This window comes from Bacillus sp. FSL L8-0528, from assembly GCF_038593085.1.
Taxonomy (GTDB): Bacteria; Bacillota; Bacilli; order Bacillales; family Bacillaceae; genus Bacillus; species Bacillus paralicheniformis.
Genome location: NZ_CP151961.1, coordinates 1888304 through 1945974, shown reverse-complemented (window position 1 = coordinate 1945974; position 57671 = coordinate 1888304). Strand labels below are relative to the sequence as shown.

Annotated in this window: 65 protein-coding genes and 5 pseudogenes (1 of these 70 cut by a window edge); 9 read left to right on the top strand and 61 right to left on the bottom strand. The window is 39.6% G+C overall.

Translation table 11 applies throughout. From position 1 onward, the window contains the following. Positions 1-66 precede the first annotated feature (66 nt). The 3 genes from MHI30_RS09970 to yneA all read right to left on the bottom strand — a co-directional run bounded on the left by MHI30_RS09970 (position 67) and on the right by yneA (position 1343). Complete coding sequence (locus tag MHI30_RS09970; protein ID WP_020451594.1) at positions 67-300, bottom strand: DUF896 domain-containing protein; 234 nt, start codon at positions 298-300, stop codon at positions 67-69. Positions 301-365: 65 nt separating this feature from the next. Next, a complete protein-coding gene (locus MHI30_RS09965) occupies positions 366-1013 on the bottom strand; it encodes a recombinase family protein (protein ID WP_020451593.1) in 648 nt (215 codons plus the stop codon). An 18-nt stretch (positions 1014-1031) separates the two neighbouring features. Then, positions 1032-1343, bottom strand: coding sequence for a cell division suppressor protein YneA (gene yneA, locus MHI30_RS09960; RefSeq protein WP_020451592.1), 312 nt, complete (start codon positions 1341-1343; stop codon positions 1032-1034). A gap of 151 nt (positions 1344-1494) precedes the next feature. Between yneA and lexA the strand changes: the two genes are divergently transcribed. Continuing rightward, positions 1495-2118, top strand: coding sequence for a transcriptional repressor LexA (gene lexA / locus MHI30_RS09955; protein ID WP_020451591.1), 624 nt, complete (start codon positions 1495-1497; stop codon positions 2116-2118). 202 nt (positions 2119-2320) lie between these two features. Here the strand turns inward: lexA and MHI30_RS09950 are convergent, their stop codons facing one another. From MHI30_RS09950 to MHI30_RS09880, 15 genes are all read right to left on the bottom strand, one after another. Further along, positions 2321-2749, bottom strand: coding sequence for a NucA/NucB deoxyribonuclease domain-containing protein (locus MHI30_RS09950; protein ID WP_075754562.1), 429 nt, complete (start codon positions 2747-2749; stop codon positions 2321-2323). Positions 2750-3067: 318 nt separating this feature from the next. Next, positions 3068-3907 (bottom strand): thymidylate synthase, encoded by an 840-nt coding sequence (locus tag MHI30_RS09945; RefSeq protein WP_059231154.1) that lies wholly within the window; start codon positions 3905-3907, stop codon positions 3068-3070. A gap of 59 nt (positions 3908-3966) precedes the next feature. Continuing rightward, complete coding sequence (locus MHI30_RS09940; RefSeq protein ID WP_075754560.1) at positions 3967-4728, bottom strand: hypothetical protein; 762 nt, start codon at positions 4726-4728, stop codon at positions 3967-3969. 88 nt (positions 4729-4816) lie between these two features. Next, positions 4817-5650 carry a prohibitin family protein gene (locus MHI30_RS09935; RefSeq protein WP_020451587.1) on the bottom strand — a complete coding sequence of 278 codons (834 nt, stop codon included), beginning with the start codon at positions 5648-5650 and terminating at the stop codon, positions 4817-4819. Next, positions 5643-5783 (bottom strand): hypothetical protein, encoded by a 141-nt coding sequence (locus MHI30_RS09930; protein ID WP_023857597.1) that lies wholly within the window; start codon positions 5781-5783, stop codon positions 5643-5645. The genes MHI30_RS09935 and MHI30_RS09930 overlap by 8 nt, the downstream gene beginning before the upstream one ends. Positions 5784-6097: 314 nt before the next feature. Continuing rightward, positions 6098-6712, bottom strand: a complete 615-nt coding sequence (wrbA, locus tag MHI30_RS09925; RefSeq protein ID WP_059231975.1) for an NAD(P)H:quinone oxidoreductase — start codon at positions 6710-6712, stop codon at positions 6098-6100. Positions 6713-6913: 201 nt separating this feature from the next. Next, a complete protein-coding gene (locus MHI30_RS09920; protein ID WP_075754558.1) occupies positions 6914-7522 on the bottom strand; it encodes a flavin reductase family protein in 609 nt (202 codons plus the stop codon). 21 nt (positions 7523-7543) lie between these two features. After that, on the bottom strand, positions 7544-8482 hold the full coding sequence (locus tag MHI30_RS09915) for a ring-cleaving dioxygenase (RefSeq protein ID WP_075754556.1): 939 nt from the start codon (positions 8480-8482) through the stop codon (positions 7544-7546). A gap of 462 nt (positions 8483-8944) precedes the next feature. Beyond that, on the bottom strand, positions 8945-9400 hold the full coding sequence (locus MHI30_RS09910) for a MarR family transcriptional regulator (RefSeq protein ID WP_075754554.1): 456 nt from the start codon (positions 9398-9400) through the stop codon (positions 8945-8947). A gap of 187 nt (positions 9401-9587) precedes the next feature. Continuing rightward, positions 9588-10193, bottom strand: coding sequence for a TetR/AcrR family transcriptional regulator (locus tag MHI30_RS09905; protein WP_023857600.1), 606 nt, complete (start codon positions 10191-10193; stop codon positions 9588-9590). 328 nt (positions 10194-10521) lie between these two features. Next, the gene (locus MHI30_RS09900) at positions 10522-10824 is read right to left on the bottom strand and encodes a hypothetical protein (RefSeq protein WP_075754552.1); all 303 of its coding nucleotides are present in this window, start codon (positions 10822-10824) and stop codon (positions 10522-10524) included. Positions 10825-10840: 16 nt separating this feature from the next. Continuing rightward, a complete protein-coding gene (locus MHI30_RS09895) occupies positions 10841-11026 on the bottom strand; it encodes a GNAT family protein (protein WP_237562722.1) in 186 nt (61 codons plus the stop codon). Beyond that, positions 11007-11255 carry a hypothetical protein gene (locus MHI30_RS09890; RefSeq protein ID WP_237562721.1) on the bottom strand — a complete coding sequence of 83 codons (249 nt, stop codon included), beginning with the start codon at positions 11253-11255 and terminating at the stop codon, positions 11007-11009. Before MHI30_RS09890 ends, MHI30_RS09895 begins: the two co-directional genes overlap by 20 nt. A 213-nt stretch (positions 11256-11468) precedes the next feature. Continuing rightward, a complete protein-coding gene (locus MHI30_RS09885) occupies positions 11469-12269 on the bottom strand; it encodes a DUF2935 domain-containing protein (RefSeq protein WP_075754550.1) in 801 nt (266 codons plus the stop codon). Positions 12270-12390: 121 nt separating this feature from the next. Then, positions 12391-12852 (bottom strand): hypothetical protein, encoded by a 462-nt coding sequence (locus tag MHI30_RS09880; RefSeq protein ID WP_075754548.1) that lies wholly within the window; start codon positions 12850-12852, stop codon positions 12391-12393. Positions 12853-13009: 157 nt separating this feature from the next. On the opposite strand from MHI30_RS09880, the gene MHI30_RS09875 reads away from it, so the two are divergent. After that, a complete protein-coding gene (locus MHI30_RS09875) occupies positions 13010-13366 on the top strand; it encodes a YxeA family protein (RefSeq protein ID WP_075754546.1) in 357 nt (118 codons plus the stop codon). A 38-nt stretch (positions 13367-13404) separates the two neighbouring features. On the opposite strand, the gene speG is transcribed toward MHI30_RS09875, so the two are convergent. The 4 genes from speG to MHI30_RS09855 form a co-directional block, all read right to left on the bottom strand. Next, positions 13405-13947 (bottom strand): spermidine N1-acetyltransferase, encoded by a 543-nt coding sequence (speG, locus tag MHI30_RS09870; RefSeq protein WP_020451574.1) that lies wholly within the window; start codon positions 13945-13947, stop codon positions 13405-13407. A 28-nt stretch (positions 13948-13975) separates the two neighbouring features. After that, on the bottom strand, positions 13976-14293 hold the full coding sequence (locus tag MHI30_RS09865; protein ID WP_075754544.1) for a multidrug efflux SMR transporter: 318 nt from the start codon (positions 14291-14293) through the stop codon (positions 13976-13978). Positions 14294-14295: 2 nt separating this feature from the next. Further along, positions 14296-14628: a multidrug efflux SMR transporter gene (locus MHI30_RS09860; RefSeq protein ID WP_020451572.1), complete on the bottom strand. Its 333-nt coding sequence runs from the start codon at positions 14626-14628 to the stop codon at positions 14296-14298. 80 nt (positions 14629-14708) lie between these two features. Further along, complete coding sequence (locus MHI30_RS09855) at positions 14709-15293, bottom strand: TetR family transcriptional regulator (protein WP_075754542.1); 585 nt, start codon at positions 15291-15293, stop codon at positions 14709-14711. A 548-nt stretch (positions 15294-15841) separates the two neighbouring features. Here MHI30_RS09855 and MHI30_RS09850 point away from each other — a divergent pair. Beyond that, the gene (locus MHI30_RS09850; RefSeq protein ID WP_075754540.1) at positions 15842-16462 is read left to right on the top strand and encodes a hypothetical protein; all 621 of its coding nucleotides are present in this window, start codon (positions 15842-15844) and stop codon (positions 16460-16462) included. A gap of 352 nt (positions 16463-16814) precedes the next feature. Here the strand turns inward: MHI30_RS09850 and MHI30_RS09845 are convergent, their stop codons facing one another. The 9 genes and pseudogenes from MHI30_RS09845 to MHI30_RS09805 all read right to left on the bottom strand — a co-directional run bounded on the left by MHI30_RS09845 (position 16815) and on the right by MHI30_RS09805 (position 24102). Further along, a complete protein-coding gene (locus MHI30_RS09845; protein WP_164943117.1) occupies positions 16815-16988 on the bottom strand; it encodes a hypothetical protein in 174 nt (57 codons plus the stop codon). Positions 16989-17098: 110 nt separating this feature from the next. After that, the gene (locus MHI30_RS09840; RefSeq protein WP_075754538.1) at positions 17099-17575 is read right to left on the bottom strand and encodes a hypothetical protein; all 477 of its coding nucleotides are present in this window, start codon (positions 17573-17575) and stop codon (positions 17099-17101) included. A gap of 136 nt (positions 17576-17711) precedes the next feature. Continuing rightward, entirely contained in the window at positions 17712-18311 is a 600-nt protein-coding gene (locus MHI30_RS09835; protein WP_075754536.1) for a GNAT family N-acetyltransferase, read from the bottom strand. 33 nt (positions 18312-18344) lie between these two features. Continuing rightward, a complete protein-coding gene (locus MHI30_RS09830; protein ID WP_075754534.1) occupies positions 18345-18824 on the bottom strand; it encodes a DUF4944 domain-containing protein in 480 nt (159 codons plus the stop codon). Positions 18825-18929: 105 nt separating this feature from the next. After that, complete coding sequence (locus MHI30_RS09825; protein ID WP_075754532.1) at positions 18930-19526, bottom strand: class I SAM-dependent methyltransferase; 597 nt, start codon at positions 19524-19526, stop codon at positions 18930-18932. Between the two features lie 102 nt (positions 19527-19628). Continuing rightward, entirely contained in the window at positions 19629-19850 is a 222-nt protein-coding gene (locus MHI30_RS09820) for a hypothetical protein (protein WP_075754530.1), read from the bottom strand. Positions 19851-19927: 77 nt separating this feature from the next. Next, positions 19928-20908 (bottom strand): annotated as a pseudogene (locus MHI30_RS09815) (abhydrolase domain-containing 18). A gap of 1465 nt (positions 20909-22373) precedes the next feature. Further along, complete coding sequence (locus tag MHI30_RS09810) at positions 22374-23597, bottom strand: cation:proton antiporter (protein WP_075754528.1); 1224 nt, start codon at positions 23595-23597, stop codon at positions 22374-22376. A 16-nt stretch (positions 23598-23613) separates the two neighbouring features. Further along, complete coding sequence (locus MHI30_RS09805; RefSeq protein WP_006636982.1) at positions 23614-24102, bottom strand: cation:proton antiporter regulatory subunit; 489 nt, start codon at positions 24100-24102, stop codon at positions 23614-23616. A 1433-nt stretch (positions 24103-25535) separates the two neighbouring features. Here MHI30_RS09805 and MHI30_RS09800 point away from each other — a divergent pair. Further along, on the top strand, positions 25536-26390 hold the full coding sequence (locus MHI30_RS09800; RefSeq protein ID WP_075754524.1) for a manganese catalase family protein: 855 nt from the start codon (positions 25536-25538) through the stop codon (positions 26388-26390). 544 nt (positions 26391-26934) lie between these two features. Beyond that, positions 26935-27252 (top strand): hypothetical protein, encoded by a 318-nt coding sequence (locus MHI30_RS09795; protein ID WP_075754522.1) that lies wholly within the window; start codon positions 26935-26937, stop codon positions 27250-27252. 124 nt (positions 27253-27376) lie between these two features. On the opposite strand, the gene MHI30_RS09790 is transcribed toward MHI30_RS09795, so the two are convergent. From MHI30_RS09790 to MHI30_RS09780, 3 genes are all read right to left on the bottom strand, one after another. Then, positions 27377-28813: a DUF6179 domain-containing protein gene (locus MHI30_RS09790; RefSeq protein WP_075754520.1), complete on the bottom strand. Its 1437-nt coding sequence runs from the start codon at positions 28811-28813 to the stop codon at positions 27377-27379. 1 nt (position 28814) lies between these two features. Then, positions 28815-29282: a DUF6323 family protein gene (locus MHI30_RS09785; RefSeq protein WP_075754518.1), complete on the bottom strand. Its 468-nt coding sequence runs from the start codon at positions 29280-29282 to the stop codon at positions 28815-28817. Positions 29283-30403: 1121 nt separating this feature from the next. After that, a complete protein-coding gene (locus MHI30_RS09780; protein WP_237562719.1) occupies positions 30404-30649 on the bottom strand; it encodes a site-specific DNA-methyltransferase in 246 nt (81 codons plus the stop codon). Between the two features lie 175 nt (positions 30650-30824). On the opposite strand from MHI30_RS09780, the gene MHI30_RS09775 reads away from it, so the two are divergent. Beyond that, complete coding sequence (locus tag MHI30_RS09775) at positions 30825-31169, top strand: hypothetical protein (protein WP_073425996.1); 345 nt, start codon at positions 30825-30827, stop codon at positions 31167-31169. A gap of 616 nt (positions 31170-31785) precedes the next feature. Here the strand turns inward: MHI30_RS09775 and MHI30_RS09770 are convergent. Together MHI30_RS09770 and MHI30_RS09765 are read right to left on the bottom strand one after the other, a co-directional pair. Next, the gene (locus MHI30_RS09770) at positions 31786-32214 is read right to left on the bottom strand and encodes a hypothetical protein (RefSeq protein ID WP_237562718.1); all 429 of its coding nucleotides are present in this window, start codon (positions 32212-32214) and stop codon (positions 31786-31788) included. A gap of 683 nt (positions 32215-32897) precedes the next feature. Continuing rightward, positions 32898-33194: pseudogene (locus MHI30_RS09765) on the bottom strand (type I glutamate--ammonia ligase); the annotation flags it as partial. Positions 33195-33326: 132 nt separating this feature from the next. On the opposite strand from MHI30_RS09765, the gene MHI30_RS09760 reads away from it, so the two are divergent. Continuing rightward, positions 33327-33557, top strand: coding sequence for a hypothetical protein (locus MHI30_RS09760; protein WP_009327761.1), 231 nt, complete (start codon positions 33327-33329; stop codon positions 33555-33557). Positions 33558-33589: 32 nt separating this feature from the next. On the opposite strand, the gene MHI30_RS09755 is transcribed toward MHI30_RS09760, so the two are convergent. The 10 genes and pseudogenes from MHI30_RS09755 to MHI30_RS09710 all read right to left on the bottom strand — a co-directional run bounded on the left by MHI30_RS09755 (position 33590) and on the right by MHI30_RS09710 (position 43178). Next, positions 33590-34168, bottom strand: coding sequence for a hypothetical protein (locus tag MHI30_RS09755; RefSeq protein WP_154495906.1), 579 nt, complete (start codon positions 34166-34168; stop codon positions 33590-33592). A gap of 199 nt (positions 34169-34367) precedes the next feature. Further along, positions 34368-35277, bottom strand: a pseudogene (locus MHI30_RS09750) (peptidoglycan-binding protein); the annotation flags it as partial. Positions 35278-35447: 170 nt separating this feature from the next. Next, positions 35448-36782 (bottom strand): type I glutamate--ammonia ligase, encoded by a 1335-nt coding sequence (glnA, locus tag MHI30_RS09745; protein ID WP_025811550.1) that lies wholly within the window; start codon positions 36780-36782, stop codon positions 35448-35450. A 56-nt stretch (positions 36783-36838) separates the two neighbouring features. Further along, positions 36839-37246 carry a MerR family transcriptional regulator gene (locus MHI30_RS09740; protein WP_003182143.1) on the bottom strand — a complete coding sequence of 136 codons (408 nt, stop codon included), beginning with the start codon at positions 37244-37246 and terminating at the stop codon, positions 36839-36841. Positions 37247-37348: 102 nt separating this feature from the next. After that, positions 37349-38614: an aminotransferase class I/II-fold pyridoxal phosphate-dependent enzyme gene (locus tag MHI30_RS09735; protein ID WP_075754513.1), complete on the bottom strand. Its 1266-nt coding sequence runs from the start codon at positions 38612-38614 to the stop codon at positions 37349-37351. Positions 38615-38632: 18 nt separating this feature from the next. After that, on the bottom strand, positions 38633-39895 hold the full coding sequence (hflX, locus tag MHI30_RS09730; RefSeq protein WP_075754511.1) for a GTPase HflX: 1263 nt from the start codon (positions 39893-39895) through the stop codon (positions 38633-38635). 103 nt (positions 39896-39998) lie between these two features. Next, complete coding sequence (spoVK, locus tag MHI30_RS09725; RefSeq protein WP_003182136.1) at positions 39999-40964, bottom strand: stage V sporulation protein K; 966 nt, start codon at positions 40962-40964, stop codon at positions 39999-40001. Positions 40965-41617: 653 nt separating this feature from the next. Beyond that, on the bottom strand, positions 41618-41863 hold the full coding sequence (locus MHI30_RS09720) for a hypothetical protein (protein ID WP_075754509.1): 246 nt from the start codon (positions 41861-41863) through the stop codon (positions 41618-41620). 15 nt (positions 41864-41878) lie between these two features. After that, a complete protein-coding gene (locus tag MHI30_RS09715) occupies positions 41879-42769 on the bottom strand; it encodes a hypothetical protein (RefSeq protein WP_075754507.1) in 891 nt (296 codons plus the stop codon). A gap of 52 nt (positions 42770-42821) precedes the next feature. Next, positions 42822-43178 carry a hypothetical protein gene (locus MHI30_RS09710; protein WP_075754505.1) on the bottom strand — a complete coding sequence of 119 codons (357 nt, stop codon included), beginning with the start codon at positions 43176-43178 and terminating at the stop codon, positions 42822-42824. 432 nt (positions 43179-43610) lie between these two features. Here MHI30_RS09710 and MHI30_RS09705 point away from each other — a divergent pair. After that, positions 43611-43789, top strand: a pseudogene (locus MHI30_RS09705) (hypothetical protein). A 23-nt stretch (positions 43790-43812) separates the two neighbouring features. On the opposite strand, the gene MHI30_RS09700 reads toward MHI30_RS09705, so the two are convergent. The 12 genes and pseudogenes from MHI30_RS09700 to MHI30_RS09645 all read right to left on the bottom strand — a co-directional run bounded on the left by MHI30_RS09700 (position 43813) and on the right by MHI30_RS09645 (position 52844). Continuing rightward, positions 43813-44151, bottom strand: coding sequence for a hypothetical protein (locus MHI30_RS09700; RefSeq protein ID WP_075754503.1), 339 nt, complete (start codon positions 44149-44151; stop codon positions 43813-43815). Positions 44152-44917: 766 nt separating this feature from the next. Continuing rightward, on the bottom strand, positions 44918-45616 hold the full coding sequence (locus MHI30_RS09695) for a hypothetical protein (RefSeq protein WP_075754501.1): 699 nt from the start codon (positions 45614-45616) through the stop codon (positions 44918-44920). 43 nt (positions 45617-45659) lie between these two features. After that, entirely contained in the window at positions 45660-46037 is a 378-nt protein-coding gene (locus tag MHI30_RS09690) for a hypothetical protein (protein ID WP_075754499.1), read from the bottom strand. A 442-nt stretch (positions 46038-46479) separates the two neighbouring features. Further along, on the bottom strand, positions 46480-47085 hold the full coding sequence (locus MHI30_RS09685; protein WP_075754497.1) for a PadR family transcriptional regulator: 606 nt from the start codon (positions 47083-47085) through the stop codon (positions 46480-46482). Positions 47086-47119: 34 nt separating this feature from the next. Continuing rightward, positions 47120-47812 (bottom strand): sulfite exporter TauE/SafE family protein, encoded by a 693-nt coding sequence (locus MHI30_RS09680; RefSeq protein WP_075754495.1) that lies wholly within the window; start codon positions 47810-47812, stop codon positions 47120-47122. Positions 47813-47884: 72 nt separating this feature from the next. Continuing rightward, positions 47885-48709: an urease accessory protein UreD gene (locus tag MHI30_RS09675; RefSeq protein ID WP_075754492.1), complete on the bottom strand. Its 825-nt coding sequence runs from the start codon at positions 48707-48709 to the stop codon at positions 47885-47887. 1 nt (position 48710) lies between these two features. Beyond that, a pseudogene (ureG, locus tag MHI30_RS09670) lies at positions 48711-49270 on the bottom strand (urease accessory protein UreG). Between the two features lie 72 nt (positions 49271-49342). Next, positions 49343-50026 (bottom strand): urease accessory protein UreF, encoded by a 684-nt coding sequence (locus tag MHI30_RS09665; RefSeq protein WP_075754490.1) that lies wholly within the window; start codon positions 50024-50026, stop codon positions 49343-49345. After that, entirely contained in the window at positions 50019-50474 is a 456-nt protein-coding gene (ureE, locus tag MHI30_RS09660; protein ID WP_075754488.1) for an urease accessory protein UreE, read from the bottom strand. The genes MHI30_RS09665 and ureE overlap by 8 nt, the downstream gene beginning before the upstream one ends. A 10-nt stretch (positions 50475-50484) precedes the next feature. Then, entirely contained in the window at positions 50485-52185 is a 1701-nt protein-coding gene (gene ureC, locus MHI30_RS09655; RefSeq protein ID WP_142238636.1) for an urease subunit alpha, read from the bottom strand. An 8-nt stretch (positions 52186-52193) separates the two neighbouring features. Continuing rightward, on the bottom strand, positions 52194-52520 hold the full coding sequence (locus MHI30_RS09650) for an urease subunit beta (RefSeq protein ID WP_075754486.1): 327 nt from the start codon (positions 52518-52520) through the stop codon (positions 52194-52196). A 21-nt stretch (positions 52521-52541) separates the two neighbouring features. Further along, positions 52542-52844, bottom strand: a complete 303-nt coding sequence (locus MHI30_RS09645; RefSeq protein ID WP_020451534.1) for an urease subunit gamma — start codon at positions 52842-52844, stop codon at positions 52542-52544. A 240-nt stretch (positions 52845-53084) separates the two neighbouring features. Here MHI30_RS09645 and MHI30_RS09640 point away from each other — a divergent pair, with 240 nt between their 5' ends. Next, positions 53085-54029 (top strand): urea transporter, encoded by a 945-nt coding sequence (locus tag MHI30_RS09640; RefSeq protein ID WP_075754484.1) that lies wholly within the window; start codon positions 53085-53087, stop codon positions 54027-54029. 691 nt (positions 54030-54720) lie between these two features. Here the strand turns inward: MHI30_RS09640 and MHI30_RS09635 are convergent. From MHI30_RS09635 to MHI30_RS09625, 3 genes are all read right to left on the bottom strand, one after another. Next, positions 54721-54972, bottom strand: a complete 252-nt coding sequence (locus MHI30_RS09635; protein WP_075754482.1) for a hypothetical protein — start codon at positions 54970-54972, stop codon at positions 54721-54723. Between the two features lie 605 nt (positions 54973-55577). Next, positions 55578-56711: a tetratricopeptide repeat protein gene (locus MHI30_RS09630; RefSeq protein ID WP_162009201.1), complete on the bottom strand. Its 1134-nt coding sequence runs from the start codon at positions 56709-56711 to the stop codon at positions 55578-55580. Between the two features lie 99 nt (positions 56712-56810). Continuing rightward, on the bottom strand, positions 56811-57671 hold the 3' portion of the coding sequence (locus MHI30_RS09625; RefSeq protein ID WP_075754480.1) for an MFS transporter. The gene runs 393 nt beyond the window's last position; 861 of the gene's 1254 nt are visible here — the last part of the coding sequence; its start codon lies off the right edge, out of view; the stop codon is at positions 56811-56813.

The window sequence follows — 57671 nt, the reverse complement described above, 5'->3', positions numbered from 1 at the left end:
TCTTTGCCTTCATTTTAAATTGTAGTATATACAAAAAGGGAATACGATATCGGCGTATTCCCTAAATTAATGCAATCGGCGGTTTCTTTTTTCCTGTTTGAGCTTTTCAGGCGTCACATCGTTACCTTCAGGGTCAACAATCGTCACAGTTTTCAACGTGTTTTTCATAGAGGCGCGGACGCCTTGAAGATATTCCTGGCGAAGCTTCTGCTGTTCTGCTTTTTCTTCGTCTGTTAAAGATCCGCTCTTTGCTTTTTTGGCAAGCTCGTTAATTCTGGCTATTTTTTCATTAGAAATCATAAGATACTCCTTTGATTCGGTATATATCCATCATACTACTAAATCCGCTTTCGTTTGACAACAGATTAGTCTGCAAGGCCGTCCTTATACTCCTGGTAGCGGCGGTGAACGGTTGCTTTTGAAATGCTGTATCCGAACCCTCTCAACACGGCTGCAATCTCCGCAAACGTCAGCTTGTTCTCCCTGAGCCTGACGATTTCTGAAAGAGGCGCTTCGATCCTCTCTCTCCCGCCGCCTTCATTGCGGTGTTTCAGATTCCTCTCCGGGCGGTAGCCGTTTTCGACCGCCTTCTTCATTCCCCGCTTAATCTTCAGGTTATGTATTTTCCGCTGGTATTCTTCGACAATGCCGACAATCTCCAAAACCATCGAATCCGCTTCGGAAAGCTCAAGCTTTCCCCGGTGAGCCAGCGTGTAGATTTGAACGCCTTCTTTATATAAACAGTGAAGAAGGGCAATTTTGGCATTCCCTCTTCCAAGCCGCGTATCATCCTGTATTAAAACCGCGTCAATGTCTGATGTTTTGATTTCCTCGAGCAGATCGAAGACGCCGTCGCGGTCCATCTCATATCCGCTCGCCTGCTCGGAGATGACATTCACGACGTTCATTCCGTGCTCAGCGGCAAGCGACTGCAGCTCTTCAGCCTGCCGTTTTAATGAGGTTTCCTGCTGCTCCTTCGCAGTGCTTACCCTGGTGTAAATAATCGCATTCATGGAAATCCCCTCAATCTTTTATTCTACAACTGCAAGCTGATATTGATCGGAGTGCTGTTTGGCTACCGGCAGGACCAAAACATCGCCCGGTTTAATGACGGAGGTCGGCAGATTGTTTTTATCGGCGACCCATTCGATGAATTTTTGTTTGTCAGCGGGTTTTCCGCCTTTGATCCGGTCGGCCAGCTCCCACAATGTATCGCCTTCCTGCACTTCTATTTTAACATATTGCTTTCTTTCTTCGATTTTACCGGCAAAAGACACAAACAGAATACAGCAGCTGATCACAGCAGTAAACAGACTGACAAAAATCAATGATTCTCTTTTCATATCCATCACCCCAGAATGTTTGTTCGGTTTTATGATTTCAGTATACATACGAACAAATGTTTCTGTCAATCGTTTTTTTCGAACCTATGTTTGTACTCAAAGGAAAAACATGCTATAATCTAGCTAAAATCGACGTTTTGAGGTGCAAAAAATGACGAAGCTATCAAAAAGACAACTTGATATTTTGCGTTTCATTAAAGAAGAAGTGAAACGCAAAGGCTATCCGCCTTCCGTCAGGGAGATCGGAGAAGCGGTCGGCCTGGCGTCAAGTTCAACGGTACACGGCCACTTGGCAAGGCTTGAAACGAAGGGATTGATCAGAAGGGATCCGACGAAGCCGAGAGCGATCGAAATTCTCGATACAGAGGAAGAAATTCACATTCCGAAAAACCAGGTTGTCAATGTCCCGGTCATCGGAAAGGTGACGGCCGGTACGCCGATTACCGCAGTCGAAAACATTGAGGAATACTTTCCGCTTCCTGACCGCCTGGCGCCGCCGGATGAGCATGTCTTTATGCTGGAGATCATGGGCGAAAGCATGATCGATGCCGGAATTCTTGATCAGGATTATGTGATAGTCAAACAGCAGAACACCGCAAACAACGGAGATATCGTCGTTGCGATGACCGAAGACGACGAAGCGACTGTTAAGCGGTTTTTCAAGGAAGAAACCCATATCCGCCTTCAGCCGGAAAACCCGACGATGGAACCGATCATCCTCCAGAATGTGACGATTCTCGGAAAAGTCATCGGCGTATTCCGCACTGTTCATTAAAAAACGGACTCATCAGCAAAACCGCCGGTCGGCGGTTTTTTTTTCGCACGAAAAAACAGGCTCACATCCATACGGCAATGAAGGATGTGAGCCTGAAACAGAGGGATTGATCATATGCTTACATTGCCATTATCCCCCAAAATGGTTTTCTTGTCAACAAAAATGTTTCCCGGAGGAAACATTTTTTTTCGTTGTCTCCCTTTTATTGAACGATAAACAAAATTCTCGTCCCGTCAGCGTAACCGCTCAGCCTGTTCCCGACCCAGGAACCGGCTCCGCGGTTATCCGATGAGCTGACATATCTGACCGACGCTCCTTTTCCCCCTTCTTCACACATGGCCATCGGCCATTCGTCACGGTCAAAGCCCGGCTTGGTCGGAATCCCCTTTAATGATTCCTGACGGCGCTTATCCGCCCCCGATCTTTCAATTGTGCAGACATCTGCATGGCCCGCTTTGATCGCGTCGCTTATATGAGCGCCGGTTTCAGGATAGCGCGATGCCGGAAAATACAATACGTCATCATACCTTGCAGCGCCTTCGGCATGCTGAGGAGAATATGCAGCCCCTCCCGAAAGCCCAAGCAGCACCAATGCGGAAAACAGCAGATGAACCGCCCATTTTTTGATCATGACAAAAACAACCTCCTCTTGTATATGCTGGTGTCACTAACAGATTAAGAGAGAATTGTTTTTGCTTTTCTGGCTCTTTGTGAAAAAGACGTTTAGATTGTGTAAATAAACGTTTATTCTTCTATGATCAAGTTAAATGCTCGGTCATAGCCGTGAATGAATTCATCGATAGCGAGCTTTTTTAAACTGCACGTGCTTTTGCGTCCGCTCTAAGCGTAAACACGGCTGCCGTCAGTAAACATGCGGCAGCCAGATACGCAAATTTCCTAGAAAATAATTCATTCACACAACAAAAAAACAGGCGGCAAATCCGCCTGTTCATACGGCAACTTCAAATGTCAGCTTGTCGCCGTGCTTATAGTCAATTAATTTAAAATCATCGATTGTAAAGTCATAAAAGTTTTTGATGTCCGGGTTGATCCACAGCTTCGGCGCTTCATACTGCTCGCGTTTCATCTGAATGTTTAAATTGTCGATGTGACGGGTATAGATGTGGCAGTCACCGATATTAAAGATGTATTCGCCCAGCTCATAACCGAGAACCTGAGCGATCATGCGCTGCAAGACGTTATATTGGAACACATTGAACGGGTTGCCAAGCGCCATGTCATTGCTTCTCGCTCTTACTTCCAAAGAAAGCTTTCCTTCCTTCACATACCATTGCGTCTCATAGACGCAGGGCGTCAAGGCCATGCCGTCCAAGTCATCGGGATTCCACAGCATAGTCAAATGCCTGCGTGAAGACGGGTTATGCTTTAACTGATGGAGCAAATAATCCACTTGATCGGCTTTCTGACCGTTAACCGTTCTGTTTTTCTTCCCTAATTGATAGCCGTAGGCTGCTCCGATTGTGCCGTCTTCAAGCCGCCATTGATCCCAAATATGAACCCCCATATCGTTCAGAACTTGAACATCATTGGATTTCATCTGCCAGATCCAAAGCAGCTCTTTGATGGCCGTTTTCCACGCCACCTTCTTCGTCGTCAAAATCGGCACTTCCGAATTGTCAAACCGCATTTTTTCGCTCATGATGCTCAACGTATGAGCCGGCGTTCCGTCTGAATCCCACTTCGTCCGGACCTGATATTCTTCATCGGAGATCCCTGATTCAATAATTTTTTGAATGATTGCATTGTATTGCTGGTCATAATGGCTCATCTTATCCTCTCCTCTTTCCACATGATATGTATAAAATGAGTTTTTTTCAAGGTTTAAGATCATGCGCGGGTTTGATAAATCTCCAACGCTTTCTTGATAACATTTTTATCGTATCCAGTGACATCATGGATTTTCTCAGTCCAGCCTTCGATTGTGTCCGGCTTCGTTTCTCTGTATAATCCTTTGCTCGTGCTAAGATAGATGTCCCAGCCGCTGAATTCCCAATGCGCGATTTCATGTTGAAACGGAACTCTGCATTCCAGTAATGGCACAGGCTTCAATGCCGCTTGCGAGTAGTCAGCCGCCTCCCATAAAACGGACATCTCAACAGGCTCTGTAGAGTAGACTTGAGTTGACACCTTTCCGTTCGGCCGATGGTAAAGGACCTTAACTCCGCCGGCTGTCGGCTTGACTTGAATTTGTGCTGCCGGGAAAAAACCGTCCAGCTTTTCACTGGTATAATCTTCACATTCGCAGTCGATCAGAATCGGCTGCAGCCATTGGTCTCCCAGATCACACAAAAAGCGCCGTCCTCTTTCATCAAGCGCGATGACTGCGGCATGCGCACGTTCTGTTTTGAACGAACGGCCGATCGGAAAAGCTTCCACTCCGTCTTTTGTAAACTCGTCCAGCAGCCAAATCGAAAGGTCAAAGCAATTGCCGGCAATGCCGTACTCATGGTGGTGTTCCTTCATCATCGATACGTTCCGCTGTTTCTGATCCCCTGCCTGATGATAAAACCATGCCTTTGTCAGCGTTTCCATCGGAAAAGCGTCGAATCTTCTCCACGTACGGAGAATGGCGTCCGGAGCAAACATCATCTTCCCTCCTGTCCAGAAGCGATTGTTAACACTATTATATACGGGCGCCCGAGACGAAAAAAATCCCTTAGCAAGGGATTTTTTCGTTTTATTTTCCTTTCTCATCGGTCGGAATCTGGATCAGGGAATTCGATCCTGTCGCTTTAGGCATTTTTCCGTCCCATTTTTGGATCCATTGATACTTGATCATTTCATCTGACATCGATTTTTTAATAATTTCGTTGTACTCGGCGATACCTTGGGCTTCGATCTTTTTCTTTTTCGCTTCCGCTTCGGCGATCTTCAGCTCTGTCTGCGTTCTTTCCAGTTCCTGCGAAGATTTCACGCGCGCGTCAATCGCTTCCTGGGTCGCTTTATCAGGCTTTGGCACACCGAGTGTTAAATCGTCAATGACAAAGCCGAGACCCTTCATATCATCTGCAAATGTTTTTTGGATTTCTGCGGCGGCATCAGATGATTTTTGTCCGTATGTATCAATGACGGAGTATTTGGAAATCGACTTTCTTGCAGCGTCCCACAGCCTTGTTTTCAAGTAGCTGTTTTCGATTGATTCAATATCAACCGCTCCGAATTTATTAAACAATTCTACGACTTTATCAGGCTGAACGACATAGTTGTAGGCGATGTCCATTGAGATGTTTTTGCCGTCAGAAGTAGCCACTTGAATATCCTGATTGTTTACAGTCTGCATCCGCACTGGATATCTTGTGACTTTGTCAAACAGTCCGACTAAATGCCAGCCTTGATCGAGCGTTTCCGATTTCACCCCGCCATTCGGAGAATAAACAACGCCGACATATCCGTTCGGAATTTTCTCGATGAACAGGGAAGCCGTGAATCCCCCAATAATTAAAGCAACAGCGACAATAATTCCGCCGAGCAGCGTTTTGTTTTTATTCTTCTTTGGTTGTTTTTCATTCATCTTTGTCATCCTCCAGCGTTTTCTTTATTTTGCTCGCCCCGCTTCCGACTTTTTTAAAAAGCGGGCTTAACATAAGCCATACGCCAAACCCTATAATGGATAGCAATATGATCGAACCAATCATGACTTTCACTTTTGTTTCACCCCTTTTGCATTTGTTGATTGATCGTATGACTAAATAAAATCATCCCACTTATGTTTACGTTCATATGAACTTAAAGTTTCATTTTTTTAAAATTTAATAGAAAAAATTTTATCTTGCGAAATCAATGGCATCGTTTTAGGATATGTCGGATATCTTACTCTTTATGCCGCATATATCATGGCGTGTTCACAGTCAAATGAAGACATCAAATAAAAGAAGCGGCATGGCGAACCAACTATAAGCTGAGCACATACTAAAAAAAGAGCCAATCATTTGGCTCTTTTAAAAATATTAAATTTCAATTATTGTTGATTGCCCTTTTTAACCCATTCAGCTACTGTCACTGTGCGTTTAGCTTGATGTTTCACTGCAGCTTCCACGTCTTCAATCATCTTCCCGTTTTGATCGACTGTAACACTTGTTCCATATGGATTTCCGCCAGCCCCGAAGAGGACAGGATCAGTGTATCCAGGAGAAGCAATAATAGCTCCCCAGTGCATCATTGAAGTATATAAGGACAAGATTGTTGCTTCTTGACCACCATGTGGATTTTGAGCAGAGGACATTGCGCTTACAACCTTATTAACTGTCTTGCCGTTTGCCCAAAGTCCGCCTTGTGTATCAAGAAACTGTTTCATTTGGGATGCCATATTACCAAAGCGTGTTGGTGTACTGAATATTATAGCATCTGCCCACTCTATATCTTCTGAGGATACGACTGGAATGTCCTTTGTTGCATCAACAGTGGATTTCCACACTTCATTTCCCTCAATGACTGATTGCGGAGCCAATTCTTGTACTTTTAAAACTTTGACCTCAGCACCTGCTTCTTCTGCTCCTTCTGCAGCCCATTTGGCTAATTGATAGTTTGTTCCGCCCATACTATAAAAAACTACAGCTAATTTTACATTTGACATATGATCCAGCTCCTTTGATTTTCTAAATAATTTGTCTAAAAATCCCATGTTTTAACACCTGCTTTTTTGTTTTCTTTTCGGCAAACCTTTTAAGAACCACCTCCTTGAAGTGTTTCGCTGCCATTATTATTCCTTGCTAGAATAAACTTAAAACATTTCAATTTAATAAATCTCAACTTCAAGATATTATGGATGGTTATATTACTTCGGTCTTTTTCTGGTGAAGATTTCGCCAATCTTTGCGTAATCATGCCCGGCTAAACGACTGATGGCGCCGAGGCCTCTTGGATCGATTTTTCCACTTTCATAGATGCCGCTTTCGATATGATATTGAACGACTCTGCCTATCATAAAATCGCATCCGTCAGAGTGCTTATCTCCCAACTCTAATGAATACTCCAGAACACATTCCATACGCACTTTTGCTTCTTTCACGCCCGGCACCGAGACTTTCACACTTTCAACGGGGGTCAACTCCGCTAACTGAACTTCACTTTGACTTGGTGGTAAGCTGGCGGCCGTTAAATTCATTTTTTCAACGTTTTGTTCATCAACGATATGGACCACAAATTCTTTGCTGTTCAAAATGTTTCTCGCTGTATCCTTTTGGCCCCCTTCAAAACGTTGAATAGAAAGGGAGATCATCGGAGGATTTGAAGATACAATATTAAAGTAGCTAAAAGGAGCTCCGTTTAAGACGCCCTCCTCTGATAAACTTGTAACAAATGCAACAGGTCTCGGTATAATACTCCCGATTAAAAACTTGTAGTTCTCTCTTTCTGTTTTTGTATTGGGATCAATGGACAGCATCGAATCACTTCCTTACAAAAATTAATCCAGCGCCTTCACTGTTACAGGAATTAATCTTCTTTCTAACTGCTCTCTGTAGTGTTCATACTGGGCCGGCAGCATTAACTGTTCTCCCATTGTTTCATATGATTCATCATGGGCGAATCCTGGTGGATCTGTTGCAATTTCAAATAAGATTTCCCCGTGTTCTCTGAAATAAATCGCGTTAAAATAATTTCTGTCTTGCACAGGTGTAACACGGTATCCGTTTTCCGCAACATATTTTTGCCATTCCAATTGATCATTGTCATCAATGGCTCTCCAGGCAATATGGTGAACTGTACCCGTCCCCATTTGTCCGCTTCCTATAGTTGTTAATTTCAAATCAATCATATTTCCTATGTCACCAGCAGAACGAAAACGTACAAAATCTCCTTCTGCTCCAACTTTTTCAAGCCCCATGACCTTTTCTAATAATTCAGCCGTTTTTTCCGGTTGTTTGGATAACAGTGTTGCTCCGCCAAATCCTTTGATTGCATTGTCCGGTGTTATTTCCCCTACTTTCCATCTGTTCTTTTCCCCTTGTTCTCTTTCGACAATTTCCAGATGAAGACCATGAGGATCATCGAACTCTAAGTATTCCTCTCCAAAACGGTTCATTTTTGTATAAGGCACATTGAATTTTGCTAATCTGTTTTCCCAAAAAGCCATCGCGCCTTTAGGAACGACGTAAGAAGTCACTCCCACTTGACCATCTCCAATGACTCCCCGACGGGCACCTGCCCAAGGAAAGAATGTAATAATCGTTCCCGGCTTCCCGCCTTCATTGCCAAAATAGAGGTGGTATGTTCCCGGATCATCAAAATTAACGGTTTTTTTTACTAAACGTAAACCAAGAACGCCAGCGTAAAAATCCACGTTCTCTTGCGGATGGCCGACAATCGCTGTAATGTGATGGATTCCGCTTGTTTTCTTTTTCATTCCATTTCACTCCTCTTTCATGAAACATAGCTTTATGATGAGATATACGTTACAAATTCATTTACAGGTTTTCTAAATCCCCGTGGTTTTTCTGCTTTCTATTTTTTCCTTCTTTAAAAGATCAAAACCAATGGACAAGCATCCCTGCCTTTTTCTTTAGCAGCCATGAGCCATTCCTGATGGCTTCATCCCTTTGAAATTCTACTCTCTGGATTGATCGTATCGTCAACCATATCATCGTATCTTTTTTACTTAGGACTCCGGGCAGTTTTCAACCTTCGTAGATTTCTTTTGCTTGATGAAAAGCCTTTTTGTCATCCAAAACGATGATGACTGCTGATGAGCTTAGGATCTTGTTATGTCATTAAGCTCCTGTTCAGAAATAGAATACCCAGATCAATATTTATTTCTCATTATCATGAATTCATATATTTCGAATTCGAGATATTATTATAAAAAAATTTACATGCTTTGGGCATGGAAGCCAAGTTTTTTTAACTTTTCAATTAGAACTTCTTTTTCTTTTATGTCTAACCCGCCGAAAATGCCTTTCATAGCTGTTTTATGTTTTGGAAAAAGGTTGTTCATCAGTGCAGTTCCTTCATTCGTTAAGGCAGCATATGTTATACGGCGATCTTTAGGACAAGGCCTTCTCTCTATTAACTTTTTCTTCTCCAGCTTATCTACAACATAGGTAATGCTGCTGCTTGCGATTAATACCTTTTCGCCTATTTTTTGTATCGGCTGATCACCTTTACTATAAACTAATTCTAGAACAGCAAACTCAGTTGGGTTTAGTCCTAAACATTTAATGTCCTCTTCCACACGCTTTTTAATCGATTGCAGTGCACGAGACAAGACAATAAATGCCTTTAAAGACAACTCCTCTTCGTATCTCTCCATATCTTGACTGCCCACGGTATTCATCCTTTTTGATTATCTCGAATTCGAGATAATTGTATAATAACGATTTGCTTGTGTCAACTTTTTAATATTGTTAAACGGATTCATTGATTTGGGCGTACCATTGACGAAGCAGGATTCGAATCTAACACAAAAAACCGCCGACTCAAGGTCGGCAGCGCCGGCTGTTTCAGAAGTCTTGTCATGCATGAAATAGTTTGTCTTTTATCTGGAGATGCAGCTTCGGATTCAGCAAGAATATAATGGACTGAAGCTGTTCCTGTTTATTAATCGAGGGATCCGCGTGGTGTTGATGGTTGTATCCGTTAAAGATTGCAATCAGCGTGGTGGCCATCACCTTCGGATTGAGCTGTTTCTGAACGATGCCTTCTTCCTGGAGCTGCTCGATCAGTTCAACAAAAAACTCTCTCCACTGCTCATACAGAAGAGCTACTTTTCTTTGAATCTCAGGATATCTATGACTATTTGCCATAAATTCCAAAAATAAAGCTGTCGAATGCTCTTTATTTGATGTTTGAATCAAGTGTTCAATCCCTGCGAGCAATCCCCTCAGCGTCTTTTTTCGAAAACAATTCATGCTGGTTTGAAAGCGATCTTCCATTTGCTCATTCATAATATGGAGAAACAGCATCTCCTTTGACTTGAAATACAAATAAAACGTAGCTTTAGAAAAACCGGCTTCTTTCATAATTTCATCTACAGAGGTTGCCGAATATCCATTTTGGGCGAACAGATGATATCCGGCTTCTACGATCTTTTGAACCGTATTCTGTGTCTTCTTTTTCATTAAGCTGTCCTGTCCTCTCTACTTACTTCACTAATTAAGGTAAACCGCCTATGTATTGAGATATACTGGGAACGTCAAGGACTCGTTATGTTAAAGAAAATTGGAAAAAGACGCTTAAAATCTTTTGCTCAAACATACACTTGCAGCCTGCGCGGACGTTCTTTCATCAAGCATAGCAGTCACATATAAACACCGCCAAGTGACATAAGCCCGGTAAGTCAACAAGGTCGATCGCCCTAACAGGCCGGTAGCCGCATGTTCCTTTCCTTGCAAAATTCCCAACATTCATTCTAGCATTTACTGCTAAAAACTTCATATATATTGCAATTTATTTAATTGGATTTTTCTGTTTTTTAAAAGCCTCTATGAAATACCCGGGGTCCGCATTCACTTCATAAGCAAATACCCCCTGATTCGTGTGGAGGTAAAGCAAACCGGCCTCGGAAAAAGGTCTGTATGATACATCGTGGACGTGCTCAAGGCGATACTGGCGGCTTGCAGTTAAAATTTTATCGTTGTACAAGTACATTTGATTCTGCTTTTTTGTATAGGTTTGCCGGTTAAAATCAATCGTCCGTTCTGTTTTGTAGTAGCTGACAGCGGCGATGGCCTGATGGCACCCGTCTTTCATTTGAAACCTCCATTTGCTATTCGTTGATTAATTTGGACATGACATATTCATCAACATATTGTCCTTTTACTTTCAAAGCGTGCTTTTTAGTGCCTTCAATGATAAAACCCATTTTTTTGTATAAACGCACGGCGGCTGTATGATGGGTCATGACAGTCAGTTCAAGTCTATGAAGCTTTTCTTCACAGGCCCATTTTTCCAATGCCTGAAAACAGCTTTACTCCAATACCTTGTCCAATATATGTTTGGCGTATGCCGATGATGATATGGGCGCGGTGGCGTGTTCTCTGAACCTGTCCTCTGACTGCTGCAACATATCCGACTAAGCTTCCGGCATCAACCGCACAAACAAAAACTTCACACACGCTGGTTTGGATCTGTTTGATTTGCCGTTGTGCCTGAAGCTTTCGTTCACCTGGTTCAAACAGCATGAATTCAGATTCTTCATCGATCGTTTCACAAAGCTTCAGATCGTTTTCTGCATCTAAAGCTGTTCATTTTCTGACTTGCAAGAAAAAGCCCTCCAAACAGTTTTTAGATTATCTATATATTCTGAATTATAATCGCATAAAAAAGGCTGTGCAAACCGCAGGTGCCAAGATCGATTCGCGGCTTCATTAAAAAAAATAGCAAAACCGCCGGCATTACTTTTCAAGCAGCCTCGGTTTCGCAGGGTCGCACGCAGGTTTTTGCGTATTTGTCGATTCGGCGATTTTCATTAAATAATAACATTCTTCCCTCATCATATGGTCTGCCATCAGCGCAGAGAACGTACCGAGCATCTGATCTGTAAGCTCCAGCTCCTCCACTTCTTTCAAAAAGGTACGAAACAGCTCGATCTCAAGCTTCACGTCTTTATTCATCCTTCTGAGAGCGGGAAAAGATTCAACATTCGCTCTGAGATACCCCGTCAATTCAACGGATTTAATATAGAACTGTTCAAAGTGTTTGACAAACTCCCTGCTCTTCTCTTTCAAACGTTTTTCCACCGCATCCAGGTCATCGGCAATTGCACCAGCATGTCCGGCGGCATCCATCAGCCACAGCATATGGTGGTGCAGCTCATGGAAAACAGGCGGCACTTCCCGTTTTTTCAAGTATTTAAGCACAAGCAAATATTCCTCCAGTTCATTTACCATATGGTTGATAAAAGTCGGAGAAAGGTGAATTTTAATATCGCCTGTCAGGTGCCTTTTAATGATGGAAAGTTTAAATTTCCTGAACTGCAGGGCATATTCTTCAGCTTCAAGCGTTAATGAATACAAATCAGGCGAAGCATTCACTTTTTTCAGCAAAACATCAAACGTCTGCTTGAACTGCTTCGCCTTTTGAATATCTTCTTTTTCCCTTTCAGCCAAAGAATCCAAAATAAAACGCGCATGATCACCCAAAACCTGAAGCCAAAATTTATGTTCGAAAACGGCCGTCTCCTTATAAGTTTTCAAGCTTGCGCCTCCCTTTAAATACCATTCTTCAATATGGCTATTCGCTGCAAGCCCAAAATATGATCATGCAAATAGAAGCTGATCAATAAAGATTCGGAGGCAGCACGTCATCCCGTTTTCTTTATGATGAGTAGTCCGGTATTTGATGCTCAAAGCCGTAAAAGCCTGTAATTCCAACATCTCCGCAGCCCGACACTTTTGTGATATCCAGGAAATGATTGCGGTGCGGCGTCCCGCTCACTTTATCTGCAGCACTTAAATGAAGATGATTTCCCGTAAACTCTTTCTCGCTTAAAGTGATCGCATGTCCTGTTAACGTGATTCTCTGCAGCTTGATGTTGAGTGTGCAGCCTTCTGCATTAAAAATCGTAAACTTATAATACAGCCATGTCGGGTAGTAATTTACATTGTTGCTGTCCGCCATAAAAAATCCCACTTGATCTTCAGTCATTGTCATGGTCGTCTTTTTCTCATCTTTTGTAACCGCAGCATCAGCAGGCTGAATATGAAAACCGAAGGCCGTCATGATTGAAAACACCATCAAAAATAAATTTTTTTCATTGGCGCCCCTCCCTTTTTCCATATTATTAACTTTATTGAATAAAAAGGATATTGAAATTTAATCTCCCGTCTCCGGATGAGTGTGCCGAACGATCCCTTACAAAAGTGTAATGTTCATGTCACGTTATTCGATTTTTTTATCAGACAATGAATCTTAGAATGATAAATGAGGTGAAATTGTGAAAAAGCATATCGTATGGATCAGCCTGTTGATCATATTTACCGCATTATTAAGCGGATGTAACTTAAACCGTGTGGGAACAGACGAATATTATGTTCACATTACCGGAAACGGGAAGGAAGACACGTCGAAGTTTGACGACGGCGAGGAATACTCCGTCTTCAAATATGAACTGGCCGGTTTTGATGAAGACGGTCAAGAAAAAACAATGGAATTCACAGCTGATAAAAACCTTCGCACAGGCGCGTTTTTACGGCTTTTCTATTCTGAAAATAAAGGCGTGAAATCGTGGGAAGAGGTTGAAAAAGACGATATTCCCGCCAAAGCCAAAGATCGATTAGGTGTGGAAAATTAAAAAAGCATGCAGGGAGATGGCGCCGCCATCTCTTTATTTTATCCTTGCATGCCTTCCTTTTTGCTTTTTTTAAGTGATAAAAATTCATCCTGAAAAATGCACATTCTAATAGCGTTACGATAATAGCCGTCAACGAAAAATTCATCCTGCAGCTCGCTCTCGATTGTGAACCCTGCCTTTTTATACAAGTGAATCGCTTTTGCATTATCTTCGTCGACGATCAAATACAATTTGTGCAAATTCAAGACGGAAAACGCGTAGTTCATCGCCAAATACGTTGCGCTTGACGAATACCCGTTCCCTTGATGCTCGGGATCAATGATGATTTGAAACTCCGCCCGTCTGTGAATATAATCAATTTCGACCAGCTCAACCAATCCGATCATCTCAGTCTCTTTCTCTATGATAAAGCGCCGTTCGCTTTGGTCATGAATGTGTTTGTCAAACAAATCCTGCAGCTCAACAAAAGTCTCATACGGTTCTTCAAACCAATACGACATAATCTTCGCATCGTTGTTAAGACGGTGGACAAACGGAAGGTCTTCTCTTTCGAGCGGACGCAATTTAAGCTGATTGAACATATCAGCAACCTCCAATATAAATTAAAATTTAAGATGATGTAAGGCGCAGGCCGATCACCCCGATTATAATAAAGCCAAGTGAAATGAGCTGCGGAGCACGAATACGCTCCTTAAACCAAAATAAGCTGACTGCCGTAATGCCGATGCTGCCGATCCCGGTCCAAACGGCATAGGCAACACCGGCTGAAAGTGCCTGCATGGCTTTTGAAAGGCAGAAAAAAGACAAAGCAAACCCCAACACCATGACAATAATCGGCCATTTTTTTCTTGTGCCGTCTACATATTTCATAGCGATGGCGGCAATGACCTCTTCGATTCCGGAAATCACCAAAAATATCCACGGCATTATCAATCACCCCCTGACTGGGTATTGTTCTCTTTTGTAAACATCTTCATGCCAATAATGCCTCCCAATAGCACGATCAAAAAAAATATTTGCCCTCCTGAAAAGGGTTCGCCCATAAAAACACCCGTCACATATGTGCCGGCCGTTCCGATCCCGACAAATACGGTATAAGCCGACGCCATCGGAATGTTCCTGTAAGATCGTATCAGCATGAGAAAACTTGCCGCGATCAGTACAAAGATCATCAGCCAATCGGCGAAGGAATCCGCATGTTTAAGACCTGAGGCCCAAACCACTTCCAAAAAACCCGCAATAATTACGAGGAGCCAACTCAATGATAACACCCTTCCTCTTGTGAATGAACGTCAGTCATTTTTAGGCCGATAAAAAATGAACAGCAGCAGCCGGTCATTTTTTACTTGGTTCCTATGCTTCTCTTTAGAAAAGTAAATATTTCTTTTTTGAACACACTGAGCTCTTCGTCTTTTTCCGCCCCGATGTAATAACGTTCCGCTGTGTTTTCGACAAAGTTGATAATCGTCCTGGCCGTCCAGCGCACATTGATGTCCGGAATAATCTCGTTTTTCTCAACTGCTTTTTCAATAAGTCCTTCAAGCCAGGAATAATAAGGCTGATAGATCGCCTCCCATTTTTCCATCGAATGGTCAAAGGCAAGACCTGAGTAGCAAAGAACGATTATATCCTGATGAAGTTCTGTCATGTTGAACGTCTCATCGATCATGATGTCCAAGGCGGTCCAGAAAGACATGGTTCCGTCGACCTTGCTCTTAATATGGTCCAAAGAATGTGTCAGAAGATTTTCCGCAATTGCGGGAATCAATGCATTTTTGGATGAGAAATAAAGATAAAAAGTGCCCTGCGCAGTACCTGCTTTTTTCACGATATCTGAAATCGACGCCTTATCCAGCCCCTTTTCAGAAATGACTTCAATGGCCGCCTGCAAAATCTTTTCATATTTCCCGGACGTTTGCTTTGGCATATTGCAGACCCCCCTAAAAATGAATGACTATCATTCATTTTAGTGGAGCGGCTTTTCATTGTCAACCGGGCGGCGCAGGACTTATTTCCTTAAAATTTCTTTAAAATCTTAAGCATAAGCTGTCTTTGGATATGAATCCCTTTTATACTTTACACATACACCAAAACAGATGGAGTTGATATTGTTGAAACCGCTGATCAAGCTGGCATGCGGAGCTGCCTCTCTTATCGCAGCCGTCCTCGCTGTATGTTTTGCAGTGAAACGGAACAAAGACAAACAATAGGCATTGGGAAAAGTCCTCAGCAAAGCTTTTCTTTTGCTAAAAGTTTTTTTGCTGATCTCCCTGTTCAGTTTAAAGAGAAATGCAATGCAAATCGAACAATCGATTAGACCTCCTACAGATTTCTATTAATCTTATTGGACTATTATGATTCATGAAAATATATACACAAAATATAACACTTGGAAAATCAATATGATATAATCATTACTCTAAAGAGTAAATAAAGAGCTTTTTTTAAATATAAAAACTACGAAGGGGCTATAGAATGGAACTTACGATCACCAGAGCACTAAGCGAACTCAAAATGTTGGATAAAAGAATCAAGCGGGCCGTAAATGAGAGCACATTCGGAGGCTTGATGATCGGAAAGAAACTGCCAAACGGATTTCGGACAACCGAAGACTTGGAAACTAGGGCGAAAGCCGATTATCAATCAATTGAAGCCTTAATCAAAAGGCGAAATGCCATTAAGTCTGCCATTGTTGTATCCAACGCGACGACCAAAATCGAAGTGGCCGGAGTCAAGATGACCGTGGCTGAAGCCATCGAAAGAAAAACCTCCATCAGCTACGACATTCAGCTTTTGGATAAGCTGAAAGAAGTGTACGCTGATTTAGTCGACGAGGCCGACAGCGTCAATCAAAAAGTAACAGAAAGACTGGACAAACATCTGGAGACTCTTTTCGGAAAAGACGGCAAAGTAAAAGCGGCTGAAAACCAGGAAATCGTCAAATCTTTCCTCGCTGAAAATGAAGCAAAAATCATCGATCCGCTGAATCTAAAAGAGAAGATCGATTCCTTGTCAAAAAAGATCGAGGACTTTGAAATGGAAGTTGACTTTGCATTGTCCGAGAGCAATACACTCACCAAAATCAAAATCGATTAAGGCCGATTGTTAGCCAACCGAAAACCGATAAAACTAAACACCTTCCGAGGGAAAGGTAACTCCCTCCTTTTATTTCATCTGCACAGCCAAAGAGACGCTGTGCCAACATTGAGATAAAAGCTCAAAGCTCAGCGTTCAGCGTTTACAGCTTAAGTATCAAAGCTCTTAACAGTTCAAAGCTTACGCCTTAAAGTTAAAAGATCGATAAAATCTGGGAGAAACGGCTGCTTGAGCATTTGTTTACCGGCTCAGTCGGTTGCCCGCCCAGCAGGTTGGCTAACAATGGATATCAATAACAAAAAAACGTCTATATAGACGTTTTTTTAATGGATTCACAAATCAATGGATGCGCTCAATCTTTCTGTTTGTCCTTTTCTATATGTACCCAAAGATAGTAAATCACCCCGCATGCTAAAATAAACACAATCCCCAAGTACCCTTGCTCTGCGGGAACAAAAAATTGAAATAAAAACGCTAAAATTAAAGCCGGTACCATAATCATGAAGTATTTCTTTTTATCCAACATGTAGAACACCCTTGCATTGATTTTAGCTAACTATACAATATAAGTGCTGTTTGGTTTCAATTTTTAAAGATTCCGCTCTGATTTATGACAATATGAATCTGGAATTAGCCTCAAAGGTCTTTTTCTTTATGCAGAATATAATGGCCGCGGGCAGGTTTTTTAATTTCTGGGCGATGTTTCATTAAGCTCTTCATAAATGTCGTCATGTTTTTAATCGGAAAGCCGGTTTCTTTCTCGATTTCAGTTTTAAGCTTAATGCCTTTCAAGCCCTCTTCATAGCGGCTTAAAATGTTTAAGGCAGCCTCACGTTGTATGGTTGTTTTTGATTGGAAAATAGTATGAGATGGAGTCTTGATGGGCGGATGTTTGTCAGCGGCAATTTGGGATTGTTTTAATTCCTCTGCTGCAGCGCTTGCCAAGTCGATTAATGAAGATTTTTTGTTAATTGCGGGATCACCCTCCCGATCCAATTCATGCAGCTTCGAATAAATGTCCTGTCGTTCTTTTCGCAATTCCCGCATCACCTGAATCTCCGCATCACCTAGCTGTTCAAGTCTCAAACGCAACGCTTCTCTTTCGTCGAACATATCTCCCACATCCTAAAATTAAGATTCCATTCTAGTTTATAGGACTTTTTTAACTTTAACAATTTATTTAAAAATAAATTCAAGAAAAGTTCTTTTTATGGTTAAAACATATATGGAATATAAAGGATGTTTACGTTCATGATTCCTCTATGGGCAGTACCGACCGCATGACAGATATTCTTGTATCAATCGGCATATCCTTCGTCCGTCTCCTCCAAATCATATGATCATATCCCTTCCCCCAATAATCCTTCAGCACATAGTCAGGCTCGCCGAATTTCTTCTTCCATATTCTCTGTGCACCGGGATAGCCGCTGTCCAAACAAAATTCCTTCACTCTCCGATTCAGAAAGGTCAAAAACATAACGCTGAACAGCAAAGTCCCGATTCCGCGTCTTTGATAATCCGGGTGGACAAATACCGTTCCTACCTCATATAAATCCTTTAAAGCCCCATCCGTACAAATATCGATCAATTCGCTGGCAGGACCATATTCAATTGTACCGATGATTTTATTCAGACGTTGATCTGAAGCGATAAAAAAGTGCCGGCTTTTCCCCTTGCTGTCTAAGTCTGCTTTCAAATATTTCCTCTTACTTTCAATTTCACTTTCTTGATCATCAAGCAGATCGGATATCCCCTCTTTAGCAAAAGTATCCTCGACTACGATTCTGAAAAACTGATTCAGCTCTTCAACGTCGTCAATTTGCGGCCTTCTGATCTCAATTTCATTCATTTTAAATCACTTCCTTATTCAGTGATTGTCGTTTCATTTATACCACGGTATCTTGTTTAATTTCATTATTTCTGCGTCCTCTTCATCTCCGGTTTTCCACTCCACTTTGACTGATAACGCATGCCCGATGACATCCTCTTCAGGCATAAAATCAAAAGTCGCGATATGATCTTCCATATGGCCTCCGCCATCCATTTCCTCTCCGGTATATTCAGAAAGATCGTATTCTCCTCTGTCATCATATTTTTTGCCGTCTATGTATAAGGTGATTGTTTTCACAATCGTTCTTTTCGCATCTTCTTTCGCGCCATCCCAATATAAATTCAAAAAATAATTAGGTCCGATTGACGTTTTATCTAATTTCTCAATCGAAGCATGCCACAGACCGCTTTCCCCCTTTCCTTCATACACCACTTTCTTTCCGAAGATCATTGCACTGACATATCCTCCGCCAATGAAAAGCAGAATTGCGCTGATCATCAGCAGCCGTTTGAGTCCATTGTTGTTTTTCATCGTTTCCCCCGCTTTCACTGCATTAGTAGTAATGGGGGTGAAAAGGTTACGCAAAAAAAGCGCCATGAACGGCGCCTTTTTAAAATGAGATTTCCCCGGCAGAATTCATTGTTTTTGCCCAATAAATTGAATGACGTGGGACAGGCCGTTGTGCGAATCCCCTTCATGGCGAACGACTTCCCCCATAAAAAAGTGGACAATACGCCAATCTGAAAAAATCTGCAAAAATTCTTCCGGTGTATATAAAAGTTCCGGATCCTGCGGCCCGCCGCTTTTGTAAGGGATTTGGTGCGTCGAATACACTTCTGTCACGTAAAAGCCCCCGGGCTTTACGGCTTTTTTTACTCCCAGAAGCGTTTTGCGGCGCAGCTCTTCTGGAAAATGTCCAAAAATACAAACAATCTCGTCCCACTGCCCTTGATTCCAAGACGCTTTATTTAAGTCAACAAGCTCCGTCTTCACCGATACATGACGGGTTTCAGCAAGCTTTTTCGTTTTCTCCAACCCTGACTCGGCATAATCCCATGAAGTGACGTTCATCCCTTGTTCTGCTAAAAAAACCGCATTGCGCCCCTCACCTTCTGCAATAGCTAAAGCATCACCCGACAATTGAAGTTTTCTCTGCGAATCTGCCAAAAACGCATTCGGTTCCGTTCCATACACATAGTTCTCATCTTGAAAGCGCTTGTGCCAAAAGTTCATCGTTTTTGTTCTCCTTTTTTTAGATGCTTTCATATCAATGATATACCCGCTTCTTTTAGATGATGCATCAATTCGCAGTCAAACTGGATACTCACCTTCGAATTAATCCTTATCATTTGTCCGCAAATGAACAATGATCATGATGACGCCTAAAATGAGAAGCAATACAGGATAAAACAATACAGATGATTGAAAATAAACTGAAGCTTCACTATTGCCATCTGCATCAATTATATAATGAGGAAAAGCAACAGATAACACCTGTAAGAAAAACAGCGTTAATAGACCCAGCAAAATTGAAACAAATCCGGAAACAAAGTACATAAAAAAACCTCCTGTAAAAAGAAAACTTCCTATTAGAACATTTTGAAAATTGTCAGCTTATTAATAAATTAAAGAAATTATCCCTCATAAAGCTGTTTTAATTTTTTTCGGATGAAAGAAATCGTATCTAATGCCAGCTTTTTACGACAAAGAACAATTCCGGCATGGCCGCAATTGTAAAGATGTCTTTCGGGTCTCCCCCAGCTTTCCCACAACTTATCAGCATCCTCTAAGTGAACATATTCGTCATGAACGGCGGATATCAGCAAAATGTTATCTTTGTTAACTTTCGGCACAGCTTGGCTGGGATCTGTAATTTCCCAATATGTTTTTAAATCTTCATATGTCACACCGTGCTGTTCTAATTCTTCTCTTAAGAATTTACCCGGGATGGTATTCCATATCGAGTAAGAAAGACGATTCGCATAAAATATCGAGACCACGATGTCGATTTCAGTCTCAAGGGCAGCCAGTAAATTTGTCATCCACCCGCCTAAACTAACGCCCACAATAATAACAGGACTGGTTTTATTTGCTTTGATCCAGTGAATGAGCGCCCGTAAATCCACGACAGCTTGTCTTGTTGATTCAACTGTACGATTCAAATTCGCACTTATCATCAATTCACCGCTGTAAAGCGAATGTTCCGGCTCTCTTTCAAAATGATACGGAAGAGAATAGTAGTACATGCTCCAGCCTAAATCGTTCATCATACGCTCATGAAATATCTTTTTTATTCTGTCGTATGAATCCATTCGCCAGCCGTGTACAAAAATAACATTAGGTTGATCTATATCATTCTTATTTTAAAAAAACTCGCCTTTTAAACTATCATTGACAGGGTCCCCGGATGGAATGATAGATTCATAGCTGAAATGTCCAGCCAAATAGTTTTTTCTCGCTTCATGAAGAATAAAGGAGACATCAGCCGCTTTTGCTTGATAGAATTCGTCCCTGTCAATCGAATCCAATGAAAAAGCGGAAAAATGTTTTTCTTTACTTCTTTTCCTGTGCAAATCATATAACGCTAAACGATCGATCATCTTTGCAAAAAACACTTTTTGTCCTCCTGATTGGTATAAGTAATGGTGCTTTTTTATTGAAGGACGTTCGGCCAAAAAGAGGGGCTCCCTGCAGCTTCAGTCAGTTTCATTAACTTTTAAAAAGTGTCACAAGCTACTTTTAAATTCTTACCGCTCCCTTTGCGCAACTTTCAATACTGCAATTTTTTATGTAGAGTAACGCCATTGCTTAAGATCCTTAACGATATGCCATTCAAATTGTTAGGATTAAAGCAATTGGATAAAAAGCTGATGCTGATTTTTGCTTCTTTTCATCAATATGAATTAAAATTTGCGAATTTCGGTAAGAATATCAAAATAACTTGTAATAAGAAAGACAGCTTTTGCATGAGGGTAAGCGGACTAAATGTAAACCCGAATCCCGCATTACCTCCTATCGTTGACCAATACATAAAAAAGTTAAGGAAAGGTATTATAAAGCAAAATATATGTCTGTATAGATTGATATAGTAATCATGTTTTTCAGCATTCATACCTTTGGAAGAAAATCTAAGTCCATAGATGAAAAGAAAAACCGTTCCAAAACTTAATATCGGCTGCTTTATAAAGTACGCCAAGGTAAAACCTATTAAAAACATAATTTACTCCCTTATATTTCAATAAAATAAATATTTAAATCCATTTACGATCAGCAGTTTCACCGTTCTAAAATGCCAAACAAATAGCTTAATTTACTGCATATTAGTAGGGTGATGTCTAACATTTCGATTTGTATCCGCCTTTCTAGTAACCAAAGGCACCTGCAGTTCTTTAGTTCTATTATATAAGAAAGGGAATAATTATTAAGCAGCAAGTAAAATAAAAAATTGTAATGATTAAGGAGCTATAAACGTGTCTGGCGAAAGGTTCCAAATCAAGATCAATACACGCTGTAATTGCCGCATTTCTCCTTCCCTCTTCCCCGCACCAGTTTTCTTGAGAGCTGGTGTTATTGCTGTATAGAGCCACCTGTGGTAATATTCTCATGTGAATTTTTGATTAGCAATTTCACATAATATATGTTTTGCTCATTATACATTTCGCAGCATCTCTCTATTCTGATATTGTTTTGACAAAACAAATTGAAATAATTATTGCTTCACGTCCCAATTATGGCAAGCAATATGCCCCAAAATATTAATGAGAATGATTTCACATTCTATTGCGGCATTACTTTGAAATTCTTAACAATTTGCAGATTCAAGGAAACGGAAGCAGGATCGTAAGAAGCCCTCGGTTGCCCGAATGTATCAGCTCAAGATTCTATAAAACAAAAGAAAGGAAAATGTGCATGTGAAGTCATCCGCTGCAGCTCTCACTCCAATAGTGCAAAGCAACGTAGCTTTTTTAAAGAAGAAAGAAGCTGATTTTTATTGAAGGAAAGCGACCAATGGGAATTTTATGTTGATCGTGTGAGTTTAAGAGAAATAACTGTTGCCACTTAGGAAGATTGGCATATAGATTAATTGGGTGTTTTCATTTTGCTCTTTTCCGCAGGTTTGCTCCACTTGAAAATTTTGTTTAAATGTTTATAAACACTCTTACTTTCTTTTGCCATAAGTGGTCCTGAAACTGCCAGAATGAGAACATAGAGCGCGGTAAAAGGCGTTAAAATAGGATTTAATCCTGCAGCGACCCCTAAATTTGCTACGATGATAGAAAACTCTCCCCGAGCCATGATGGTTAATCCGATATTAGTAGAGGCCTTATGGGATAGCCCCGCTTTCCTTCCAGAAATCATTCCAGCCACAAAATTGCTTATTATCGTAAGTACAGCTGCACCTAATGCCAGCCAAATGGCATCAGCTAATGTTGATGGATCAATACTTAATCCAAAACTGAAAAAGAAAATTGCCCCAAAGAAATCCCTAAATGGAACAACAAGATGTTCAATGCGATCCCGATGCTCAGTCTCAGAAAAAACCAAACCTAACAATAAGGCACCAATCGCTTCTGCCACGTGAAGAGTTTCTGAAAATCCCGCAACAAAAAATAAGATCGAAAATATCACAATAATAAAAATTTCATCTGATTTTATGTTTAACCATTTATTTAATAACGAGGCTCCTTTTCGTGCGATAATAAAGAACAGTAACATATAAGCAACAGAAATAAGTACGGAGGTGAAGATACCAAGAAAAGATGTAGAACCTGCAAGCAAAACTCCTGATACAGTTGTTAAAAATAAAGCCAGAAAGATATCGTCAAATAAAATAATCCCCAGGATGAGCTCTGTTTCGGGATTAGCTGTTCTTTTTAAATCGACAAGAACTTTGGCTACAATCGCACTGGAAGATACACTAAGCAGTCCAGCAATAATGAGCGTTTCCATCCAAGGCATGCCTGTGATAAATCCATACAGAAGACCTAAGATAAAGTTGATGGCCACATAGATACTGCCGCCTACTACGATGTTTTGCCCTGATTTGACCAGTTTGCCAACGGAAAATTCAAGCCCTAAATAGAAAAGTAAAAAAAGCACACCTATTCGGCCTAGAAATTGAATAATCTCATTACTTTCGATAAATGTTAAATCAATGATCCCAATCGTCGGAGCATGCGGGCCCACAATCATCCCAAGAATAATTAGAAAGGGGATGATTGAAAACTTTAGTCTGTTTGCAACAACAGCTCCAATCGCAACTATAACAAGTGCCGTACCAACTTCAAATACTAAGTGATCCATCTTTAATCTCCACTCCTTATGTTGATAACAGCTTTTTAATTAACTCTTTAATCTGCTGTCTTTCTCCTGAAACAACCAATGTGTCGCCAGCTTCAATAACTGTATCAGATCCCGGATTGTGTGACTTTTTGCTGTTTTTTTTCTTAATTGCAATAACAGTAACTCCAAAGTTATTTCTAATATCAATTTCGCCAATGGTTTTATTTACAGCGGGTGCATTGGGTTCTACTTGATACCATTCAATGATTGTATCGTCAAAGGCAAATTCTACAGTTTCTAAAGCTTTAGGTTTATATGCCATACCTCCTAATATACTTGCAATTTTTCTGGCTTCAGAATCGTTAAAAGTAGCACTGACCAAAACCTCTTCATGATCGTCAGCATCAAAATGATAAATTTCTCTGCGGCCGTCATCATGGATTACAATGACCAACTTATCCTGATTTTTTGTAAAGATCTCAAACTTATATCCAATTCCCGGAAGCTCAATTTCCCGAATGTTCATTTAATATTCCTCCTCTGAAAACAATAATGGATATGGGTTAGGGCTATTCTAAAGATTGACTTCAATTTTGCTTTTCTTTAATTCCAAAGACATTTGATCGACTCAGAAGGGCGAATGATAAAATCGCTTTCGAAAGAAACCTCCTTCCCTATTGCCCCTTCTTATTCAAATAATTTTAATATTTATATGTGAAGACAATAAAGAAGGTAAGAACGTTCAAACACTTTTTTACATATTTTATAAAATTAACTAAATTTACATATATTGCTTAATTAACCTTCTCGATCCATGTCACTCAATACCATTATAGTATTGTTTTGTAACAATGCAAACGCCAAAGATTATGTAATTAGCCAACACTTGATTAAAGTTACTTCGCCTCCCTCGGTTTTATACGATTTTCTCTCAAATGCTCGCTTAATCGCAGGATTCCATCTGGATTAACGGGTAATTTTGGGTAATTGTAGAGAGATTCAGGAACAGTTGCTTGATAAACTTACTGAAGTTACATGCAAAAAGAACCTGGTTGAACACTTTTTAAAATTTAAGCTCAGTTTCGGATGCTGCAAATGCTAATTTGTTGATTGTAGAATCTGATACACTTTACATAAATCGACAATTGATTTGATGACGATGATATGATTGATATAAAGCATTCCCTTTTATGATGATCCGCCAAATGCAGTATACATAGCGGATAGTCAGAAATTATGGCAAAAAAATGAACAGCAATTGACAAGTTGGAATTTAATAAGCAGCTCTTTTTCAAGAGAGCTTTTGCATAGAATGCGAAATAAAATATGTAGCTCGTGTTGGAAAATTGCTGTTTTTTTAGTATGAATGTGTATTGACCAGAGTCTACACCTTTGTTTAAGATTTCTAAGAAACGATTACGACAGACATGACTGAACTTATGATTTCAAAAAATTTCTCTTCCTTTAAAACAACATAGCAAATTCTTTTTCTAAAAGAAACCAATCTTCCGATTTTTGGTTATGAAGGGCTGATTTTCTTGTGGTTATTTGGTTTGAACTAAGTTTTAATCTGCAAATAATTAGCCGCTGGCTATAAAAACCCATTTCTAATGAACTATCAACGAAAATCCAGACTTTATGATCGATGTGACCATTTCGTGACCAATTTAACTAACAATGAAATCCTTGGAAATCTAGGGGGTTTTTTGTGGGCTGCATCATTCCGCCCATTCCGTCTATCAACTTCGTCGTTTTTTGTATCCTTTCGAAAAATTGGCATAAGTGGGTTTCGAATAAGAATTATTTTGCCGACTCTCTTGTTTTTATATACTTTTCGTGCTTTATTTGTGATTTTTTCATTGTTGATTTATTTCTTACTGATAAGAGAATATCTGTATATTTTATCTATTCTTACAAATGATATAAGAAATCAATCACTTAAAAGAAGCGAGGTATATTATGTATTACTACAAAGAGGAACTGATAAATATCATTAAACCGGACAAGCCTGACCCGGCAGCCGCTAAGGTGTTGCAGGAAATATTGGGCGGACATTTTGGAGAAATGCGTACGATGATGCAGTTTTTTTTTCAAAGCTCAAATTTCAGGGGAGAACAGAAACAATACCGTGACCTGCTCCGGGGCATTTTCTTAGAGGAAATTGCTCACGTTGAACTAGTGCAAAGTACAATTAATGCTTTATTAGATGAATCAGGCGGCGAAGGAGTCGGCAATCAAGGTGCAGATCAGGCTCCTCTCAATGAAGCGATTAAAAATGCTAATCCTCATCATTATATTATTGGGGCGCAAAGTTCACTTCCCGTTGATGCAGGAGGAAATCCTTGGAATGGGTCATGGGTGTATAACCACGGAAACTTAATCGCCGACCTGCTGGATAACTTGCTTCTTGAGTCGACAGGCGTGCTGCAAAAAACAAGGATTTATGAAATGAGCTCTAATCAGACATTTCGGGAAACCCTTGCTTTTCTTATTGTACGCGACAATGCTCACCAAAATGCGTTTGCTAAAGCGCTCGAGACATTGGGAGTTGACTGGGCGAACCTTTTTCCTGTGCCGAATTACGACATTAATAAATATCCCGAGTGCAGAAAGTTTGTTGAATTAGGCTACCACAATGCCCTGTTTAACTTCAGGTTGGATGAGACAAGAATCGGAGAAATCTATCAAGGGAAATCTCCAAGCCGTAATGGCGGAGAGTTACAAGTAACAGACCCTCCGGCAGGATTTCCTGTACCGGTGCTTCCGGAAATACCGAATGAACACAGTCCCGGATTAGGCGATATGAATGCCTGATCAGGATGTATGAAGGTGCTCAAGAAATCTCTTGAGCACCTTTAATTTTGATTGATTATGCTTATTCGTTAATATAGAATTTTAAGGCTGCTTTAAATCATTTGTGAACTATCCACTCTCTATATCATGATTAAAAAATTAGCGAATGAAATGATATAGAGATGCATATTTCATCGACATCTCAATCCTAAATGTGGTAAAATCGATGACAATGAAAGAAAGGGCGGATTAAATGTATATGAGTATTATTATTTTAGCATCCATGCTTTTATGGGGTGCATTAACCCGTGAACTAAATAAACCTTCAAAAAAGCAAAACAACCAAAAAATTGTATCTTTGATATCTTTGGGCTCTTTATCAACTTTAGTTATTACTATTTCGCTTTTTCAAAAACTTCCGTTTTAAATTTGTTTATAACTAAATCCTTAGTATTAAATTATTCATTATTATGCTTTTTCCTTGAAACAAAAGAGGTTAAAGTAGTTTCAAGTGAAAATAGAGACGCTATTACAGTAATATCACTATTTTTAAGGAGTCAGTTGGATGTTTATAAAATATAATGAATATGATTTACTGGAACTTTTTGAGATCGAGCCAGTCAGTATAGCTGATGATCCAGAGGCCGGCGAATTGATTTATACTTATAAAGATAATCAAAACTTCAAGTTAATTTTAACGCTAGATGTTTATCAACTAACTTGTAGCTTGGATATAACCTATAAAGATTCCGCAGTATTTACAGGTGTTTTTCAAAACGTAACTAGCATTAAGAAAGTTGAAGACTTCATGGTTGTAAGTATTAGAGAAGAAGAGAGAATAAAAGTAAAATTCACTAAGCAAATTGGAGTAGAGTTACTTTAAGCTTTTAAGTTGTATTGAAAAAACTTTCCTTAGCGGGATGAGATTGCATTTATCGAGTGCTGTTATTTATCTCCGTCTTTTTTTAGACTCTCCTTTTTAAAAGAACTTTTAATAACGTCTTTACTTAATAAAACGATATCTCCTCATAGTCAATATCATTGATCAGGTGTCCAATGGTTGCAATGCGTTCATCTTCTAATTGTTTAATAAACTTCATATAATATGTTTCCCACTCGCTCTTTGCTTCAACACAGTCAGCAACAATGTCAATGAAATTGAGAATTCCCCCTCTTAATTCTTCATAAAATACAATTTTCGCAAAAATGGCCAATTCAAAATTCCCAAACGTAGCAAAAAGTGCGTCATATTCGTCGTCAAACAGACATCCCGAATTTAGCAAATCCAAATAATCATGTAGTGAAACAAAATGATCGCGGATCAGTGATATTTTTTCTGCTGTGTTCTCTCTTTCCATGATGCAATCCACCAATTTCCGAATTTCAATATCACTCATGCGATCATTTTCATTTAACATTAAGGCTATTGGTTTTTCTCTCTCTTCAATTTCTCTGATGATCAACATTTTGAAGCCATCAATTTCCGCAGCGTTATTTACCCTTTGAATAAATTCATTGCGATACAAATTGATATAATCAGTAATCGTTTGATCTGTCTTTAAATCCCGTTGTAACCGATCAAATGCTTCGTTAATTAAGTTTGCCCTTTTTTCAGCATGGCAATCACTTAACAACCGACTCAACCTGTCATATTGAACTTCAGAAATTCTGACTTGATTGGCTTCGCCCCCGGATAGCAGTGAAAAAACAGCATTGTTTATCATTAACTCAAAAATATTAAAAAGTTCTATGCGATAATTAAAGCGACATATTCTCCCGAAGTTTGTCAAGATATACATTAAATCGTGATGGTTAAAAAAGTGACAGAATCTCGTTTCTATCAGCAGTCGCTCTAAATACTGTTTAATATAAAAAACACCTTGCAGTTCCATGTTATCAATGGCTAAAGGATAGTCAATGCTCGCCATCGTATTTTGAGCTTCAAAAATAATATTATAATGATTCATAAATACAGGTAACGATTCGTCAATGGTTAAATGATAAGCATCAACAGGCACATCTAATTTTAATTTTTTTACGTCTTGATACAATTGTTTAGCTTCTTCAAAATAACAGTGAAGTAATTCGACACCTTTGGTATATATTTTTTTTATACTATCAGAATGTAAATATACTATGGCCTCTTCAGGTTTCTCAAAATGGAGAGCATAAGCATCTATTGCATACATGAGAGAAACCATAATCCCTTCCGCCGTTTCTGTAGTAACCGACGTACTTTCCCCTTTGGTATACTGGCCAATCAATCGTTGCAGGATTTGCATAATCTCTACCTGTATCTTGTAAGCTTTCTCGCTGGTAATAACTCCAACACTTTGGCCTTCTTTTAGAAGCGACAACATATATTGGCTTTGCTTTAACTTTGATTTATCAATCGTAAAATTTGAAACCAAATCATAGCGATTTAAAGTGTTATCTAAGTCCATGTTATTCATCACCTTTATATAAAGACTCACTTCTCATCGTATCTCTTCTGAAACACTCCGCGAGTTCCTCCATTTTACTTCTTAATATCTCTAAAGACCCGGCAGAAGGCCCGTTAAAACACTCCATCATCTGATGAATCAGTTTCATGTCCCCTATCTTATCTTCTGTTTCATTTCTGAGATAATAAAAAATCTCCTGAAGCTCGATTAACGTTTCGACATAATTATCCTCATCCATATAGGGCGAAGCAGCAAACACCTCAATTAATTCCTTTAGTACTTCAATCCCCAGCTCTATACGCCCATGATCATGAAGCACTTTATTTCTATAAACGATTAATGTTTTTATATCGCTGGGTGTTAAGATCAGGCCATGCTCTTTTGTTTTTTCATTTAATTCAAGCAGTTCCATCATAGGTTTTGATTGAGGGGATAATTGAATGGAATTCAAAAAACGAGATAAGTTCATAACCTCTCTTCCTTTCAAAAGCATCTTTTTTTAAAAAAACATTGACTTTTTATTTCTTGTGTGTTATAATAAAATTAGTTTACTTTTTATTAACATTCATTAATTTATTCTATTTACTTACATATGTCAATAGTTGTTTTTCAGCAGCATTGTTTCTTTCCCTTTTAAATCAGCTTTTTATTCCTCAAGCCCCATTTTCATTCCCCTTCAACTCAACAGATTTCTTTCAAAATTTTTATCTGCTTATACTTCATTCTGTTAAAATTGTTGTATTACTTAACTTTTCTAATTTTTTTAATCTTTTGTCTTAGACCCGTAAATACCATCAGTAGACGGTCCCGCCGCTTTCTGGACGTGTAGCCGACTATACCTTGCTCTCTTGGAGCCAAAAGAACAGCCAACGGTTCCCGACACGTACAGCCGCTCCTTTCTCTTAATTCGCTTGTCACCTTAAAGATGCCGTACAGCAGCGTGTTGGATGATTTCTTTCCATTTGTACTGACTTTTAATAAGGCTGCAGCTTACAACCTCATTTTGTTAACCTTTTTTGTTGCATAGTCTCTTTCTGTTATGGCTATAAAAGGTGTCCATTTCATTTTCGACAACAAAAGCAATAAAGACATTTCAATAAGGAACTCTATACTAGAGAGTAAGTGAATGTCAGTGTTCATAGTGAGAACTTCGAAGGAAATATAATGTCCGCGTTGAAAATAAACGGTTTTGTTCTTCAGTAAAAGAATGAAATAGACCTGAAGAAATCAAATCTATAAGAGTTAAAATGAAATAAAGATGCTTATTTCATCGACATCTCAATCCTAAATGTGGTAAAATCGACGACAATGTTAACCATAAAAAGGAGGATTATGCGTATATGAGTATTATTATTTTGGCATCTATGCTTTTATGGGGTGCATTAATTTATGAACTAAGTAAATCTTCAAAAAAGCAAAACAACCGAAAAATTGTATCTTTGATATCTTTGGGCTCTTTATCAACTTTAGTTATTACCATTTCGCTTTTTCAAAACCTCCCGTTTTAAAAATTGTTTATAACTAAATCGATCGTATATGTCGTCGGTGTGGTATTGTTATAAAAAAAATCCTTCTTGCAAGAAGGATTTTTTATTCATTATTCTCTTCTTTATTATCCAATTCTGGAAAATAATCAATCATTGATTGAATATCTTCGACAAATTCTTTCTCTGTATATTGACCATCCGCGTCTACTCCACCCTTTTTTGTAATTCTGTACAATTCTTTAGCAGTTTTTTCAAAATTAAATGAATATCCATTGTAATTTCTTAAATCGTCATAAGGAGGAGAAGTCACTGTTAGATCAATGGAACAGTTATCTATATGCTCATTCATAAACTCGATGCAATCGTAATTATGTATCTTATTTAAAATGTTGCAATCTATTTCCCTTCACTCCCCTTTTCTCTTTAAAGAGATATTTTAAGTTTCACAAACACTTCACACATTGCTAAATTTTTACATGCTATACTAGACTTGTAACACAATCAAAACCTAGGGGGCAAATCTTATGAATAAGTTTTACAAAGGATTGATTGTTTCAGCATTATCTATTTCTTCATTAGCTCTTCCAGCGTTAACAAATCAAGCATCTGCCCAAGAGCCAGCACAAATTAAACAAGTTGTAAAACCTGCCGATGCCATTGCAACAGTAGATTTTCATATGCTAAGGAATTCTAATGTTTTGTTGTTAAATGGCTATACAAGATGGGAAATAGTTTCTGGCAGCCATCTTATCAGCATAAGTCCTGGTGGTGTCGTATCTTCCCATTCTTCACTCGGTACAGCATTGGTTTATGCTTATGATATCAATGATAACTATGTGATTTATAAGATTACTGTAGAACCTCGGTAAATTCTTGGTAAAAGGAGTGATTATTCACTCCTTTTTTATACGCCTAATTACAAAGTTAATAATGTCATCCTTACAGGCTTCTAAAGCTGATATCTTTGATACCAAAGCCGCAAGACTAGCGCGATCCGGCTCAGAATGTTCCTCCCGTTTGGCTTCATTCTTCATCGCCTTGATTTGAGTATCCGAATCCAACTTGATAAGGGACTGGTACATCTCCCATTATTTTTTGAAAGTAAATCTTATCGTTTAAACAAACATAAAAAGTCCCCCTGTTTGTCGGAAAATTGTCGTTTTCATTCCAATAAAATAAACAAAAAAGAGAGCAGATTGAAGTCTGCTCCCTGCAAAAATTTATGATTTTTCATTATCAGATAATCTTAGAACCGCAATACTCAATAATATTAAGCCTATAAACGTGCCGTATTTTCCGGTATCTATATCTGTAAGTGGGGCTACAATATATTCAATTAAAAATATAATAATAGCTATTGAGACCAATATACGATTCATTTGACATTATCACCTCAATTATTAACCATTTCTCTAAGGAAAAATAAAAATGGTACCAGGTACCCAATTATAAGAAATTCCGTACTTTCCATTATCAGATATTTTTTTATAACATACTTACCAGCAAACATTGCCCCTGCAAACATGAATTCAAATGCATCTTGACTAAAGGATATTCTACTGAAGCACCTTGTTTCACTCTACATTTTGCTTGAATTGACATCTTACTTGATTCCTTAGAAAGACTGACTGTAGCAGAATCAACTAGTGTTTTATGCCCATCAGTTAACAAATATTGATCAACTTTAATCGCCTCTTTAGAGGTTCCTTTATCTAATGTTTTTTGATCAATAAAATACTGTTTTCCGCCATATTCAAGTGTATAAGATGCTTCATCTTCAGACTGGCTTATAACATTCATTCCAGAAGTATTAGTTTTTGCCTTTTCATTCATCGATGTCTTAGCATAAGATGGAAGTGCAAATCCGCAGACTAAACTTAATACAAGTAGCAAGCTTACAATTTTTGTTTTCAAATTGTTATCCCTTCTTTAACGAGACTAACATAGTCATAGTGAAAAATATACCATATAACGATAAAATAGGAATTTTTGCCCTCAAAATACTAACTACAAAAAAGCACTCAGATTATTCCGAGTGCTTTTACTATACGATATATTGCACGCTGTTTTATTTCATAATAGGTGTCCTTTGATGCCGAGTTCCATATATATTAACATCTTTGACCCTAAGCTCATTAAAATGCTGGTTCCTTTTGCTTCCTCATATCTCCAATAATGATCATGCTGTCCAGGATACTTTTCATTTCAGTATCCGAATATTGTTAGTGAATAATCGCCATGCTTTCTTCCCCTTAAAATACAACATGGGCCTTTCATAGATTTCTAAAGAGAGCTTGTCCGTTTCTTCATTCTCAAAATTCGCAACGAAGCCATTCAGATCTCTCCAGCCGTGTTCAGGAGCGACTCGAGCACAAAAGTATTCAAGTAACATCCGATATTTATTCATGTCAGCAAAAAGATTGACATGGATTCAACGAATAGATTTGAAGAGTATATCTCCACGATAAGATGGAGTAATTTTTTTATTGATTTTTTTGTGGGTGATTTGTGGGTGATTAATGTTCCATCTTAAAATATTAAAAACACCCACAAAAACAAAAACCCCCTGACACCACTGGTGCCAAGGGATTCCTAGATTAATACTGAGACATATACTGCTCGCGCTCCCAAGGGTAGACTTGTGTGCGGAACATATCCCATTCGATTTCTTTTGCTTCGACGAAGTGTTCGAATAAATGGTCGCCGAGGGCTTTGACCATGACTTCGTTTGATTTGAATTCTTCGAGAGCGTCTGCGAGTGTCGCAGGATGGTCTACGATTCCGTTTTCGAGGCGCTCTTCTTTTGTCATGACATAGATGTTGCGGTCGATCGGAGCCGGTGCTTCCAGCTTGTTTTTGATGCCGTCAAGTCCTGCTGCAAACTGTATACTCAAGTCTATAGTTATCATGAAAAAATCCCTCTTTTGACAGGTGAAGATGTTACAAACGCCTCCTTTTCTCTTATAAACATTTTTGGTAAAATTAAGTTGTTGGTTGAAGAATTCAAAATGCGGGAGTGACCAGCAATGCTTTTGTTTTTTGGTAAGTTTATCTTGCTCTATTTGCTTTGTTCAGTTGCATACGCCTTTTTCAACGTGCTGTATTACAATATCGGCAAAAAATTTGTTTCAAAGACGGTCGATGGTACAAAATTGAATTGGGCTTTAAATGTTTTTGTTAAAAACGGTACGAAAATGGATAGTAGTGATTACTTTATTATGGCTGTCTTAGCAGCTTTATTGGCGATCTACTTATAAAAAAGCTCCTGGAATTAATCCAGGAGTTATTTTTATTTTGTTGGATATCCATTATTTTTACAGAAGGCTTTAATCTTCTTATGTTTTTTTGAAAACTTTTTGCATGCTTCTTTGATCCCATGTGTGTAAATGTCTTTTAAGAACTTTTGAGCAACACCAGCCAATCCCACAGCTGTTAAAATTGCAATTAACTCCTGCAACGAAATATATACAACCCAAGGTAACGCAGGCACAAACATAGGCTTGATTTGATTATCGCCTTTTACCGCAACCTGTTTCCCTTCCTCTAAAAATTTCACTTGTTCTGTTGGTAAGTTTTCATAAAACATCGCCATATTTGTTACTTGATCTACAGAAAAACCAATTTGGAGTGCTTTTTGACGGTCTACAGAATATGTAAAATCATCATTGGTTTTCAATGCTTCTTTTACAAACTTCTTCGCTTTTTCCATGACTTTTTCATCAACATTTTGCACAACATCGCTAACTTCTTGATGATTGATCAAACTTTCTGTTGCATTTTTTGCCTGTACTGTAGCCGCTGGCGTAGTCAATACTACTGTGGTTAGGAGTGCAAATACTGAAAAAAACATTAACACCCTAGCCTTCATACTTTTCACACCAAAAACAACCTCCTATAGTTTATATTTACAAGTAATATATTAACATATAAACCAACTATATGGAATATCTGTTTTTGAGAATTTTACAAACTTTTAATTTTCTATCTGATAAAAGATTAGTATAAGAAGGTTCTCAAGATAGAGGACGTTGTCTTCACTTCAATAAAGTTTCAATTTTTGCTTTCGTTTATGGCCCGTATATACAATTCGCAGACAGCCCGTACATCAGCTGGAACCGTTTGACTGCGTTCGCTACTTTCGGTCCGTATAGCCATCTATGCCGTTATTCTTTGCCCCTTTGTCTAGATAGAAATAGAGGGCAGCTAAAGCCTCCTGAATCTGCCGGACGGCCGTCCCTTTCATCAGCGGGCTTTTTACCTTATAGATGCCAGACGGCAGCGGGTAGGATGATTTTTTGCCGCTTGAGGAAGGCTTTTTCTTTGATGCTTCCACGGCTGCCAATGCTTTTTCTGTCGCTGGTCCGTAAATTCCATCCACCGTGATACCGGCTTTCTTTTGCAGAGCTTTGACGGCCCGCACCGTTTCATTGCCATATGAGCCATCGACCCCATACTTCGGCAGAGAGAAGCCTGCGGCAATCAAACGTTTCTGCAGCATCTTGACCTGGGAACCGGACGACCCTTTTTTCAGAATGGTTCCTGTGGATTTGCTTGACTGGCTCGTGGATGATGTTGTCTTTGACACAGTTTTATTCCCAAGCAGAGCATTAACTTTTTTCCTGAATGCCGCCAGCTGGCTGGAATCGCTCACCCACGGAGCCGGACAGTTTTTGTTTGTCACATCATAGTGCCGCACAATCTTGTCTGTAGAAAGGCCGTGACGCTTGCACAGATCGGCGACCAATTCAGCGGCATTCTGAACAGTTTCACTGTGAATCTTGCCGTCTTTTTCGACACACATTTCAACACTGATTGACTTTGTGTTAGCGTTCGGTTTAAGGAAACTCACATAACAGCGGTTTTTATCATGTGCATGGTACGCAACTTCATTTTCACGGGTAATATGCTGCGCCTCTTTACAGTCCACAAAATAATGGGCTGACGCGTACGTTTGTCCACGATACACGTTCCCAAAAAGATCGACACGGATTCAATGAATAGATATGAAAAGTATATCTCCACGAGAATGGAATAATTTTTTTATTGATTTTTGCGGGTGATTTGTGGGTGATTAACGTTCCATCTTAATATATTAAAAACACCCACAAAAAACCCCCTGACACCACTGGTGCCAAGGGATTCCTAGATTAATACTGAGACATATACTGCTCGCGCTCCCAAGGGTGGACTTGTGTGCGGAACATATCCCATTCGATTTCTTTTGCTTCGACGAAGTGTTCGAATAAATGGTCGCCGAGGGCTTTGACCATGACTTCGTTTGATTTGAATTCTTCGAGAGCGTCTGCGAGTGTCGCAGGAAGGTCTACGATTCCGTTTTCGAGGCGCTCTTCTTTTGTCATGACATAGATGTTGCGGTCGATCGGAGCCGGTGCTTCCAGCTTGTTTTTGATGCCGTCAAGTCCTGCTGCAAGGAGTACGCTCAAAGCAAGGTACGGGTTCGCAGAAGGGTCTACGCTTCTGACTTCTACGCGCGTGCTGATGCCGCGGGAAGCCGGGATACGGATCAACGGGCTTCTGTTTTGCGCGCTCCATGCCACATAGCAAGGTGCTTCATAGCCTGGAACAAGGCGCTTGTAAGAGTTGACAGTCGGGTTTGTCACAGCTGTAAAGCTTGTTGCGTGCTTGACGATACCGGCGATGAATTGCTTTGCCGTTTCACTCAGCTGAAGGTCAGCGTCTTTGTCAAAGAAGGCGTTGGCGCCGTTTCGGAAGAGTGATAGATTGCAGTGCATGCCTGATCCGTTTACGCCGAACAACGGTTTTGGCATGAATGTTGCGTGCAGGCCGTGTTTGCGCGCAATTGTTTTAACAACGAGCTTGAACGTTTGGATATCATCGCAAGCGCGGATGGCTCCAGCGTATTTGAAGTCGATTTCGTGCTGTCCAGGTGCAACTTCGTGGTGTGACGCTTCGATTTCAAAGCCCATTTCTTCGAGCTCAAGTACTATGTCGCGGCGGCAGTTTTCACCAAGGTCAGTCGGCGCAAGGTCAAAGTATCCGCCTTTGTCATTCAGTTCAAGGGTAGGCTCGCCTTTTTCGTCAAGCTTGAACAGGAAGAATTCCGGCTCTGGTCCAAGATTGAAATCTGAGAAGCCCATATCTTCCATTTCTTTCAAAATGCGCTTCAAGTTGTTGCGCGGATCGCCTTGAAACGGCGTGCCGTCCGGATTATAAATATCGCAGATGAAGCGGGCTACTTTACCTTTTTCGGCGGTCCATGGGAAAATCACAAATGTATCTAAGTCAGGGTATAAGTACATATCGGATTCTTCAATGCGGACGAATCCTTCGATTGAAGAGCCGTCGAACATAACCTTATTATCAAGTGCTTTTTCCAGCTGGCTCACAGGAATTTCAACGTTTTTAATCGTTCCAAGAATGTCTGTAAACTGAAGGCGAATATATTTTACATTCTCCTCATTTACTAGTTTAACAATGTCGTCTCTTGTATACTTTGCCATTCGTAAAACTCCTCCTCTAAAAGGTAAATGTATATAGCAATGCAGTTGCTAACAAATTAATGAAAAAACCTGGACATGTCTCCCTGGCGGAATGTCGTCCCTCTCTGGAAACGGCCTGCTTGGATAAGCTCGTTTTTCAGCAGTTTTCTCAGTTCTTCATCCGACAAGTTGTGTTTCTCTGCTTTTTTCGGCTTGTCTTGTTTGTCTTCTTTTTGTTCGTTTTCTGTTTTGGCGAAAATTTGTTTGATCCCTGCCATGTTTACACCTTGTTCGATCAAATCTTTAATTTCGAGCAGCTTATCTACATCATGGAATGAAAATAAACGTCTGTTCCCTTCGCTTCTTGCAGGAAATACCAGTCCATTTTCCTCATAATACCGAATTTGTCTTGCGGACAGTTCGGTCAGCTGCATGACGATACCTATCGGAAATAAGGGCATTGAGCGGCGAATTTTATCACTCATCTCAATTTCCTCCTTTTCTTATATAAATTTATTATATGTGATGTTATATAATGTGTCAACACGATGTAAGGATTCTTCACATGAAAATATTCTTTATTTTCTTTACATTAATCCCTGCTTCATGAGCGCATCCACAGCACTGCATATCGCATTCTTCACATGGGAATAGGTTAATCCGCCTTGGACATATGCCACATAAGGCGGTCTTATAGGGCCATCCGCTGATAGTTCAATGCTTGCTCCCTGTACAAAAGTGCCGGCCGCCATAATAACATCGTCTTCATAGCCCGGCATATAGCTCGGATACGGCGTGACATGAGCATTGACAGGAGAAGCGTACTGAATCGCCTGACAAAACGCGATCATCTGCTCCGGGGTGGAAAATTCGACAGACTGGATCAAATCGGTCCGCTTGCTGTCCCACGAAGGATTCGTCCTAAAGCCGAGCTTTTCGAGAAAGCGGGCTGTGAACACGGCTCCTTTTAATGCCTGGGAAACAACATGCGGCGCAAGGAAAAAGCCCTGGTACATCTCCTGGAGGGTGTACAACGACGCACCGGCTTCACTGCCGATTCCAGGTGACGTCATTCTGTAGGAGCAGGCTTTCACCCATTTTTCCTTGCCGGTGATATAGCCGCCTGTTTTGGCGAGGCCGCCTCCCGGGTTTTTAATCAGCGAGCCTGCCATCAGATCCGCTCCAACATGGCACGGCTCACGCTCTTCTACAAATTCGCCGTAGCAGTTGTCGACGAAAACGATGATGTTTTCGTTTATTTCTTTAACAAAGCGAACCATCTTCTCAATCTCATCAATTGTAAAAGACGGACGGTCGGCGTATCCTTTTGAACGTTGGATTCCGACGACTTTTGTCTGCGGTGTGACGGAAGCTGCCACGTGATCAAAATCAACGGCTCCCTCTTTAGTCAGCTCGACATGGCTGTATCCGATCTGGAAATCCTTTAAAGACCCTGAGTTTTCCTCACCTCTGACGCCGACGATCTCTTCGAGGGTATCGTACGGTTTGCCTGTGATGTAAAGAAGTTCATCCCCCGGGCGTAGAATGCCGAATAAAGCAATTGATATCGCATGGGTTCCCGAGATGATCTGCGGTCTGACAAGGGCCGCTTCACCGCCGAAGACGTCGGCATAGACTTTTTCCAGCGTATCGCGGCCAATGTCATCGTAGCCGTAGCCAGTCGATGGTGTGAAATGTGTGTCCGATACTTTGTGCTTTCTGTAGCTTTCAAGCACCCTCCACTCATTTCGTTCACTGATTTCATCAATTGTTTTATGGATCTGAGCGATATCGGTTTCAGCCTCCACCGCCGTTTTCTTTAGTAGATCTCCGTGTTTTAATGTCTCAAACATGTTCTGCAGTGTCCTTTCCTACATATACTTCTTCAGCTCTCCCAAAATGTTTTGATCAGGGAGAATATATCCTTCCACTTCATATGCTTCGCGACCTTCGTCAAAAATGGTGCTTTTCGTCATTGTCTCAGACTTGATTCTCGACAACAGCCTGCCTTCTGAAGCGGGAATTCTCACATCATACGGAACGAGCAGCTCCTTTTTCAGATAGTCTTCAACCGCCTGCTTAAACAGCGGCAGGTCTCCGTCTATTTTGGCGCTCGTCATGATATGCCCTCTCCCTGAAGAAGGGATGAAATCCGGCCGCTTCCGGTCTCTTTTATTATAGACGGTTAAAACGGGAATATCGTCGGCTTCAAGCTCTTCAAGAAGGCGCTTGACCGTCGCTTCGTGGCCTTCGTAGTCTTCGTGTGAAGAATCGATCATATGAAGAATCAGATCGGCTTCTTTTACTTCTTCGAGCGTCGATCTGAAAGCCGCGATCAAAGTCGTCGGCAGATCCTGAATAAACCCGACCGTATCTGAGAGCAGCACGCTGTATCCGCTCGGCAGCGTCATTTTGCGGGTCATCGGGTCAAGTGTGGCAAACAGCAGGTTTTCTTCATAGCTGTCGGCGTCTGTAAGCCTGTTAAACCATGTCGATTTCCCTGCATTGGTGTAGCCGACGAGCGCGATTTGCAGTACGCCGTTTTTCTTTCTTCTTTCTCTGTATCTACTTCTGTGGCGAATGACGGTAGACAGCTGAACATTGATTTCATGAATCCGGTTTCTGATATGGCGCCGGTCGGTTTCCAGCTTTGTCTCTCCGGGACCTCTTGTTCCGATTCCGCCGCCTTGCCTTGACAGGTTGATTCCCTGGCCGCTCAACCGTGGGAGGGCGTATTGCAGCTGCGCCAGCTCAATTTGCAGCTTCCCTTCCCTTGTCCGCGCGCGTTTGGCGAAAATATCGAGGATCAACTGCGTTCGGTCGATGATTTTCACGTCAAGCGTTGTGACAAGCGCTTTCAGCTGACTCGGCGACAATTCATCATTAAAAATTAAAACATCAGGCAACAGCTCTTCACAGAGCACCGCCAATTCATCTACTTTTCCTTTTCCGATATATGTAGCAGCATCCACACGGTTCCGCTTCTGCGTAACCGTGGAAACAACCGTTCCATCGGCCGTTGTCGTCAGCGCGGCGAGCTCTTCCATCGAATATGAAAAACGCTCATCAGACACGTGGGGAAGCTGGCATCCGACTAATATGGCTTTCTCTTTCATGACGTCCTGTCCGTTCAAGTGATCATGTTCCTTTCTTAACGTTAGTCAATAAGCAGTACTATCATAACAAACGAAGGGAGCGGTTGCCAGAAATCCTCGAAAATAAAAAAAGAACGCGCCATTATACGTGCGGCGCGTCTTCCTTCAAGTCGAGATCCTGGCTTTTGATGGTTATCAGGTCATTCTTTAAATAGCAGTCTCCCATCAGCAGTCTCATCGCCTGCGACCGGATGGATTTTTCGATCAGGTTGCGGACGAAGCGGCCATTGCTGAACTTCGCGGGGCTGACCGTGCTTTTGACGGCCATCAGATGGTCTTTCAGCTTCCATTCGGCCTCAGGGCTGAACTGATATTCCCTTTCCGCCATCATCCGTTTCGCAATGTCCATCAGCTGGCTGACTGAGTAATCGGGAAAATCGATGCTGATCGGAAACCTTGACTGAAGGCCCGGGTTTAATGAAAGAAAATGATCCATTTCCCGCGAATATCCGGCGAGGATTAAAATAAATTCGTTGCGCTTATCTTCCATATGCTTGACTAATGTATCGATTGCCTCCTTGCCGAAGTCTTTTTCTCCGCCTCTGGCAAGGGAATAGGCTTCATCAATGAACAGGATCCCGCCCATCGCTTTTTTGATTAAATCCCTCGTTTTTTGCGCCGTATGACCAATGTACTCACCGACGAGATCGGCGCGCTCCGCCTCGATCAGATGGCCTTTTGAGAGAACATTCATTTCGTAAAAAAGTCTGCCGATCAGCCTGGCGACGGTCGTTTTTCCGGTTCCCGGATTTCCTTTGAACATCATGTGTAGCGCCTGTTTTCCGGCTTTAAGGCCTTGTTCTTCGCGCTTTTTATTGACGAAAATCCAGGCGTAGATTTCCTTAATATTGCGCTTCATTTCCTCCATCCCGACCAGCGTGTTCATTTCCCTTTCAATTTCCTTCAGAATGCTGTGTTTGGCTTCATTTTTTTGCAGTGCGGCCTGATATTCGGCTTCAGCCTCTGAATTGGCCAAAACCTGCTTTTGACCGTTCAGTATGATATTGATTTGTCCGTTGTTTTTATAAGTAACAGCCCTTTCCAACACACTCACCTCACCATTCTCTCTTTATATCCTATTCATGGCGCGCTTAAGCCGTGACAGACGCCTACATGACTGCGCATTCCGATGTTTTTTGAGAAGGACGGGGCAGGTCTTGTTGAAACCTGCGCTTTCCCGAGAAATACTTTATTTCTTATTGTATTCAGGTAAGCTGTGCGGACAAACCAATTTTTTATTTCTGTTTGCCTTTTTGGTAAATGCTTAACGGGTTGACATGATTAATCGTAAAAAATGATGAGTGATGAGGTCTTTAGGGAAATGGAGCCAGTCCGTCTGAAGATGTGCTGCGGCTGTTGCTCGGCTCAGTTCTTTCATCTTCTCTTTGTTAGCTATGCTTTTTGATTGAGTAAATCCTAAGTGATGAAATGCGTGGCAATTAACGCATATTAAATCAAGATCAATTAATTTAACTACTATGTTATCAAAATCATACTCCGATTAAGTGTTTGGTCAATATGAGGTTGATAACCCCATATACTACATGGGGACTCGCGGTTCTGTAGAACTTCTTTTCTGATTTCACCCCACAATGCTCCTCCTACTGCCTTCCTAACAGTTTGCTTATGTAATAATGAAGGTTTAGCATCTATTTTTAACTTAAAATGATCATATTTATCCATGATGCACCTATCTTTAAATTAATAGCGAATACCCGACTTAAATGACTCCAGTTTGATTTCATCGGCTTGCATCTTTCCAATATTCTTTAATATTTCTTCATTACTTTTTGCAATAGCTTCTGCTACACCTTCTATAATCAAATTTATAATCTTTTGCATGTAATAATCATCAATATAATAAAGTATATCAGGATTCTGTTTTACTTTTGACTCAATAATGCCTTTAATCTCATTTTCATTTAACATATACGTATTATAATTCACAAGGACACCTCGTTCTTATATTAATCGACTTTTATTTTCATATCTTATCTGTATAAAATTTATTACTTTTGCTATTCCTAGTGTAAGATCTGCTGTGTACTCTTTAAGATCTTCATATTCTTTTTTAATTCTTAACACAGAAGCTAAACTTTTACTTTCAATTAAAATTTGTTTAATTTCTCCCATCATTTGATTTTTCAAATCCTCATCTCCAAGAAAGAATATAGGTGACAATGAACTATCAAATGTTGAATCATTTAATAAAATGTCGGTCATAATTCGCTGCTGTATGCTATTTCTGTTCCTTTCTAAACGTTCCTCAAAAAACTGATTTTTTTCTTCATGGAGTAGAACGTTTTTTAACTTGGCCTCTATTTCTATATCATCTATACAAAACATATAATTATTAGATTTACTTATTAACTTATTAAAGTACTTTTTAATATGTAATGGTACTTCTATCCCTCTTACATCAGACATTATTCTATTCCAAGCCGTAAAACAAGGAACTGTTTCTTGATATCGAAGCAACTCCAGATCAATTTGTTTAGTAATTATTTTTTGAGGATAATTAATTTTCCTTAACTCCGAATAAAATTTTGTTAGTTCATCATATAATGGAGAATAAATAACATTCTTTCGTGTAATAATACCCTTTATCTTAACTTGATGGGAATTTAATAGAAAAGTTCCTACTAAAGATAATACACTCCCTATAAGAACACCTAACAATCCGATTACACTTGAATTGTTTAAAATATTATTAATTGAAGAAAATTGCACATGTAATGTAGGGAGCAACCTAACTATTAATAAATAGATTAGCAACAGGGTGACAATTGTTATTATTGGTAGTTTTAATCTGATGAACCAATTAATTATTGAGATTTTAGTGTTTACTTTCATTATATCTTTAACCTTTCTAATATCTAGATAAAACGATGGTTTTTATTCGCATTCATTGTAAGTTAAGCCATTCTTCTTCCTTTGGGAATGGCTCCTTATTTGTACGATACCATCCTTTAAAATATGCTACCAAATGCATCATTATCTCTTCTGCTCGTCCTTTAGAATCCATTCCTAATTGAGTAAAACCATTTTTGCTGCTTAATGGATCTTTATCTCCTGGTTTATCGAACTGAACAAGGGCTATATAATACCTTCTGAGCCTGTACCAAAAGGTAATGCTTCCCCCGGAATGGTCTCCAAAATGCATTACATCTACTTTCGGCTTAAAGCCTCTTAATCTTAAGTAATCAGCGATTTCTTCAGCACCAAATTCTTGATCTATTTGCCCTCTTTCTTTGAGTACCAAAATTAACCCCTCTATACGTAAAATGATGATTAGAGCTAAAATTCATCAATTATTAAATTTAAAGCAATAAACAACAGAACAATTGCTATTACAATAATTGTTTCGATAGTATAGGTTTTGTGATTTTTCTTCTTTTACATTTCCTCCCTATATTTTTCTTGAAGCTCTTTCCTCTTCTCATCCATTTTCATTATTAGGCTCCCCTTTCGCCAAAACCAAAGTATGAACCTATTTTCGAGTCGTCTAAACAATGGGCACTTAAGAAACTAAAACGTAAGACATACGAAACCAGTGTTTTGGTTCCATTATACAACAAAGGAAAGAATTATTGGCCAAAATGAGAAACAAATAATATGATTCCTATCCCTGCGCTCATCGCACCAAAAAGATTAAATCATCGTAAAGTCGAAACTTATATCTGAAGGTGATTTAATGGAGAAAGAGTTTGAAACAAAAGGATATGACACATCCACTGTGTACGATTATAAAGTGTATGCTGATGTACATTACGGCCGCTGCGACAATTGCGACTATACGCTGTTCAAGAGCTCTGTTAAAGACGTATATTCCTGCGTGAATGTCGACGCTGCGGGATGAAGAAGGGCATTTAGCCTCTCTTCTTCAGCTGCCCGGTTTAGGTTAAAATGCTTCTTTGCACCTTCTGGAGATCCTTTTTTAATTTAATAGCTGATACATCAAAAAAGTGTAACGATGAGGTAATATCGTCCAAAGCACTTGCATTCGAATCATCATGTGCTTCTGGTAACTTATCATATATATCTTGGAAACTAGAAACCATTGAATCATAATCAACGCAAACATCCCTGAATCGATCAGAAGGACATGAAAAACCTTCACTTGTCTTAATAATAGAGAACTTTGTAATAACAGTGTCCTGCTTTGACTGTTCAATGTTTTCACTGTTACCTTGAGGTTCATTTAGAAATTCCAAGCTATCTAAAGCAGTTCCCATACTTTCAGTTAGTTGTTTGATACTTTCTTTGTAAGACTTTTCTTAACTTGTGAGGCTGTTTTCTGCTTACAGTTTCCTGGTCGTCTGACGATTCATTTTCTTTACTTGTTTGGCTACATGCTGCTAACGTGTGTAGACATGTTAATAGAATGAAGTAACTAAAGTGATGTCTTTTCAAGTTTGTTATTTGACTGGAAACAGATAAATTACATATATTTCAATATTACCATCTTTATATACAGCAATCTTTTCATTATCTTAATCAATCTTTGGATAAGTCTTTAGCATCTTTGTTTTTCCTTGGTGTGCTCTATGCTACAATATAAAAAATGCAAAGTTAAAAGTGAATATGGAACAAACATGCTAATACAATAAAAGACTATAACAGGCATAAAAATTGCTGTAATTATCTTCCCAAAGTTTGAAAACAATACCCGTTCGCCGTTTTCATTGTATTCATCAGCAGTTGCTAAATTTAGTATCGACCGATAAGCTTAATAAAGGAACGCTAATCCAAACATCTTTCCAAGAAAATCAGAAATCGGAATCTCTAGTCAACTAAAAAGCGCAGCAACAACAATAAACCCTAAGATTAGCTGCCATCCTTGTTTAGCCCACCAAATCACGTATAATCCTCCTTAAAATGTTTTAGACCCTATTCAGTTCGTTTATTTAAAATTAAAGCTTGCAATTAATTAAAAAATGTGCAGTCAATGGATACTTGTTGCAGCATTTCATTTCCTTAGCTGTGTCCTTTTTCATATTGTTATTTTTCGTAATAATAAGCTTTGACCCAATAATAGTTTCTATCCTTATTTTCACACCATTCAACAAATCCCTTTGATCGTTCTTCTTTAAACATCACCCAGTCATTCAATAGATCTTGATAATAGTTAAGTGCTTCGTTATTGTTTTTTCTTGTTTGTTCACATTCTACTTTGTTATTTAACTGCCGGGACTTAGCAAGAAGTACCGTATCTTCTTTAATATCGCCAAGATATAAATCTTCAGATATATGATGAAATGAATACCAAAGAGCATTCAAGTTAATATCGATTAGCGTTAATAAGGATAGTTGTTCATTGCTGCCACCACGTCTAAGTGCGTTGTTTAAGTAATCGACACGTTTTTCAGTATTTAAAAACACGCCATACCATCTATATGGTCTTGGATCTTCGGGATTACTCTTCATCCATCTCTCAAGTAAAGGCTTCAAAAGTTCCTCCTCCAAAGGATAAACGAGTATATGATGAATATTATCTGATTCTTCAAATAAGGCAAATAGCCAACTGGCAAAATGCTGTTGTACATTATTATCCCACGTCTTTGCTTCATCAATAAAGGCGGACAATGCTTTAAAGGATTCCTTTCGCAACCCTTTTTCTTTGAGGAAACAAAACTTTTTAAATAATGGATATGCATCCAATCTGTCATTTTTTAAGATATTAGTTAAGACATTTACCATTGTTCACATCTCTCTTTATTCAGGATAAATTCGTAATTTTATTCTAATATCTATGATCGGCACGCTTTCTTTTATTGGATGATTTTTTTACCCACCATTGAGTGCCCTCATAAGACCCGCTTAAAACTTCTATTAATGCCAAATCCCGATCATCCATGGTTTTTATGATTTTTATTCTTTTATACCTTGGTATATCAATTGTATTTACTCCATCACTCCTTAATTCAGATATACTGCCGTAATTCTTCTCTAAAGTTTCGATAGATTTAGCACCATGAATATTCCTGAGAATCTCGATTTCATCCCCTGCCTTGTATTCCCCAGTTCCAGGTAAGAAAAAAACTGCTACAACCGCAAGCGCTAGAAGGACGCCGGCAATTCCATAAAACGCTTTTTTTATGAGTTCTATTAATTTATCCACGAATTTGATTATTGGATTATCTATATATTGGTGTTGTCTCTTTTTACTCGTGATTGCATTCTGCGCTCTTCTTTCTTATTTTAAATTTTCTTTATTGTGTCCTAATGATAGCTTCCATCATCGCAATGAACAGCAAATGTCTTTTCCCCAATCATCTTCAGTTCCCCTTCAGTCTCGTTTTCATCACCAAACCATGTAACCCGATTCTCATTTAAAAACACCTCCAAGTCTTATTTCGGATTAGATCGATCCGATTTCAAACTCGAAGGTGTTTTTTATTTGTCTCATCTTGCGGGGCAGTCCCCTCGTTTGTTTAACAAAAATGGCACGTTTCGTTTTTCTGCCCCATTAGTTTTTTGAACGACGCGAGCGTGAATATGCGGCGTTCTCACTGTGTTATATTGAGGCGCCTTATCTTATGTACGTGACATTCGTTTTCTGTCTAGATAAGCAGTGCCGCTCCATTTATTCCTTCTACACTGACATAACACAGAAAGGGAAAATTAAATTTCTTATCTTTTATTAGGTTTAAAACCTTTTGACACCATGTTTTTTCTTCTTTGGCCAGTCTGAATTTGCGATCAATCAAGATATAACGGCCGAAGTTTTTTGACATGCTATCTGAGTCCTTGTTTTTTTCTAGCTCCGCCATTTTTTTCAATTGGGTATCAATTGTTTTTTCTAAATTTCTGATTCGATCCTGAATTAATTTTATAGAATCTTCCTCTTCCAGCAACCAAATCGAATATACTTTAATAAGAAATTCGTCCCTATTTATTGGATCTGAAGGAGATACGGCGATCCAATCTTCTAACGCTTCTTTTCCCTTTTCAGTGATGGAGTATATTTTTTTATCAGGTTTCCCTATTTGCTCTACATGCTCGTATTCAAGAAATTCTTCTTGTTCCATTTTATTTAGCAAAGGATATATTTGACTATGTTTTGCCGGCCACACTACCTCCAGATACTGAACTAACTCATATCCTGAACAAGGTCTTCTGCCGAGAACGCTCAGAATGGCATATCCTAAAGTATTTATATCATTCACCTCAATCTTAAATGGCGGTTACTTTATACTATTTTTAAATCCAAAGGTTAAATAAACCCTCATTAATACCCAAGTTATACATATAGTATACACCAAAAACAGCACTTATTACACCCGTCGTCATCCCTAGTGTTCCGCTGATTGCTCCTTGCTTCTTACTCAGCACGAAGGGAATTCCAATGATTGTTGTAAAGAAAAGCATACCAATAACTGTTCCTGCACCGAATATAAGAATATATATTGCCGCTTCCCCCACACTCTTTACGGTACTTATCGTTAATAAGACCATAGCTCCGCTTCCTGCAAGACCATGAACTAAACCGATGAATGATGATCTTAAGTATGTTACCTTTTTATGACGGCGCTTATGGTCGCCGCTGCTTTGATGGGTGTGGAGATGTTTATGTTGATGCATATGTACAGGGCTATTCTTGAAAGAAAGAATCGTTTTAACCCCTAAATAAACAAGCATAATTCCTACTAAAAATTCTAAGGACATCGACCATTTTTCTGATATTTGCCCCTTCATTACAATGACAATGATTCCAACTATAAATAATGTTACCGTATGGCCTATGCCCCAAAATATGCCCGCTAAAGAAGCTTGCCATAACTTTTTACTTTGACTTGCAATTGTCGATACCGCAATCACATGGTCAGGTTCAATCGCATGCTTGATTCCTAAAATTAAAGCCAGCATTAAAACCGAGAATAATGTGCCTTCCACAAAATACATCTCCTTGTTTATCTTGAATCTGAAAAAAACCAACAATTGATCAGTTGCTGGTTTTTTTAACCGTTAATATTTTCTTAAAAAACTCGGGGTTTTGTTAAACCATACTTGGTTGAGAATATGATGAAATTCGGAAAACAGACTTTCGATGATCTGCGTTTGATTTGCTAATACCCGTACGGAAAACCCAGGGACAGGCAATAAAGATATGCCTATTTTATATTCTTTTGTCTGAGTATCAACAGCCTGATATAAACGATCAAGAAGGTCATGATCTACTTTTTCATTGATCACAATCATGGAACCTAAATGAGAATAGCCTTCCATTAAACCCAGACCTTCTATATTTTGTTTGGCTGGGCATAATTTGATATGGTCATAGACTGCCAGCTCATTTTCCATATAGATTTCATTAATGAATTGAAGCATTTCATAGGTAAACTTTTCTCCACTAGGAGACCATCCAGGAGTCACAATATCTGAATAAAGGAACGTACATCCTTTTTCAATATATACTACATTTTTTTGTTTATACCGTGCATTTTGATAACCGATAAGCGGATCGGGAATGTACTCAAGATAACTGCCTTCCCTAAGGTTGAATTCAGTTTCCTGATATGCATGTGTATGCGGTGTCTTATATATTTTAGTTGCCGATTGGGTTGTTAATGTTAACCTTGCTTGTTTCTCCAGTGAAATCTTCATTTGATAGCGATCACCGTCTAAATAACCGCCGCCGGGGTTTAAAATATAATAACAGGCTTGTCCTGATTCATCATGATAAATAGGACGCATGACTTTATACGCCCCCTGAAAATACACATTTTTCGCAATGGTCTTTCCATTTTTTTCTTCAGCGCCCAAATGCAAAACGCCTGTCCAGTCCCCCATCTTACTCCAGCCCTTTTAAAAGTGCATTTTTCTTAATCCAGTCAATGACTTGATCAAGACCTTCATTCGTTTTTAAATTTGTAAAAGCGAACGGCTTGTCTCCGCGGAAAACCTTCGTATCAGATGCCATAACGTCCAGATTTGCTCCAACAAAAGGCGCTAAATCTGTTTTATTGATGATAAATAAATCAGATTTAATCATTCCTTGACCGCCTTTTCGCGGTATTTTCTCCCCTTGGGCCACATCAATAATATAGATTGAAAAGTCAACAAGTTCAGGGCTGAATGTAGCTGCCAGATTATCCCCGCCGCTTTCAACGAAAATAAGTTCAACGTCTGGATTCTTCTTCACTAGCTCATCAATGGCTGCAAAGTTCATTGATGCGTCTTCGCGTATTGCCGTATGAGGGCAGCCGCCTGTTTCCACACCTATAATCCGATCTGCGGGAAGACCCCGTTGTTCATTAAAAACTTGGCATCTTCTTTTGTATAAATGTCGTTTGTCACAACTGCCATACTCATTTCATCTTGTAAATGCCGGGTTAATTTTTCGACTAACATCGTTTTCCCTGCTCCTACAGGTCCTCCTACACCGATCCTAATTGGTTTCATACCTAACACTTCCTTTTTTGATTAAGACATGAAAATACGAATATTTACACGTTCGTGCATCATCTGAGATAATTCTAAACCGGGAGAAACAATCCCAAATTCTTCTTCATTTAAACTTTGAATTTTTTCTGTTGCTTCGATTAAAACAGTCTGAAATTCTTGAATTGTCTTTTGACCTGCCACTTGCCCTAGAGGGACAGCCCGTACCGCATTTTGGACAAGATTTGAGACTGCTGAATACAAATAGTACAAAGTAGTCGTTGATGAAGGGACACGAAGATGATGACCTACAATCGTAAATACAATGGAAGGATGTCCAAACGATTGCTTTTGATCTATACGCTCCCGATATGTTGAAAGAATGGGTATATCATATAGGGATTCAATAAGATTTAACATCCGCTCGCCCATCCTTTTGGTTCCTTCTCTTGTTTCACGCGGCAAATTTTGAACAGTCAACATGCGATCTAATTTCCATACTGTTTGTAAATCTTCATTCTCCAACGCTTCATATACAAGGCGGGAAGCCAACCCATCTGAATAAATGAGCTGCTCGTTTACATATGTATGAAGCCATTGTACGAACGTTGCTTGATCATGGACTTTATCTTCTTGAATATAGGTCTCAAGACCATATGAATGACTAAAAGCCCCTATAGGGAAATTTGAATCGCATAGTTGGAGTAAAGATAAAATATTAATCATGGCTATGGCCGATATGGCGGAAAGCCTGTTTTACTTTTCGGTCTTCACGTTTATATGGAATTTGCAGGTCTTGAAGTAACTCTTCTACAAGATAATCATATTGAACAAGCATTTCATCCTCTTCAAACTGCGCCGGCAGGTGGCGGTTTCCTAATTGATGAGCGATCGTTCCCATTTCATTCAAGGTGCGCGGTTTGATGACTAATAAATCATCGGACAGTACATCGATGACGATCATATTTTTATCGTCCATATATAAAACATCACCAGCGACAAGGTCGCGCGGTTCTTTTAAGCGTATTCCAATTTCATTGCCATGATCTGTTTTCACCCGTTGGATTCGTTTTACTAAATGAGCACTTTCAAGGTAAACTTTTTCAATATGGCGTTTTTCAATTTCCTCTTTTTCCATGTTTTCAATATTTGTTACGATTTGTTCAATTATCATGACTCTCACCTCAGAATAGGAAATATCGTTGACCCATTGGCACCTTATCAACAGGGTCACATGTAATTAATTGGCCATTTACTTTCACTTCATATGTTTGTGGATCGACCGTTATTTCAGGAGTTTCGCAATTCAGCTTCATATCTTTTTTCGTTAGTTTGCGAATGCCGCGAACCGGAAGAATGATTTTTTGCAATCCAAGCTTTTCATGCACTTTGTCATCGAAAGCTGCCTGGGAAATAAACGTAATAGAAGTGCTGGACAGCGCCTTGCCAAACTGCCCATACATCGGACGGTAAATAACAGGCTGCGGTGTCGGGATAGAGGCGTTAGCATCTCCCATTAAGCTCTCTGCGACAAAGCCGCTTTTAATCACCATTTCAGGCTTCACACCGAAAAATGCTGGATTCCAGACAACGAGATCGGCCATTTTCCCTGTCTCGATAGAACCGACATATTCGGAAATACCATGAGTAATGGCAGGATTCATTGTATATTTGGCAACATAACGTTTGACGCGGTTGTTGTCCGAAAGCTCACTGTCGCCCGCCATTGTTCCTCTTTGTTTTTTCATCTTATCGGCTACTTGCCATGTACGTAAAATGACTTCTCCAATCCGTCCCATCGCTTGGGCATCCGAACTAGTCATGCTGAATACACCCATATCCTGGAGAATATCCTCAGCTGCAATCGTTTCGCGTCTGATACGTGAGTCAGCAAACGCCAAATCTTCCGGAATGGATGGATTCAAGTGGTGACAGACCATTAACATATCTAAATGCTCGTCTACCGTATTGACTGTATAAGGTAATGTCGGATTCGTAGATGACGGCAGAACATTGTTAAAGCTGGCCGATTTAATTAAATCAGGAGCATGTCCCCCCCCCGCACCCTCTGTATGGTACATGTGAATGACGCGATTTTTAATAGCGGCCATTGTATTTTCCATAAATCCGCCTTCGTTTAATGTATCCGCATGAAGGGCAACCTGAACATCATATTTGTCAGCCACACTTAGCGCATGATCGATAGCTGAAGCTGTCGCGCCCCAGTCCTCATGAACTTTCAGTCCAATGGCGCCGGCGCGTATTTGCTCTGCCAGCGGATCTTCTGAAGCGGCTTGTCCTTTTCCTGTAAACCCAACATTAATCGGCATGCCCTCTGCCGCTTCAAGCATTCGGTGCATATGCCACTCACCCGGTGTAACTGTAGTAGCCTTTGATCCTGCAGCAGGGCCTGTTCCTCCTCCAATTAAGGTGGTAAGACCTGAAGCTAATGCTGTTCTGATTTGCTCCGGATTAATAAAATGTACGTGAGTGTCAATTCCGCCCGCAGTTACAATCATACCTTCAGCAGCAATAACTTCTGTACCGGCGCCAATCACAATATCCACATTGTCCATGATTAGCGGATTACCTGCTTTCCCGATTCCAGCGATTTTGCCATCACGAATTCCAATGTCCGCTTTATAAATCCCAGTGTAATCTAAGACAACAGCATTCGTAATGACAACATCTGCTATTCCTTCTCCACGCGTAACTAAAGGGTGTTGTCCCATTCCATCACGAATAACTTTACCGCCGCCGAATACCACTTCATCTCCATATGTCGTGTAGTCTTTCTCGATTTGGATGAGCAAATCTGTATCTGCCAGACGAATAGAGTCCCCTGTAGTCGGGCCGTACATTTCAGCGTATTGCTTTCTTGGCATCTAGAAACTCATGATTGGTTCCCCTCTTTTTCTAATGATCCGTCCACTTTATTATTAAATCCGTATACCCGGCGTTCGCCGGCGTAAGGCACTAATTCCACTTCTTTTTCATCACCGGGCTCAAAACGCACTGCCGCTCCTGCCGGAATGTTTAGTCGCTTTCCAAATGCTTCTTCTCGTTTGAATTGAAGCGCTTCATTCGCTTCATAAAAATGAAAATGTGAACCTACTTGAACTGGGCGGTCACCTGTATTCGTTACAGTCAATTTGGACGCCGCTCTTCCGACATTACAAATGATATCCGTTTCTTTTAAAAATAGTTGCCCCGGTTCCATTTAAATAGCCTCCTATCCATTTTACTTAATTGGACTATGTACAGTTACAAGCTTTGTGCCGTCTGGAAATGTAGCTTCTACCTGGATATCATCAATCATTTCCGGAATGCCTTCCATTACATCTTCCCGCGACAATATGGTTGTTCCATATTCCATCAACTCCGCAACTGTTTTTCCATCCCGTGCTCCTTCCAACACTTCATACGTTATCAGAGCTACTGCTTCCGGGTGATTCAATTTCAATCCCCGTTCTTTACGTCGCTTCGCAAGATCTGCAGCGACAACAATCATAAGCTTGTCTACTTCACGCGGTAATAGTTGCATCACAAAACCTCGCTGTATTTTTATTACGACCAAACGGTGAGCATTCTTATAAGGGGGAGCCAGTTCATTAACATTCTGAGCTGACAGCGCCAAAACTAAGAAACTGAAAATATATTTGATTCCCCTGCTTCTATTTTCAATGTATATCATCTTTTACATATATGTCAATTTATATATTCAAAAATTTATATATGATACACTGAAGATATATAACCTTGAAAAGAAAGGAGAATATTCATTATGCGAAAAAACAAACATCATTTATTAAGCGAGGGAGTGTTTTCCCGTTTAATAACAGCTTCTCTCAAAGGCATCTCTCAAGTCATCCTGATTGAGAATGTGATGACCGGCTTTCTAATCCTAATAGCCATTACTATTTTTTCCTATTATTTAGGTATAATCGCTTTATTGTCCGCTATTATCGGTACTTTAGTAGGGAAATTGGGAGCAGCAGATGAAAAGGTTATCAATCAGGGTCTATTAGGATATAATTCTGTGTTAACAGGAATGGCATTGGCATCATTCTTAACTGGCCCTTACATGTGGCTTGTCGCTTTAATTGGATCAGCCGCAGCAGCCATTTTTACAGCCGCCATGATGCATTTCACGAAAAGAATTGAAGTTCCAATTCTTACATTCCCCTTTGTTATCCTGACGTGGTTTGTATTATTAGCTTCATACAAATTAAATGGGATTAAATTAAGTTCTGCCCTGGTGCCTCAGGATTTAACACACTGGAAACTAAAGACAGCAGGGGAAGTCAATTTAATAGACGGGGTCTTTCATGGAATTGGACAAGTATTTTTTCTGAATAACACAGTATCCGGGATTTTAATTTTTCTAGCCGTATTTTGGGCAGGAAGAAAACCAGGGCTTTATGCAGTTATCGGAAATGCAGTTGCCATCATCATTGCATTCCTTTTAGGAGGGGAGCGTTCTCTCATCACATTGGGTCTTTACGGGTATAACGCAATTTTAACGATTCTGGCCGTATCTGCCGTTTTTAAAAGTGAACATAACCGGTTTTCATTTTTATCAGGGATCATTTCAGCTTGTCTGACAGTGCCTATAACAGCAGGCCTCAGCACGTATCTTTTGCCATATGGACTCCCTGCCCTAACAATGCCGTTTGTTCTTTGTTCATGGCTGTTTTTAGGTGCAAGAAAGGTTCTGCCAAACTTATAGCTTAGATATAGATGATGTAAATCATCCGACTTAGCGACAATCGTAAAGAATTGAGTCGGTAGAGCAGAAGAAATGTGATAAGAAGTAAAAGTCGCGGAAGAAACCCATGATGACTTACTATACTAATCTACTCGCGTTTAGACATTAATTAATGATAACTTGAGAAAATGGTGGTCAGCTAGAAGAATACATAGACCATGAAAACTTACCAGGAATGCCGAGATTTTTATAGGAATGTTCCATTTCATTGACACTCTCACTTCAGAAATATCTGGACTCAATCGAGAGCGCAGAAGTGCATTACCACATGAAAAACGATAATGATGCCATGAGAGCGTCTCCGACATCATTCAGATGATTAACTGCTTGACAAGACGATTAGAAAAATGACTCCATCAAGTCTGAAGATGTGCAGCGGCGTCTGCTCAGCTCTCCCCTGTTCCACTTTTATCTTTCATGTTCTGTTACTGAACCAATTGTCAGTAATGCGCAAACAGTGATAAACCCATAGCATACTGTTCCAGTTTTGCCTTCATTGATCATCAAGAAAATAAAGAGGATTAGGACACAGGGAAGGCATCAAAAGTGAAGTTGAAAGTAACTGATTTGGTTAATGACCTTTTGAAGACATGAAAAAAATTCTGTCTCAGGAAGAATACAAACCGATTGAGACAGAATTTTATATTACGGTTTACTTATACACGTAGCAAGTTCCATCGATAACCGTAACACACGTATACGTTCTGTGATAAGATTTACCTTGGCTGTCTCTAAAGAAAACAGTTACAGTATTGTTGCCATTCCATTGGAATTGATAGGCGTCTGGATACTTGTCTCGAATCGGAGTTAAATCCGGTGCAGCGCTTGCAGGTAATCCTGATACCAACAGAGCACCCGCAACTGCAACCGCTCCCGCTACTTTTTTGAGTTTGTTTTTAAACATAAACACATCCCCTTTTCGTTTTGTTTACCTATTAAATGCTTGTCCATTTAATAGACACCTTGAGCTTAACACCAAAAGGATGAAAAAATTGTCAAATGGTGTAGAATTGAAAAATAATTCAAAAATAATACACATTTTTACAATTGATTAAACATAACTTTAATCACTTTTCACTCAGGATTCACTTAAATTCCATTCCTAATATTTCAGAATCTGTTTAAGCTCCTTAAAAACATCGTTAGCTTCTTAAACCTTCCCATTTATACGCTTACCATATTGACCATTTAGCTTCAATCCTTCCATTTTTTCTAGAGGCAAATCTGGTGCTGGGAATATATTTGAGAGCCGCTTCTTTACTGGCTTGAATATCTTGGTGAAATCCGGAAACCTAATCGATATTTCAGAAATGAAAAAGACCAGCCCATAAACTCACGGTTTGAGTTTCACGAACTGGTCTCTTCTAAAGGTTCTATATATTAATTTAGCAGTCTTAGAGTTAAATTGCTACCCTGTCAGCAACATGATATGCTGTATTTGTTGATTGATCGTAGGAAGTGCCCACTAAACCAACTGCACCCAATAACAGAATAGAGCAAATTAGCATCTTAGCTTTCATGTACTGTCCCACTCCTTTGTATTTGTCTTCTTGCCTCAACTACTCTTCGGTAAAACTCAAGTGAATCATATAGCATTTCTTTTCCTTGTAGAAGTTCGGCCGTGATAACTCCATACTCTTCTATGTCTGCATACATACCTTTTTCACTGAAGAACTCAAAGGATTCTCGAACTCCGTCAAGGTCAAATGATAAGTACAACCCGTAAATCATTTTCAGCTTTGCAAGGAATTCTTGGTCCTCAAATTTTTGAGCCCACTCCCTACCCTCGAAGTACCGATCTTCTGCTTCAATCCACTTCTCTTGTTTCGCTTTAACGTGCGAAATATTAAAGAGGGCTTTGGGCAAAAAGCTGTGCTTTTCATTTTTATAAAGTTCAGCAGCCATTTGAAAATGATTTTCTGCTTTGTAAAGTTCTTCAAGTTGATTATAACATATTCCAATATTCAAGTGTGAAGAACCAATTAAATAATCAACTTGTAATTCCTTTGCATCTGACAGTGCTTTGCTGGTATGCTCCAGGGCTTTTTCAGGATTCATTTTATCCAGCCAGTTACCAGTCATTAAAAATTGGCATTGTACTCTACGCTGTCCATATGTTGGCTGTTTTAAATAAATCTTATATGCATGATTAGCATAATACATTGAAAAATATGTTTGCTTCATATAGTAATAAATTTCTGACAATTTGAAATAAAATTCTGCCTTTTCAACATCATCACTTTCAAATGAATTCAACTGATTTTCGGCATTTTGGTAGTAAGCCAAAGCATGAAGAAGTTCTTTCTGTCTAAAATGATACATTGCTGTGAAGAAATAGTAATAATATTCGAGCATACCATTCAAATTTTTCCCGCCTTTAGTCTTTTCCCTTAACTCTTCATAATGAACCTGTATATCTTTTGCTGCTTCCGGACAAATGTAATCCAACATCAGCTTATGACGGAATTCAAGCAATGAAAAATATATAAGGACATCCTGATTTTCTTCCATAATAGCGATCTCTTGTTTAACCTCAGATTTCATTTTTTCAGCTTCATCAACCCAGTCATTTTTAAGAGCTACATACCAATAATTCATTTTCGTTGCCACTAGATCATAAGGTATTACGCTTTTATCTACCAAAATAAAAACCCCTTTCTTCTCTATTTTTTCTGATACTTGACTCTTGGAAGCTTATTTAATCATTTTGAAATATTCGGCATTTTGAATGTGTGAATTTTCTTACATTTTTAAGCTTTCTTCTTTACCCCTTATCATGTCTGAACGATTGGTTTTACTTAGTTTCGTAAGAGTTAATATCGCAATTCCAGCTAGAATTTCAATCAGTCCGCCGAAAGCGATAACTTTTCCTGCACCAAAGGCAGCAGCTGCATAGCCGCTAATTAAAGCCCCTAATGGTACCATCACATGAGAGATCATTCTAATAACAGCAAATACCTGCGGCTGATCTTCATCTGCAACTGAGGTTTGAATAATGGTGTGTTCAGGTACGTTTATGGCACTAATGGTAGCCCCCAAAATAAATGCTGCGAGAAGAAGTAGCAACAAGACTGAATTCATTCCTGTAATGAAAAGTGCAATTCCTTCTATAATTCCAGCGGAGACAAACAATAGTCCGTATCGGTTCACTCTTACTTTAGTTAAGATAAACCCCATTAAAAAGGCTCCGGTAGCTGTTGCTACTCTTATGAAAGAATGAATGACCGAACCGCCGCCTAAATCTTCTGAAAGATAGATCGCTGAAAGCGCCTCCCAAGGAGCTGAACCGATATTCAACAAAATGCAGTATACGGCTAGCGGAAGCAAAATATGATGATTTCGAACAAGTACAAAACCTCTTTTTAGCTTTTTGAAATAAGCGCCTTTTGGTTTCTGTTCCTCAGCCCCTTCTTCTTTCAAGCTATATTTAATACACAGAACTAAACAGGCTGAAGCGATGTAAAATGGAAATTTAATAAGCATTGTATAAGCAGCGCCTATTACGGCAATCAATATACCGCAAACCATTAACGAGACCAATTTTACAATTTGGGCTGAAGATTCTATGGTGGCATTAGCTTTTTGAATAAGTTCATTCTTAAC

Excerpts from the sequence above, each read along its gene's own strand:
- MHI30_RS09840 (WP_075754538.1), bottom strand. The coding sequence starts at position 17,575 with ATGTTCGACGAAAGAGAAGCGTTGCGTTTGAGACTTGAACAGCTAGGT.
- MHI30_RS09715 (WP_075754507.1), bottom strand. The coding sequence starts at position 42,769 with ATGAAAGTAAACACTAAAATCTCAATAATTAATTGGTTCATCAGATTA.
- ureE (WP_075754488.1), bottom strand. The coding sequence starts at position 50,474 with ATGATAATTGAACAAATCGTAACAAATATTGAAAACATGGAAAAAGAG.
- MHI30_RS09905 (WP_023857600.1), bottom strand. The coding sequence starts at position 10,193 with ATGAAAAAGAAGACACAGAATACGGTTCAAAAGATCGTAGAAGCCGGA.
- MHI30_RS09675 (WP_075754492.1), bottom strand. The coding sequence starts at position 48,709 with ATGGGGGACTGGACAGGCGTTTTGCATTTGGGCGCTGAAGAAAAAAAT.
- MHI30_RS09735 (WP_075754513.1), bottom strand. The coding sequence starts at position 38,614 with ATGTTTGAGACATTAAAACACGGAGATCTACTAAAGAAAACGGCGGTG.
- MHI30_RS09880 (WP_075754548.1), bottom strand. The coding sequence starts at position 12,852 with ATGGAAAAAGGGAGGGGCGCCAATGAAAAAAATTTATTTTTGATGGTG.
- MHI30_RS09890 (WP_237562721.1), bottom strand. The coding sequence starts at position 11,255 with ATGCTGTTTGAACCAGGTGAACGAAAGCTTCAGGCACAACGGCAAATC.
- MHI30_RS09830 (WP_075754534.1), bottom strand. The coding sequence starts at position 18,824 with ATGAAAAACAACAATGGACTCAAACGGCTGCTGATGATCAGCGCAATT.
- MHI30_RS09940 (WP_075754560.1), bottom strand. The coding sequence starts at position 4,728 with ATGATGTTTGCTCCGGACGCCATTCTCCGTACGTGGAGAAGATTCGAC.
- MHI30_RS09850 (WP_075754540.1), top strand. The coding sequence starts at position 15,842 with ATGGAACTTACGATCACCAGAGCACTAAGCGAACTCAAAATGTTGGAT.
- MHI30_RS09845 (WP_164943117.1), bottom strand. The coding sequence starts at position 16,988 with ATGTTGGATAAAAAGAAATACTTCATGATTATGGTACCGGCTTTAATT.
- MHI30_RS09695 (WP_075754501.1), bottom strand. The coding sequence starts at position 45,616 with ATGGTAAATGTCTTAACTAATATCTTAAAAAATGACAGATTGGATGCA.
- MHI30_RS09755 (WP_154495906.1), bottom strand. The coding sequence starts at position 34,168 with ATGAAGGCTAGGGTGTTAATGTTTTTTTCAGTATTTGCACTCCTAACC.
- MHI30_RS09970 (WP_020451594.1), bottom strand. The coding sequence starts at position 300 with ATGATTTCTAATGAAAAAATAGCCAGAATTAACGAGCTTGCCAAAAAA.
- glnA (WP_025811550.1), bottom strand. The coding sequence starts at position 36,782 with ATGGCAAAGTATACAAGAGACGACATTGTTAAACTAGTAAATGAGGAG.
- lexA (WP_020451591.1), top strand. The coding sequence starts at position 1,495 with ATGACGAAGCTATCAAAAAGACAACTTGATATTTTGCGTTTCATTAAA.
- ureC (WP_142238636.1), bottom strand. The coding sequence starts at position 52,185 with ATGCCAAGAAAGCAATACGCTGAAATGTACGGCCCGACTACAGGGGAC.
- MHI30_RS09915 (WP_075754556.1), bottom strand. The coding sequence starts at position 8,482 with ATGAAAAAGAAAACAAGCGGAATCCATCACATTACAGCGATTGTCGGC.
- MHI30_RS09650 (WP_075754486.1), bottom strand. The coding sequence starts at position 52,520 with ATGGAACCGGGGCAACTATTTTTAAAAGAAACGGATATCATTTGTAAT.
- MHI30_RS09785 (WP_075754518.1), bottom strand. The coding sequence starts at position 29,282 with ATGAACTTATCTCGTTTTTTGAATTCCATTCAATTATCCCCTCAATCA.
- MHI30_RS09665 (WP_075754490.1), bottom strand. The coding sequence starts at position 50,026 with ATGATTAATATTTTATCTTTACTCCAACTATGCGATTCAAATTTCCCT.
- MHI30_RS09645 (WP_020451534.1), bottom strand. The coding sequence starts at position 52,844 with ATGCAACTATTACCGCGTGAAGTAGACAAGCTTATGATTGTTGTCGCT.
- MHI30_RS09700 (WP_075754503.1), bottom strand. The coding sequence starts at position 44,151 with ATGGGAACTGCTTTAGATAGCTTGGAATTTCTAAATGAACCTCAAGGT.
- MHI30_RS09780 (WP_237562719.1), bottom strand. The coding sequence starts at position 30,649 with ATGAATGAGCATATAGATAACTGTTCCATTGATCTAACAGTGACTTCT.
- speG (WP_020451574.1), bottom strand. The coding sequence starts at position 13,947 with ATGTTCAATCAGCTTAAATTGCGTCCGCTCGAAAGAGAAGACCTTCCG.
- MHI30_RS09825 (WP_075754532.1), bottom strand. The coding sequence starts at position 19,526 with ATGAACTTTTGGCACAAGCGCTTTCAAGATGAGAACTATGTGTATGGA.
- MHI30_RS09640 (WP_075754484.1), top strand. The coding sequence starts at position 53,085 with ATGCGAAAAAACAAACATCATTTATTAAGCGAGGGAGTGTTTTCCCGT.
- MHI30_RS09635 (WP_075754482.1), bottom strand. The coding sequence starts at position 54,972 with ATGTTTAAAAACAAACTCAAAAAAGTAGCGGGAGCGGTTGCAGTTGCG.
- MHI30_RS09820 (WP_075754530.1), bottom strand. The coding sequence starts at position 19,850 with ATGTACTTTGTTTCCGGATTTGTTTCAATTTTGCTGGGTCTATTAACG.
- MHI30_RS09805 (WP_006636982.1), bottom strand. The coding sequence starts at position 24,102 with ATGAACATTCGGGAAATTGAGCTTCCGGGAATTGGATATAAGTTTGAG.
- MHI30_RS09790 (WP_075754520.1), bottom strand. The coding sequence starts at position 28,813 with ATGGACTTAGATAACACTTTAAATCGCTATGATTTGGTTTCAAATTTT.
- MHI30_RS09760 (WP_009327761.1), top strand. The coding sequence starts at position 33,327 with ATGCTTTTGTTTTTTGGTAAGTTTATCTTGCTCTATTTGCTTTGTTCA.
- MHI30_RS09920 (WP_075754558.1), bottom strand. The coding sequence starts at position 7,522 with ATGCTGTCCATTGATCCCAATACAAAAACAGAAAGAGAGAACTACAAG.
- MHI30_RS09950 (WP_075754562.1), bottom strand. The coding sequence starts at position 2,749 with ATGATCAAAAAATGGGCGGTTCATCTGCTGTTTTCCGCATTGGTGCTG.
- MHI30_RS09965 (WP_020451593.1), bottom strand. The coding sequence starts at position 1,013 with ATGAATGCGATTATTTACACCAGGGTAAGCACTGCGAAGGAGCAGCAG.
- MHI30_RS09835 (WP_075754536.1), bottom strand. The coding sequence starts at position 18,311 with ATGAATGAAATTGAGATCAGAAGGCCGCAAATTGACGACGTTGAAGAG.
- MHI30_RS09740 (WP_003182143.1), bottom strand. The coding sequence starts at position 37,246 with ATGAGTGATAAAATTCGCCGCTCAATGCCCTTATTTCCGATAGGTATC.
- MHI30_RS09855 (WP_075754542.1), bottom strand. The coding sequence starts at position 15,293 with ATGCCAAAGCAAACGTCCGGGAAATATGAAAAGATTTTGCAGGCGGCC.
- MHI30_RS09865 (WP_075754544.1), bottom strand. The coding sequence starts at position 14,293 with ATGCCGTGGATATTTTTGGTGATTTCCGGAATCGAAGAGGTCATTGCC.
- MHI30_RS09945 (WP_059231154.1), bottom strand. The coding sequence starts at position 3,907 with ATGAGCCATTATGACCAGCAATACAATGCAATCATTCAAAAAATTATT.
- wrbA (WP_059231975.1), bottom strand. The coding sequence starts at position 6,712 with ATGTCAAATGTAAAATTAGCTGTAGTTTTTTATAGTATGGGCGGAACA.
- MHI30_RS09795 (WP_075754522.1), top strand. The coding sequence starts at position 26,935 with ATGTTTATAAAATATAATGAATATGATTTACTGGAACTTTTTGAGATC.
- MHI30_RS09900 (WP_075754552.1), bottom strand. The coding sequence starts at position 10,824 with ATGAAAGACGGGTGCCATCAGGCCATCGCCGCTGTCAGCTACTACAAA.
- MHI30_RS09810 (WP_075754528.1), bottom strand. The coding sequence starts at position 23,597 with ATGGATCACTTAGTATTTGAAGTTGGTACGGCACTTGTTATAGTTGCG.
- MHI30_RS09935 (WP_020451587.1), bottom strand. The coding sequence starts at position 5,650 with ATGAATGAAAAACAACCAAAGAAGAATAAAAACAAAACGCTGCTCGGC.
- MHI30_RS09800 (WP_075754524.1), top strand. The coding sequence starts at position 25,536 with ATGTATTACTACAAAGAGGAACTGATAAATATCATTAAACCGGACAAG.
- MHI30_RS09775 (WP_073425996.1), top strand. The coding sequence starts at position 30,825 with ATGAATAAGTTTTACAAAGGATTGATTGTTTCAGCATTATCTATTTCT.
- yneA (WP_020451592.1), bottom strand. The coding sequence starts at position 1,343 with ATGAAAAGAGAATCATTGATTTTTGTCAGTCTGTTTACTGCTGTGATC.